The organism is Streptomyces sp. NPDC001880, assembly GCF_053594575.1.
Genome location: NZ_JBSFET010000010.1, coordinates 115,343 through 159,780 on the forward strand (window position 1 = coordinate 115,343; position 44,438 = coordinate 159,780).

Consider the following 44,438-nt stretch of genomic DNA (forward strand, 5'->3'; position numbering starts at 1 on the left):
ACCCTGCGCGACTCCCACCGCTTCGGCGACGGCAAGTACCACGACGAGCACCTGCACGCCCGCCTGGCCACCGACCCGGAACCGGCCCGGACCGAGGGGGAGTAGCCCGGGCGGCACCCCCGTACGCCGATTCGGTGACGACAACCGCCTTGCAGGACAACCGACGGGTGCGGTCGGTCCGGACGGGCCAACCGTACGACGGCATGAAGCGGATCTTCGGGTGTGCTTAAGAAAACCTCGATGGACCTGTGGCGCGGGGTGCGGCAGATTTCTCCGTGACGGCAGAGGATGGTGCGCGGCAGCCGGTCGACGCGCGCTGCCACTCGCCCCGTCCCTCTCGATCCTCCCCGGGCCGCAGGCTTTGCACAGGCATGCCCCCGGCCCGGGGTACTCAACGCCGCACCAGCGCAGGGAGCCGCAGCCGTGAAGGCACTCGTGAAGCAGAAGGCCGAGCCGGGACTCTGGCTGATGGACGTGCCGGAGCCGGAGATCGGCCCCACGGACGTACTGATCAAGGTCCTCCGTACCGGCATCTGCGGCACCGATCTGCACATCCGCAACTACGACGGCTGGGCGCAGCAGGCCGTGAGCACTCCGCTCGTCCTCGGGCACGAGTTCGTCGGTGAGGTCGCGGAGACCGGCGCCGATGTCGTCGACATCAACGTCGGCGACCTGGTCAGCGGCGAGGGCCACCTGGTGTGCGGCAAGTGCCGCAACTGCCTGGCCGGCCGCCGCCACCTGTGCCGCTCCACGCTCGGGCTCGGCGTCGGCCGGGACGGGGCCTTCGCCGAGTACGTCGCCCTTCCCGCGTCCAACGTCTGGGTGCACCGGGTCCCCGTCGACCTCGATGTCGCCGCGATCTTCGACCCGTTCGGCAACGCCGTGCACACCGCGCTGTCGTTCCCGCTGGTCGGCGAGGACGTACTGATCACCGGCGCCGGACCGATCGGCATCATGGCCGCAGCCGTCGCCAGGCACGCGGGCGCCCGCAACGTCGTCATCACCGACGTCAGCGAGGCCCGCCTCGAACTGGCCCGGAAGGTCGGCGTCAGCCTCGCCCTGAACGTCGGCGAGGAGACCATCACCGAGGGCCAGAAGCGCCTCGGACTGCGCGAGGGCTTCGACGTCGGCCTGGAGATGTCCGGCCGGCCCGAGGCGATGCGCGACATGATCGCGAACATGACGCACGGCGGCCGGATCGCCATGCTGGGACTGCCGTCCGAGGAGTTCGCCGTCGACTGGGCCCGCGTCGTCACCTCGATGATCACCGTCAAGGGCATCTACGGCCGCGAGATGTACGAGACCTGGTACGCCATGTCCGTACTGCTGGAGGGCGGCCTCGACCTCGCCCCCGTGATCACCGGCCGGTACGGCTACCGCGATTTCGAGGCGGCCTTCGACGACGCGGCGAGCGGCCGCGGCGGCAAGGTCATCCTCGACTGGACCTCCTGACCCGACGCCCTGACCCGACGCCTCCGTGGCCGACGCCACCGTAGACAGCTGGGAGACCCCCCTCATGTTCGAATCCGTACGCGACGACCTGCGCACCACCCTCGAAGAGATCGAGGCCGCCGGACTGCACAAGCCCGAACGCGTGATCGGCACCCCGCAGTCCGCGTCGGTCGCCGTCACCGCGGGCGGCCGCCCCGGTGAGGTGCTCAACTTCTGCGCCAACAACTACCTGGGCCTCGCCGACCACCCCGAGGTGATCGCCGCCGCCCACGAGGCGCTGGACCGCTGGGGCTACGGCATGGCCTCGGTCCGCTTCATCTGCGGTACCCAGGAGGTCCACAAGGAGCTGGAGCAGCGGCTCTCCACGTTCCTCGGACAGGAGGACACGATCCTCTACTCCTCCTGCTTCGACGCCAACGGCGGTGTCTTCGAGACCGTCCTCGGCCCGGAGGACGCGGTCATCTCCGACGCCCTCAACCACGCCTCCATCATCGACGGCATCCGCCTCTCCAAGGCCAAGCGGTTCCGCTATGCCAACCGCGACATGGACGACCTGGAGAAGCAGCTCAAGGAGGCCTCCGGCGCCCGGCGCAGGCTCGTCGTCACCGACGGCGTCTTCTCCATGGACGGGTACGTCGCGCCGCTGCGCGAGATCTGCGACCTGGCCGAGCGCTACGACGCCATGGTCATGGTCGACGACTCGCACGCCGTCGGCTTCGTCGGCCCCGGCGGCCGCGGCACGCCGGAGCTGCACGACGTGATGGACCGCGTCGACATCATCACCGGCACCCTCGGCAAGGCGCTCGGCGGCGCGTCCGGCGGCTATGTCGCGGCCCGCGCCGAGATCGTCGCGCTGCTGCGCCAGCGCTCCCGGCCGTACCTCTTCTCCAATTCCCTCGCCCCGGTCATCGCGGCCGCCTCGCTGAAGGTCCTCGACCTGCTGGAGGGCGCCGGGGACCTGCGTGAGCGGCTGAACGCCAACACCGAGCTGTTCCGCACCCGGATGACCGCGGAGGGCTTCGACATCCTGCCCGGCGACCACGCCATCGCCCCCGTCATGATCGGGGACGCGGCGAAGGCGGGCCGGATGGCGGAGCTCCTCCTGGAGCGCGGTGTGTACGTGATCGGCTTCTCCTACCCGGTCGTCCCGCAGGGCGCGGCCCGCATCCGCGTCCAGCTCTCCGCCGCCCACTCCACGGCGGACGTGAACCGGGCCGTGGACGCGTTCGTCGACGCGCGGGCCGCACTGGGGGAGTAGCGCCCGGCCGCCCCTGCCCGAAGGCTCACCGGAAAGCCCCGCCCGCGAGGCGGGGTTCCCTCCGTGACCTGGGACAATGGGGCGCATGATCGATTCACGGCGGCTGCGCATCCTCCGTGCGGTGGCCGACCACCGCACGGTGACCGCCGCAGCCGCCGCGCTGTATCTCACCCCCTCCGCGGTCTCCCAGCAGCTCGCCGCGCTGGAGCAGGAGACCGGGCACCGGCTCGTCGAACGGGGCGCGCGCGGCGCCCGGCTCACCCCCGCCGGGGAGATCCTGCTGACCCACACCAACGCGGTGCTGGCCCAGCTGGAACGTGCCGAGGCGGAACTCGCCGCGTACGGCTCGGGTGACGCCGGTACGGTCACCGTCGCCGCGTTCGCCACCGGCATCGGCCTGGTTCTCGCCCCCGCGATCGCCGAACTGACGCGGACCGCGCCCGGCATCCGGGTACGGGTCCAGGACGCCGAGGGCGACGCGAGCGTGCCGATGGTGCTCGACCGGCAGGTCGATGTGGCGGTCGCCGTCGAGTACCGGGGCGCCCCCGGCGAGGACGATCTGCGGCTGACCCGGGTGCCGCTGTACTCCGAGCCGTTCGACGCGGTGCTGCCCGTCGGGCACCGGCTGGCAGGCCGGGCGCAGGTGGCCATCGCCGACCTGGAGAAGGACGCGTGGATCGGCCCGTACCCCGGCAACCCCTGCCACGACGTGGTGGTCCTGTCCTGTGAGTTCGCCGGCTTCCAGCCGAGGCTGGAGCACTCCTCGGACGACTTCCGCGCGGTCGTCGCGCTGGCCGGGGCGGGCGCCGGGGTGGCGCTGGTGCCGCGGTCGGCGCTGCGGGGGATGGAGCTGGCGGGGGTGGTGGTGCGGCCGGTGGAGGGCAGCGCGCCGACCCGCCGGGTCTTCGCCGCGGTACGGCAGGGGGCGGAGGGGCATCCCCTGATCGCCCCGGTCCTCGACGCGCTGGCCGCGGCCGCGGGCCGGGAGGGCGCGCTGCCGCTGCCGATGTCCTCGTGACCCGGAAACGGCACGGGAGTGCCGCTGCCGATCGGGCCCCGGGGCCGGTGGCCGGGCCCGGGGCCCCAACCGTTCTTCGGCTCATCGGCGGCCGACCGGTCAGGTGAATGACTCCGAAGAGTGATCACTTCGGTCCGGGTGCGGGTACATCGACGCCTGTACCCGCAGCACTCGCTGCCGCACCCGCGGCACACGCTGCCCCACGCACGGGAGACCGGCCATGAAGAGGATTCTTGCCTGCGCAGCAACCGTGATCGGACTGGTCACGGGTCTGGGTGCCGTCACCGCGACCGCGGCGACGGCATCGGACGTCATCATCATCAAGGAGAGCGGTCCGGGCGATGCCGTGTTCAGCCAGGTGAAGGACTCCCACCACGTCGTGCAGAACACGAACGACAAGAGTGTCACTACCGGTGACATCAGCACCTGGGTGAAGGGGAAGTTCAAGGACAGCCCCTTCACCTTCGAAATCGAGGGGGCCGAGCAGGACCAGAGCGAGCAGAGCTGACCGGCCGGGCCCGTCGCCGGGGCGTGTTTCGAAAGTCCCGCCGGGTCGGGGGCGTCCGGCACTGCCCCGAGCTCTCGGCATCGCTCGAGCAGGGGAGACCCCATTGCTCGCCGCGTTGTCGGTCGTCGGCGCGGCCCGCTGCGCTCTCCTCCCTCCGTCTTGCGATCGCACGCACCGGACGCCCCCGGCCCCGCCCTCAGGGCGGACGACGCTACTTCCGGAACACGCCCTGGCCGTCCCAGGGCGGAACACGTGAGCGGTGGTGGCCCCGATGCCTTGGCCTGGCATCGGGGCCACCACCGCTCGGAGCGAGCTCTTCACGAGCGGCCGTGCCGTACACGCTCACCTCCGGCGGCGGAGGGCGGACCGGCCGCCGGCCGTGCCCGGCCATATCGTGCCCAGCCCCGCCTTCCCTTCCGACCTGGGTAAACGCTAGGAATCCGAGGCTGTCCGCACGAGGGTGCGCGGTCCCGGAACAGGGGTGCAGCCAGCTCCACCCCGCGCCGGGACAGGGCCCCACTCCGGCGGTGGGCGTACCCCCGTAACGTGATGCGTCATGAGCATCACACCCGCCCCGCTCGCGGCCGCCATCCGGCGTTCGTGGGACGCCTCGCGCTATCTGGCCGTCGGTATCGCGGTCGCGCTGCTCGCCTATGTGGGCGCGTTCCTCGTGGTGGCGGTGCTGCTGTTCGCCGCCGTGATCATCGGGCTGCCCGCGCTGCCGGAGGCCGCCAAGGTGCTGCGCCGGTGCGCGGAGTTCGAACGACGCAGGGCGGCGGCGCGGCTGGGCGTGCCGTTCACACCGACGCGGTATCCGTCGCTGGACAACGGAGAACTGTCCGAGCGGGTACGGCGGGTGCTCGCCGATCCCACGGTCTGGCGCGACGTGCTCTGGCTGCCCCTCCAGGCGCTCATGGGCAATGCCATCGGCTACCTCGCGATGGTGCTGTGGCCGGTCGGGCTCCTGGTGGACGGGGTCGCTCTGCCGGTCGTGCACCTGCTGGACCGGCGCGCCGCCGACGAGTACGGGACCCCGTTGCCCGAGCGGCAGGGGTGGGTGCTGCGCTGGCACGGGGTACTCGCGGACCTGTCGGCCGGCTGGACACGGTCGCTGCTCACCTCGTCGCCGTCGGCCGCGCTCGCCGAACGGATCGCCCAGCTGACCGAGAGCCGGGCCGGTGCGGTCGAGGCGCACGGCGCCGAACTGCGGCGCATCGAACGCGATCTGCACGACGGCGCCCAGGCCAGGATCGTCGCCCTGTCGTTGCGCATCGGCCTCGCCAGACAGCTCCTGGACAGCGACCCGGCCGCCGCGCGCATCCGCCTGGACGAGGCACAGGACGGCGCGGAGGCGGCCCTCGCGGAACTGCGGCACGTGGTGCGCGGCATCCATCCTCCGGTGCTGACGGACCGTGGACTGGCAGGCGCGGTAAGGGCGTTGGCTGCCGACGCGGGAGTGCCCGTCACCGCGGAACTGGACGGTGTCGAGGACGGCCGGCGGCTTCCGGCCGCGATAGAGGCCGCCGCCTACTACGTCATCGCCGAGGCACTCACCAACATCAGCAAGCACAGCGGTGCGACTGCCGCGACCGTGCGCATCGAACGCACCCCCGGCACCCTGCGGGTGACCATCAGCGACAATGGGCACGGCGGCGCGGGCGAACGGCACGGCACCTCGGAGAAGCCCTCCACCGGCGGCGATCGCCCGAGCCCCCGGCCCGCGCGGGCAACGGACCGGGGTGGGTCCGGCAGCGGGCTGGTCGGCATCGGACGGCGGATCGCCGCCCTGGACGGCACCACCCGCATCAGCAGCCCCATCGGGGGGCCGACGGACATCGAGGTGGAGCTGCCGTGCGGATCGTGATCGCCGAGGACAACGCGCTGTTGCGGGAGGGCCTGATCCTGCTGCTCACCAGCTCGGGCCACGAGGTGGTGGCCGACGCGGCGACCGGACCCGAGGTGCTGCCCGCCCTGCTGGAACACCGTCCGGACGCCGCGGTGCTCGACGTGCGGCTCCCGCCCAGCTTCCGCGACGAGGGGCTGCGTGCCGCACTCGCCGCCCGCGCGGAGCTGCCCGAGCTGCCGATCCTGGTGCTCTCGCAGTACGTGGAGGAGACGTACGCCGCCGAGCTGCTCGCCCAGGGCGCGCAGGGCATCGGCTATCTCCTGAAGGACCGGATCGGCCGGGTCGACCAGTTCCTCCAGGCGCTGGACCGGGTGGCGGCCGGCGGCACGGCGCTCGACCCCGAGGTCGTGACCCAGCTGCTGACCCGCAAGTCGTCGGCCGAGCCGCTGCGGAGCCTCACCCCGCGCGAGCGCGAAGTGCTGGAACTGATGGCCCAGGGCAAGGCGAACGGCACCATAGCCGCCGAACTCGTGGTGACCGAACGGGCGGTGAGCAAACACATCGGCTCCATCTTCGCCAAGCTCGGCCTGGAACCCGACGACGGCACGGTGCACCGACGGGTGCTGGCGGTGCTGGCGTATCTGGAGGGCAAGGGGACGCGCTGACCCGAGGCGTACGCGAACCCCGTGAACGTCGGCTCGGGTCGGCCTCGTCCGAGAGGTGGCGGAGCCCCGCTCGCGTCGACCGGCCCGGAGAGGCAGGATGCTGTGTGCCGTGTCGCGTCGCCAGGAGGTCCCGCATGCCCAGCCAGAGCCAGCCCGTACCGTTCACCGCCGACGACTACCGGGCCCGTATGACGCGCGCGGCCGAGACCGCTGCCGAGGCCGGGCTCGCGGGCGTCCTGGTCGCGCCCGGACCCGATCTCGTGTACCTCACCGGCTACCAGCCCGTGAACACCGAACGCCTCACCGTCCTCGTCCTCACGGCCGGTCAGGACCCGGTCCTCGTCGTCCCGACGCTGGAGGCCCCGGACGCGGAGAAGGCCGTCGGCGCCCGGGCCCTCACCCTGCGGGACTGGACCGACGGCACGGACCCCTACGCCGTCACCGCACCGCTGCTCGACGGCGCGGGCCGGTTCGGGATCAGCGACAACGCCTGGGCGATGCACCTGCTCGGGCTGCAGCGCACGCTGCCGGGCACCTCGTACGTCTCCCTCACCGAGGCGCTGCCGATGCTGCGCGCGGTGAAGGACGCCCATGAGCTGGAGCGGCTCGCGGCCGCCGGAACCGCCGCCGACGCCACGTACGAGGAGATCCTCAAGGTGCGCTTCTCCGGCCGCAAGGAGACCGACATCGCCGCAGAACTGGCAGATCTGCTGCGGAAGTTCGGGCACTCCCAGGTCGACTTCACAGTCGTCGGCTCCGGCCCCAACGGCGCCAATCCGCACCACGAGGCCGGTGACCGCACCATCGAGCGGGGCGACATGGTCGTACTCGACTTCGGCGGCCTCAAGCACGGCTACGGCTCGGACACCTCCCGTACGGTTCACGTCGGTGAACCCACCGCCGAGGAACAGCGGGTCCACGACATCGTGCGAGAGGCGCAGGAGGCCGGCTGCGACGCGGTCCGGCCGGGCGTCGCCTGCCAGGAGATCGACCGCGCGGCCCGCGCGGTGATCACCGAGTTCGGCTACGGCGAACGCTTCATCCACCGCACCGGCCACGGCATCGGCGTCACCACCCACGAACCGCCCTACATGATCGAGGGCGAGGAGCAGCCGCTGGTGCCCGGGATGTGCTTCTCCGTGGAGCCGGGCATCTATCTGCCGGGCCGGTTCGGTGTGCGGATCGAGGACATCGTGACCGTGACCGAGGACGGCGGCCGACGTCTCAACAGCACCGCGCGCGAGCTGGCGATCGTCGAGTAGCCGGACGCGGGGCGCGCCCCGTCGGCGCCGGGCCGTCAGTCGTCGGCCAGCACCACGCACGACTCCGGCGGCAGGTGCAGCAGCCCGTCGACGCCCGGGGCCTCCACCGGTTCCCACGCCGCCACCACCCGGTCCACGCCGCCCCGGCGCCGGCTGCCGCCCAGCGGGATCGTGGCCGGCTTCTCGCCGAGGTTGACCGCGATCCGCAGATCGCCCCTGCGGTAGGCCAGCCAGCGCGCCTGCTCGTCGTGGGCGGTGCGCACCGACGCCAGGTCCGGGTCGCGGAGGTCGGGCAGGGTGTGGCGCAGCGCGATCAGCTCGCGGTACCAGGCGTGCAGCCGGGCGTGCGGTTCCCGCGAGGGTTCGCTCCAGTCCAGACAGGACCGGCTGCGGGTGGCCGGGTCCTGTGGGTCGGGAATGGCGTCCGCCACCCAGCCGTGCGCCGCGAACTCCCGCCGCCGGCCGCTGCGTACCGCCTCGGCGAGCTCCGGATCGGTGTGGTCGGTGAAGAACTGCCAGGGGGTGCGCGCGCCCCACTCCTCGCCCATGAACAGCATCGGCGTGAAGGGCCCGGTCAGGACGAGGGCAGCGGCGCAGGCCAGCAGGCCGGGGGAGAGAGTGGCGGAGAGCCGGTCGCCCAGGGCCCGGTTGCCGATCTGGTCGTGGGTCTGGGCGTAGCCGACGAAGCGGTGGGCGGGCGTGCGGACGATGTCGACGGGGCGGCCGTGGGTGCGGCCCCGGAAGGTGGAGTACGTGCCGTTGTGGAAGAACACGCTCGTCACGGTCTTGGCGAGGGCGGCCAGCGGAGCCTTGGCGAAGTCCGCGTAGTAGCCCTGGGACTCCCCGGTGAGCGCGGTGTGCAGGGCGTGGTGGAAGTCGTCGTTCCACTGGGCGTGCAGACCGATGCCGCCCGATTCGCGGGGGGTCGTGGTCCGCGGGTCGCAGAGGTCGGACTCGGCGATCAGCGGGAGCGGACGGCCCAGCTCGGCCGCGAGCGCGTCGGCCGCCGTGGACAGCTCCTCCAGAAAGGTCAGCGCCCGCCCGTCGGCCAGCGCGTGGACCGCGTCGAGCCGCAGTCCGTCGAGCCGGTAGTCCCGCAGCCAGGCGAGCGCGCTGTCCAGCAGGAACGCCCGCACCTCGTCCGATCCCGGGGCGTCGAGATTGACCGCCGGGCCCCACGGCGTGTGATGGGTTCCGGTGAAGTACGGGCCGAAGGCCGGGAGATGATTGCCGGACGGGCCGAGGTGGTTGTGGACCACGTCCAGGAGGACCGCGAGCCCGAGACCGTGCGCGGTGTCGACGAAGCGCTTGAGCCCATCCGGCCCGCCGTACGGCTCGTGCACGGCCCAGAGCGACACCCCCTCGTACCCCCACCCGTGCGTGCCGGGGAACGGGCAGACCGGCATCAGCGACACATGGGTGACGCCGAGCTCGGCCAGGTGGCCCAGTCGCGCAGCCGCTGTGTCGAAGGTGCCCTCGTCGGTGTACGTACCGATGTGCAGCTCGTACAGGACGGCGCCCGGAAGCCCCCGGCCGGCCCAGTCGCTGCGCCATTCGAACAGCGAGTGGTCGACGACGGCGCTCTCGCCGTCCGGCCCGTCCGGCTGGCGGCGCGAACGCGGATCGGGAAGCACACGCGGGGCGGCACCGTCCCCGTCGCTGCCGCCCTCCTCGCGCTCGCCCCCGTCCAGGACGAAGCCGTAGCGGTCCCCGTCCGACGCCTCCGCCCGGGCCGTCCACCAGCCGTCCCGCCCGGGATCACGTCCCATAGCCCGCAGCTCGCCCGACAGCCACAGCCCGACCGAGCCCGCATCCGGTGCCCATACCTCGAACAGCATTGCAACGCTCCTCGTCTCCTCGCCCGTGCCCCGTCGTCGGCAGCAGCCGCGATCACCGGCCCACGACACTGGATCGAGCCCGTTACTGGCGATTAAGTCTGGTTCTGATCATTGCCCCGCCGGGTTCCGCTCAATACGCGCTCCCTCTTACGGCCGTGGAGGCCGAGATGACCGTGCCGTCCTTCCCGCCCGGCTTCCTCGAGGAAACCCGCCGCATCTCCTACCTCGAAGGGCACCTGCGGGCCCTTCGTGAGGCCATCGACGCGGGCGTCGACGTGCGCGGCGACTTCACCTGGTCGCTCACCGACAACGTCGAGTGGATCGAGGGCGCCGGCAAGCGCTTGGCCTGGTCCACATCGACTACGAGACACTGCGCCGGACGCCCAAGGACTCGTACGCCTGGTACCGCGAGCTGATCCGTACGCAGAAGGGGCAGTCGGGCACACCGGCCTGACGGACCGTCCGCGGTGTGATCCATACTTCGCGGCATGGTTGCTTCATGGTGGACCCGGGCCGGACTGGGGATCTTCGTGCACTGGACGCCCGCCTCGGTGCCGGGCTGGGCCCCGCGGTACGTCCCCGTGGACGAACTCCCCCTGGCCGGCCGCCGCTCGCCGCTCGGCTGGACGTGGTACGCCGAGTGGTACGAGAACGCGCTCCGGTTCCCCGACAGCCCCGTCTCCGCCCATCACCGCGCGACCTACGGATCCCGCCCGTACGCCGCCTTCGGGGGCGACTTCAACGAGGCCCTGGAGAGCTGGGACCCCACCGAGTGGGCCCGCGGCTTCCGCGCCGCGGGCGCCCGCTACGCCGTCCTGGTCACCAAGCACCACGACGGTTTCTGCCTCTGGCCCTCCGAGGCCGCCAACCCGCACCGCGCCCGCTGGCACACCACACGTGACGTCGTCGGTGAGTTCGCCGAAGCCGTACGGGCCGAGGGGCTGCGTTTCGGGGTCTACTACTCCGGCGGACTCGACTGGACCTTCGACGACCGCCCCATAGGGACCGGCGCGGACACCGTCTCGGCCGTACCGCGCGGCGGCTACCCTGCCTACGCGGGTGCCCAGATACGCGAACTGATCCGCCGTCACCGCCCCGACATCCTCTGGAACGACATCGCCTGGCCCGGCTCCCGCACCGATGTCCAGCGGCTCATCGAGTACTACCGCTTCGCCGTCCCGCACGGCGTCGTCAACGACCGGCTGTTCCCGTACGCGCCGATGTGGCGTGCGCTGAGGCTTCCCGGCGCCAAGGTCCTGTACAACAGCTGGGAACGACGCACCGTCGCCCGGGGCGAGGGTTTCGTCCCGCGCCGGCCCCCGTACTACGACTTCCGCACCCCGGAATTCGCCCGCTGCACCGGGCCCGACCCGTACGAGATCACCCGCGGCATCGACCACGGCTTCGGCTACAACCGCAACTCCCCGCCCGAGGCGTACCTCGGCCGCGAGGCACTGGAGTCGCTGGTACGCGAGACAGCGGCCGGGGGAGGCAGTCTGCTGCTCAACGTGGGGCCGCGCGGCGAGGACGCGACGATCCCCGCCGAGCAGCAGCTCCGCCTGGAATGGCTGGCGGAACTCACCCCCGCACTCGGATCGGATGGATGCGCTCCTGACTGATGCGATGACCGGCCCGCGCGAACGCGGCTGCCATCGGCGCGTTGCTCCGGTCGGTGGCGCCCGTGATGAACCCGGCGCCCTCGGCCGCGAGGAAGTGTGTGCACTCCACGAGCAGGTCGTACCCGTAGCCGTGGCTCCGCTGCTCGGGAACGACCCCGATGAAGCCGATGCACGGGCCGCCCGGGTCGTGGGCGGGCACCTGGATGCCGGCCAGTTCGCCGTCGGAGGCGTATGGCGAGCCGGCCGTCCGCCGATTCAGTCCCACACCATGTCGAAGGAGCGCTCGAAGTTCACGTACCCGAGGCGCTCGAAGGACTTGGCCATCGGTACGTTGCCGAGGTCGGTGGCGGCCCGGATCCGTGCCACGCCGTCCTGCGCGGCCAGCACCCTGGTGCCCTCGGCGAGGATGTCGTCGATGTAGCCGTGGCCGCGCCGGGCGGGCAGCACACCGATGTACGCGATGATCGGGTTGTAGTCGTTGCGTGCCGGGATCACGAACCCGACCGGTGCACCGTCCGGGAGCTCGGCGATCCGCCACCACTCGTGCGGGGTCCGGTACTTCGCCAGCTCCTCGTCGTAGTGCTTCTCGGCAGCCTCGCGGGCGCTGAGCCCGGACGCCAGATCGGCCTGCCCGTGGGCGTCGAGGGTGCCCTCCATCACCGGTGCCATCAGCGCGAGGAGATCCTCACGCCCGTCGACCGGGCGGAAGCGGAGCCGGCCGCTGTCGGCGGGGACCGGCGTGCCGGCGCGCCACTCCAGACGGAGCCGCTCGACCAGCATCCGCGCACCGGAACGTTCCATGACCCGGATCCGGGCCTCGACGACATCGCGGACGGCCAAGTCCTCGCGCCAGTCGGCCGGTACGAAGCGTCCGTACTCGGGCCGCGGGGCGCCGGCCGGCACGACCGCTGCCGTCGCCGTCTCCAGCAGCTCCAGCCCGATCTCGACGCGTTCGGGCTCGGGCAGTGTGTCGTCCAGGTCGAAGAAGTCGAGGAGCAGCGGCGCCTGACCGCTCAGGCTCCACCACGCGATGCGTGCCACCAGGTGATTGCCGCGCATCGCCACCCACATCCAATCGGGGCGGCGACGCCCGCTCTCCAGGTCGTCGGCGAGCTCGTGATCGAGGGTGTACGACAGCCGGCGGAAGAGCCCGAGCTCCTGCGGACCGGTGAGCGGACGGATGGTCAGTTCCTGTGGTGCAGGGGTCACACAAGCTCCTGTAAGCGCGCCGAAGTGCCTTCCGGCGGATGCCGGGCGGCCTGCGGCGGGAGACGGTAGCAACGTCTTCGCGGCCGTGCGCGGGGATATCCGGGGTCAGGGCGCTGCGCAGGGGCCGGGACGGGACACGGGCCCGTTCTGGACACTCCGGGGCGGTCGGACCGACAATTGGCCGTGTGACGTCCTCCTTCGAGTCCCACACGTATTCCGTGCGGCTGTCCGACGCCCAGCGCGACCGTGTGCTCGGCGTACTCAGAGACGGTGCGGCACAGGGAAAGCTGTCCCACGACACCTTCATGCGGCGCATGGAGCTGGCCCTCACCGCCCGGCGCTCCGAGGAGCTGGACGCACTCACCGCCGACCTGGGGGGCGAGGGCCGCTGGTCACGGCGGATACTCCGGGTCGTGGGCGGGGTCTCCGGATTCCCCGGCCGGGTGCGCCGGGTCTGGCAGACCGAACGGCTCCCCAAGCTCCTGCTCCCCACCCCCAGCCCGCACCCCCTGCTGATCGGCCGCGACCCCGGGAACGGTCTGCGGCTCAACCATGAGACCGTCTCCCGGATGCACGCGGAGCTCACCGTGCGGGGCGGCTGCTGGCTGCTGCGCGACCTCGGCTCGACCAACGGCACCTGCGTCAACGGCCAACGGGTCACCGGCACGGTCCCGGTCCGCGACGGGGACCAGGTGAGCTTCGGGCGGATGAGCTTCCGGCTCTCCGCGCCCGTCCCCGGGCCCCCGGGCTGAGAGCCCCCGCCCGGGAACCGGCCGCACGGCAGTCGGCGGTTCGGCAGCCGGCCCGCTCAGGACCGCTGGTGCAGCCCGCGGCTGCGCCGCACCGTCACCGAGGCCGCCAGCAGCGGCGGCACCCTGCCCGCCGGGGCGTACGTCGCCTGCCTGATCGGCTCGGCCGGCCGCGATCCGGAACGGTTCGCCGCCCCCGACCTCTTCGACCCCTTCCGCCGCGACCGGAGCCGGTCCCTCACCGGACCCGCGTCCTGTCCGGCCGTCCTGCTCGGCAGGCTGGAAGCCCGCCAGGGCCTGCGTGCGCTGCTCGACGCGATGCTCCGGCTCCGCTGGGCGGACGGGTTCCGCCCGGCCGGTACCGGGCTGCTCACCCGTGGTCTGCGGGCCCTCCTCGTCCGGCCCGGCTGAGCAGCGCCACCGGCCGCGCGGCGAAGAGCTCGGCGAGCGCGACCGGGCCCCCGGCGTACTCCCGACCGGGCGCCAGCAGATCGGTCCACGGCCCGTCGTCCGGCAGCGCCAGCTCCGTGTCGTGCCAGCCGCCCGACTCGGCCAGCCGCAACGACAGCCTGGTCACGGCGGTGACCACCTCGCCCGAGCGGCAGAACGCCAGACAGTGCGCGGCCGCCGGGCCACGGGCGCTCAGCGGGACGTACGTACCGGACTCGCCGAACACCACCGGCCGCTCGCGCCGCAGCCGCAGGGCGGCCGCCGTCAGCTCGCCCTTCTCGCCGAGGGCCCCGTCCAGGGACGGTTCGCAGAACGGCCGCCGGTTGTCCGGGTCGACCAGCGCCAGGTACTCCCGCTCCGTGCCCTGGTACAGATCCGGCACACCCGGCATCGTCAGATGCACCAGCGCCGCCCCGAGCACATTGGCCCGCACATATGGGTCGAGCATGTTCGCGAACCGCTCCAGGATCTCGCGCACCGGACCGGAACCGGCCGCCGGCCCGGCCGCGACGAAGTCCGTCACCGCCCGCTCGTATCCCGGTTCGGATTCGGTCCAGCTGGTGAAGAGCCCGGCCTCGCGGACCGCCTTCAGCAGCGCAGGCTCCAGCCGGCCCGCCATCTCGCCGCCCGGCAGCCTCGCGCAGCCCACGGCCGTCTGCCAGGCCTGCCAGGCGAGCTGGGCGTCGGGCGCGGTGGCCGGGGTGGCCCGCTCCAGCTCCGTCAGCAGCCCGGACCACGACTCCGGACACTCCGTCAGCACCGCGATCCGGGCCCGTACATCGGCGCTGCGCTTGGTGTCATGGGTGGTCAGCGCCGTGCCGGTGGCCGGCCAGTCACGGGCCAGCCGGGCACAGAACGCGTGGAACTGCTCCGGTGTCACCGCGGGCTGCCCGGGGTCGCCGCCCACCTCGTTGGCCGAGATCAACGGCACGTACCGGTAGAACGCCGTGTCCTCGACCGACTTGGCGCGCAACGCGGAAGCGGTCTGGGCGAACCGGGCACAGAACGCGCCCCGCTCGGGCCCCTCTCCCAGCCGCCCCAGCGCCAGCTCCCGGACCACGTCGACGGCCGAGCCCTCCTCCGCCACGGCGAACACCGCCTTCGCATCCCGTACGACCGCGTCCGACAGCGTCTGTTCGGCCGTCGCCGTGCAGGGCCCGCCGGCCGTCGCGTACGGGCGGTAGACCGGTACCCGCACGAGCAGTTCGCGCACGGCGGCGTGCAGCGTCCACGGGGCGTGATCGCGCAGCGCGGGGTCGTCCGCGCAGATCCGTACGGCGAGCCGGGTCAGCAGCTCCGTCTCGGCGGCCAGTTCATGCGTCACCACCCGGTACGCGGCGCGCCGCACGGTCGCCGTCCAGAAACCGCCGCGGTCGCCGGCGGGGCCCGCGTACTCCCGGTAGCGGCCGACCAGCTCCGCCGCGCCCATCGGGTCGACGAACAGGCCGTCGACGCGGTGCAGCACGTCGTACCCGGTCGTCCCCGCGACGGCCCAGTCCGCGGGCAGCGGCTCGCCGCCGGTGAGGATCTTCTCCACCACCGTCCACCGCCCGCCGGTGGCCGCCGAGAGCCGCTCCAGGTAGGCCGCGGGGTCGGCCAGCCCGTCGGGGTGGTCGATGCGCAGCCCGTCGACGACACCGTCCCCGACCAGTTCGAGGATCTTGCCGTGGGTGGCGGCGAAGACCTCGGGGTCCTCCACCCGCACCCCGATGAGTTCCGAGATGGTGAAGAACCGCCGGTAGTTCAGCTCGGTACGGGCCAGCCGCCACCAGCCGAGCCGGTAGTGCTGGGCGTCCAGCAGCTCCGGCAGCGGCAGACCGGCGGTGCCGGTCCGCAGCGGGAACTCCTGCTCGCCGTAGCGCAGCACGTCCCCGTCCGCCCGGAGCCTGCCGAGCTCGTCGCCGATCCGCCCGCCGAGCACCGGCAGCAGCACCTTGCCGCCGCCCGCCGCCCAGTCGATGTCGAACCAGCGGGCGTACGGGGACCCGGGGCCCTCGCGCAGCACCTCCCACAGCGCGTGGTTGTGGCGCGGGACGGCGGCCATGTGGTTCGGCACGATGTCCACGATCAGCCCGAGACCGTGGCCGCGTGCCGTGCGGGCCAGCTCCCGCAGCCCCTCCTCACCGCCGAGCTCGGCGCGGACCCGGCCGTGGTCGACGACGTCGTAACCGTGCCGGGAGCCGGGCACGGCCTCCAGGACCGGGGACAGATGCAGATGGGAGACGCCGAGCGAGGCGAGATACGGCACGGCGTCTCCGGCGGCCGAGAACGGGAAGTCGGGCTGGAGCTGGAGCCGGTAGGTGGCGGTGGGCGTCATGCGGACGTTCGTACCCAGCCTGGCGGCATCTGTGTCACGGAATGCCGCAAAGGGCACGACCGGCGGTGTGCCCCGGCTGCCGGACACGCCTCAGGCGGGCCGCTGGAGCACCGTCATGCTGCGTCCGACCAGCGTCACCCGATCGCCTGCCGCCACCTTCGGCCCTGAGCCGGGCATGACTCCGACCGGGCGGGCTGTGTCGACCACCACCATCCACTGTCGGCCGTGGTTCACCGGAACGGAGAACTCCAGCGTCTCGGCGCTCGCGTTGAACATCAGCAGGAACGAGTCGTCGGAGATCCGCTCGCCGCGCGGCCCCGGCTCCGAGATCGCGTGTCCGTTGAGGAAGACCGTCAGTGCCTTGGCGTGCGCGGCCTGCCAGTCCCGCTGCGTCATCTCGCGGCCCTGCGGAGTGAACCACGCGATGTCCGAGAGCTCGTCGTGGGTGCCCTCGACCGGACGGCCGTGGAAGAACCGGCGGCGCCGGAAGACCGGATGGTCGCGGCGGAGCCAGACCATCGCCCGGGTGAACTCCAGCAGACTGCTGCCGAGGTCGCTCGCCCCGTCCCGTCCGGCCTCGTCCTCGGCGGCTTTTGCCGGGTCCGGCCAGTGCACCCACGACAACTCGCTGTCCTGGCAGTACGCGTTGTTGTTGCCCCGCTGCGTACGCGCGAACTCGTCGCCGTGGCTCAGCATGGGCACACCCTGCGACAGCATCAGCGTGGCGACGAAGTTCCGCATCTGCCGCATCCGCAGATCGAGGACCTCCGGCTGGTCGGTGTCCCCCTCCGCGCCGCAGTTCCAGGACCGGTTGTGGCTCTCGCCGTCCCGGTTGCCCTCGCCGTTCGCCTCGTTGTGCTTGTCGTTGTACGAGACCAGGTCGTGCAGCGTGAATCCGTCGTGGCAGGTGGTGAAGTTGATCGAGGCGAGCGGCCGCCTGCCGTCGTCCTGGTACAGGTCCGACGAGCCGGTCAGCCTCCCCGCGAACTCGGCGAGGGTCCGGGGCTCGCCCCGCCACAGATCCCGCACGGTGTCCCGGTACTTGCCGTTCCACTCGGTCCACAGCGGCGGGAAGTTCCCCACCTGGTAGCCGCCCTCGCCCACGTCCCACGGCTCGGCGATCAGCTTCACCTGGCTGACCACCGGGTCCTGCTGCACCAGGTCGAAGAACGACGACAGCCGGTCCACCTCGTGGAACTGCCGGGCCAGGGTGGCCGCCAGATCGAAACGGAAGCCGTCCACATGCATCTCCGTGACCCAGTACCGCAGCGAGTCCATGATCAGCTGGAGCACGTGCGGCGACCGCATCAGCAGGGAGTTCCCGGTCCCCGTGGTGTCCATGTAGTACCGCTGGTCGTCCGCCAGCCGGTAGTACGAGGCGTTGTCCAGGCCCCGGAAGGAGAGCGTCGGACCCAGGTGGTTGCCTTCCGCGGTGTGGTTGTAGACCACGTCGAGGATCACCTCGATGCCGGCCTGGTGCAGCGCCCGCACGACCTGCTTGAACTCCAGCACCTGCTCGCCGCGGTCGCCCCAGGAGGCGTAGGCGTTGTGCGGGGCGAAGAAGCCGATGGTGTTGTAGCCCCAGTAATTGGCCAGCCCGGCGTCGGCCAGCCGGTGGTCCTGGACGAACTGGTGAATAGGCATCAGCTCGATCGCCGTGACGCCCAGTTCCGTCAGATGGGCGATCACCTCCGGATGGGCCAGGCCCGCGTAGGTGCCGCGCAGCTCCTTCGGCAGCCCCGGGTGGAGCATCGTCAGGCCCTTCACATGGGCCTCGTAGATCACCGTGCGGTGGTAGTCCGTACGGGGCCGCCGGTCGTCGCCCCAGTCGAAGTACGGGTTGACCACGACCGAGGTCATGGTGTGCGGCGCCGAGTCGAGGTCGTTGCGCGCGTCGGGCCGGCCGAACGGATAGCCGTACACCGCCTCGCCCCACCCGATCTGCCCGGCGACGGCGCGGGCGTACGGGTCGAGCAGCAGTTTGGCCGAATTGCAGCGGACGCCGCGCTCCGGTTCGTACGGCCCGTGGACCCTGAATCCGTACCGCTGACCGGGCATCACACCGGGCAGATAGGCATGGCGGACGAAGGCGTCGGTCTCCCTGAGCTCCACCGCCGTCTCGGAACCGTCGTCGTGCAGCAGGCACAACTCGATTCGTCTGGCGGCCTCCGAGAAGACCGCGAAGTTGGTCCCGGCGCCGTCGTACGTGGCACCGAGGGGATACGCCTGTCCGGGCCAGACCTGCATAGGTTCGACTCTTCCACTTCTGATCCGGGTGCCTGGAGCTTGCGGGCTGCCAGAACCCGTCCGACCCCTGATCCGCCGGACCGGCCCTGGAGCCTGTCGGGTGGCCTCCGGCCGGGCGGCCACGCCCTGGCACGCACGCTTCCCGGGTTGTCGTCGGTCGCCGACGCTCCGCGTCGACTCCCTCCTCCGCCTCGGAATCGCACGCACCGGACCGCGTCCGCTATCCGATCGGAGGCCACCCGACAGGCTCTGAGCCAGATCTTCCCCGAAACAGGTGCGGCTACCTAGGACCGACCGGCACGTCACGCGGTCCGGTCAACATCGGGCCTCTCCGTGTCGCCCGGAACCGGGACCCGGCCCCCCGGACCCGGCTCCCGCCCGGTACCGGGCGCCGGATGGGGCGCTCAATCACTATGAATCCCCTCACTACGGCAGATCTTGCCGCCGGGAACATCCACGCGTCATGGAGGAGTTGACGAATCAGCATGTGCATCCGGCTGCACCGGCTCCCGCTCCCGGAGTACCCTTCCTTGATCGTTGGTGGGGGAGTGGAAGGCGGTGCGCGGGTGAGCTCGGGAGGCTTCGAGCTGCCCCCAGGTGACCCAGGTCACGAGGGGGAATCCACCGATGTCCCACCAGGGGCGGTTTCACTTGCGCAGCCCATGGAGATCGGCGCGGAACTGGACTGGGGAGCGGACACCTGGAGCGAGGTGCGGACGCGCGCCCAGCGGGCCGGGCGGGCCTACATCTGGCTGAATCTCGTGGAGCAACGGCTGCGCGCCGTGGTCGCCGCGGTGCTCCGGCCGATCTACGAGCCGGTCCACGGCGAGGACTGGGTGGTGGCCGCCGCCGGGCCCGCCGGGCAGGAGTGGGTGCAGCGCGCCGTCGCCGTGCGCGAGGTCTCGCGCCGCAAGGGCTATCTGCTGGACCCCGCCGACGACAACGTCCTCAGCTTCCTCACGCTGCCTCAGCTGCGTGAGCTGATGGTCCAGCACTGGCCGTGCTTCGAGGCGTACTTCGACGACCGGCGCGAGGTGGAGCTGGCGCTCGACGAGCTGGAGGTCGCCCGCAATGTGGTCTCCCGCAACCGCGCCCTGAACGAGGCGGTCCTGGCCCAGGCCGAGCGCGCCTCCGCCCGGCTCCTGGAGATCCTGGGCAGCGGCGCCGCGGTCCCGTCGGCCGACCGGCTCCCGGTCGACGCCGTCGAGGAGCTGGTCGGCGACCGGTACGCGGACGTGGTCTCCGTCCACTCCGACCGGGTGCGCCTCCAGCGCCAGCTGCCGGCCGAGGATCTCTTCGGCGGTTCGCGCCGGCTCGACGCGATCGGCATAGGGCTCAATCTGCTGGTGCAGAATTTCTCCGGCCGCCGGCTCATCCGGCTCGCCGAGTCGGGCTGCAGGGTGCGGCTGCTCTTTATCAACCCGGCGAGCAGCGCGGTCAAGCGCCGGGAGCGGGAGCTGGGCCTGAAGAAGGGCGAGCTGAGCCGGTCGGTGGAGATGAACATCCTCCATATGCGCCGGGTCCGCTCCAAGCTCCGTGATCCGGGTGCCTTCGAGATCCATGTGTTCGACGAGACCCCGCGCTTCACGGCCTATCTGGTGGACGGCGACGGGACGGACGCGGTCGGGGTCGTCCAGACCTATCTGCGGCGCGCCCGCGGCATGGAGGCGCCCGTGCTGGTGCTGCGCGGTGGCGGGCGTGCCGTGGTCCGGGCGGGTCAGGACAACGAGCACGGGCTGTTCGAGACGTACCGCGAGGAATTCGAGTCCGTATGGGCGGACTCCCGGCCCGTCTCCTGAGGGGCCGCGACCGCGTTGTCAGTGGTGCATGCGAGGGTGGTCATCACCTGGGGGAGAGCACCACGAAGGAGGTACGGGATGAGCTGGCACCGGGAGGCGCTGGTCGGCTTCGACCTGGAAACGACCGGCACCGATCCGCTGGAGGCCCGGATCGTGACGGCCGCGGTCGTCGGCGTCGGCGGCAGGGACGGGGAGCCGGTGCGGCAGCGCACCTGGCTTGCGGATCCGGGCATCCGGATTCCCGAGCAGGCCTCGGCGATCCACGGCATCAGCAGCGAGCGGGCGGCGGCGGAGGGCCGGCCGGTGCGCGAGGTGGCCGACGAGATCGCCGCGACGCTCACGGAGTACTGGCGCCGGGGCGTGCCGGTCGTCGCGTACAACGCCGCCTTCGATCTGACGCTGCTCACGGCGGAGTTGCAGCGGCACGGGCTGCCGTCGCTGAGCGACCGGCTCGACGGGGCGGGGATCGGGCCGGTCGTCGACCCGTACACCATCGACCGGGCCGTCGACCGCTACCGCAAGGGCAAGCGCAACCTGGAGGCGGTCTGCGTCGAGTACGGCGTGGTGCACGGCGGAGCCCATGACGCGGGGGCGGACGCACTGGCCGCGGTCCGGGTGGCGTACGCCATAGCCGAGCGGCACGGTTCGGTCGCCGGGCTGACCGCCGCCGAGCTGCACGAGCGCCAAGTGGAGTGGTACGCGCAATGGGCGGCGGACTTCCAGCAGTTCCTGCGCCGCAAGGGAACCGCCGACGCGGTGGTCGACGGCCACTGGCCGCTGCGGGAGCCGGCCGGGGTCGCCGCCGGCTGACGGCCGGGTCCGCAGCCGGGTTCAGGGGGCGGAGCTCAGAACGGATACCACCGCACCGCCGTGTCGCCGTCACGCAGCGAGGCCACCCGGCGGCGGAATTCCACAAGGGCCTTCGGGTTGGCCGGCGCGTGCTGGGACACCCAGGCACAACTGGCCGTCTCCCGGGCCCCGCGAAGCACCGCGCAGCCCTCCCACTCGCGGACGTCCCAGCCGTACGTGGCGGTGAACGCGTCGTACGCCTCGGGCGCCAGGCCGTACCGGTCCCGGGACAGCGCGAGCACCACCAGGTCGTGCTCGCGCAGATCCGCGGAGAAGGTCTCCAGGTCGACCAGCACCGGCCCGTCCGGACCGACATGGACGTTGCGGGGCAGCGCGTCGCCGTGGATCGGCCCCGGCGGCAGATGCGGGACCAGTGCGGCGGCGGCAGCCGCGAAGCCGTCGCGGCGCTCGCGCAGATAGTCGGCGTCGGCCGGGTCGATCGCGTCGCCCGCGAGCCGCAGCCAGCGTTCGACGCCGCCCAGCAGTTCACGGCGCGGCAGACCGAGGCCGTCCGGGGCGGGCAGCGCGTGCACCAGGGTCAGCAGCTGCGCCAGGTCCCGCGGCTCGGCGGGGCGTACGGCGTCGGGCAGCCGGTGCCAGAGGGTCACGGGGTGGCCCTCGACCAGGCGCGCCGTGTCCTCGGCGGCCCGTACGGCGGGCACGCCCGAGTCGGCCAGCCATCGGGCGACGGCCACCTCGCGTTCGGCCCGGTCCCGTAGTTCCGGGTGCTGCACGGCGTCCCGGCCGACCTTGACCACCAGGTCGCCCACGGCGAACACCGCGTTCTCACCCAGCGCGAGCAGCTCCGCACCGCCGGACAGTCCGGCAGCGGTCAGCACCTCACGCGCACGCATCTCGTTCATGGCTCCGATTTTCGCATCGGTGCAGGCCTGCTTGACGAAGCTACGGCCCGTCAGCACGATGACGGAGGCCACCTGAGCGGCCAGAACGGTATGAAACCGATCGAAAGACGCAAAGGGGCGAATTCGTGGCATTAGCTAGTGCAACGGTACGATCGGAAAGACACGGCCCGCCCGGCGGCCCGCAGGACGAGCGGCCCCGGCCGGCCCGCCGGAGCGCCGGCGCCTGGTTCCTGGTGCTGCCCGCGCTGATCCCGATCCTGATCCTGAGCGTCGGCCCCCTGCTCTACGGCATCGCGCTGGCTTTCACCGACGCCCAGTCCGGCCGCACCCGCTCCACCCAGTGGGTGGGCGGGCTGAACTTCCAGGACCTGCTCCACGACACCCTCTTCTGGGACTCGTTCCGGATCGGCCTGGCGTGGGCGTTCGGCGTCACCGTCCCGCAGTTCGTGCTGGCCCTCGGCCTCGCCCTGCTGCTCAACCAGGATCTGCGGATGCGCTGGCTGGCGCGGGCGCTGGCGATCGTTCCATGGGCGATGCCCGAGGTGGTCGTGGGCCTCATGTGGCGGCTCGTCTACAACCCGGACGCGGGCATCCTCAACGAGACCATCCGCGATCTCGGCCTCGGCGACGGCCGGGACTGGCTTACCGGACTCGCCACCGCACTGCCCGCCGTGATCGTCGTGGGCGTCTGGGCGGGCATGCCCCAGACCACCGTCGCCCTGCTCGCCGGGCTGCAGAACACCCCGCAGGAGCTCCACGAGGCGGCCGCGCTGGACGGGGCCGGTGCCTGGCGCCGCTTTCGCACCGTCACCTGGCCCGTGCTCAGACCGGTCGCGCTCGCCATCACCGCGCTCAACTTCATCTGGAACTTCAACTCCTTCGCGCTGGTCTACGTACTGACCAACGGCGGGCCCGGCGGGCGCACCCGGCTTCCGATGCTCTTCGCGTACGAAGAGGCCTTCCACTACGGACAGTTCGGATATGCCGCGGCGATGGGCTGTGTGATGGTCGCGGTGATCTCCGTGATCCTCGCCGTGTATCTCGCCGGCCGGCTCGGGGGAGGTGAGGGCCGATGAGCATGCGCACCAGCGCAGGCGCACGCGCCGGACAGTACGCCGCGCTGCTCGGCTATCTCGTCTTCCTGGCGTTCCCGTTCCTCTGGCTGATCTCCACCGCATTCAAACCGGCGCGCGAACTCGGCTCCCTGCACCCCGCCTGGATCCCCGACCATCCGACGCTCGACAACTTCCGCACGGCATTCGACGAACAGCCGCTGCTCCAGGCCGCCGCCAATTCGCTGATCGCCGCGGTCTGCGCCGCCCTCATCGCGGTCGCCGTCGCCACACCCATGGCGTATGTGATGGCCCGCCACCGCTCCAGGCTCTCCACGGCGGCCACCGGATGGGTTGTGATCAGCCAGGCATTTCCGCTCGTCCTGCTGATCATCCCGCTCTTCCTGATCCTGAAGAACCTCCATCTGATCAACACCTTGTGGGGGCTGATCATGGTGTACGTCGTCTGGGCGCTGCCCTTCGCGCTCTGGATGCTGGTCGGATACGTACGGGCCGTGCCCGCCGAGCTGGAGGAGGCCGCCTCGGTCGACGGCGCGGGCCGACTGCGGACCCTCGTCTCGGTCACGGCCCCGCTGCTGGCCCCCGGCATCGTCGCCACCGCGCTCTTCGCCTTCATCACCGCGTGGAACGAGCTCTTCTTCGCGCTCGTCCTGCTCAAGACCCCACAGAAGCAGACTTTGCCGGTCGTACTGACCCACTTCATCGGTGCGGAGGGCGCGGCCGATCTCGGGCCGCTCGCCGCCGCCGCGTTCCTCGCCACCCTGCCCTCGCTGGTGATCTTCGCGATCATCCAGCGGCGCATCACGGGCGGCATGCCGGCCGGGGCGGTGAAGTGCTGATGCGGGCATCCCTGCGGACGACGGCCGCCGCCGCGGCCACTCTGGCCCTGCTGCTCACCGGCTGCGCCGGGACGGACGACGGCCGGGGCGACGAAGGCCGGATCGAGCTCAGCTTCCAGTCGCTGGCCTGGCAGAAGGAGTCCGTCGACGCCAACAAACAGCTGGTGAAGGAGTGGAACGAGGCCCATCCGGACATTCGTGTCAGCTATGTCCAGGGCAGCTGGGACACCGTTCACGACCAGCTCCTCACCTCCTTCGAGGGTGACGAGGCACCGGACATCATCCATGACGCCTCCGACGACCTGGCCGACTTCGCCTACGGCGGCTACCTCGCGGACCTGCGCGGACTGCTCCCCGGCCGGCTGACCGCAGACATCCCGCAGCAGAGCTGGTCCACCACCACCTTCGGCGACGGCGTCTACGGTGTGCCGTTCCTCCAGGAGCCCCGCGTCCTGATCGCCAACACCAGGATCCTCACCGGGTCCGGGGTCCGCGTCCCGACCCCCGACGAGCCGTGGAGCTGGGCCGAGTTCCGGCAGGTGACCAAGGAACTGACGGGCCAGGGACGGTACGGCGTCGCCTGGCCGCTCAAGGAGCCGGTCCCGGTCACCCTCAACCTCGGACTCTCCGGCGGCGGGCAGCTCTTCCACCGCGGCGCCGACGGCAAGGTGACCATCCGTGCGGGCGAGGGCGACCAGGTCGTCCCCGGCACCGTCCACGACCAGGTCAACACCGACCACAGCGCCTCGCGTACCGCACTCGGCATGGGCGGCTCCGACACCCTGCCCGGGTTCTTCGGCGGCAAGTACGCGATGGTGCCGCTGGGCTTCTCGTACCGCCAACAGGTCGTCGAGCAGGCACCCGAAGGCTTCGAGTGGACGGTCCTGCCGGCCCCCGCGGGCAGTGCGGGCCTCGCCCAGGGCGTGAGCCCGCAGACCCTGTCCGTCTCTCAGGCCAGCCCGCACAAGAAGGAGGCCGCGCAGTTCATCGACTTCATGCTCCGGCCGCCGAACATGGTGCGCCTGGCCAAGGGCGACTGGATGCTCCCGACCGGCACCGCGGCCCTCGCCGACCCGTCCCTGCACACCGCCGAGAACGGCTGGGCGACCGGCGTCGCCGTCGCGAAGGCGCTCCGGCCGGCGCCCGCCCAGTCGGTGCGCGGCTACCCGGAGTGGAAGGACAAGGTCGCCACGCCCGCCCTCCAGGAGTACTACAGCGGAGCCATCGGGGCGCAGGAGTTGAGGGAGCGTCTGGTCGACGACGGGAATCGAGTCCTGGCGCGCTATCAGCGCTGAGTCGTCGAGGCGCTCAGGGGTTGTCCCGTAATCCCCGGCCGGCGCGGCGGCGGACGGTTCTTCTGTGCCCGCGCCGTCATGTCGGCCGGGGCGGTTTCGTATGCCAATCAGTATTACCCGACCGACCCGGAATTACCGACCGGTGCGTTTCATTGCGCTCGCCACCGAATCGCCCATCCCTCGTCCGGGACGTTCGCGGGTGTCGGCGATTCAGGCATTCAGTGACGTGAATTCGGCTCTTCAGATCCTTGTGCCCATGCGCCTGTGCGGGTGTGGGCGCCGTGTCGCATCTGTTGCCCGGACGGGCTGTTCGGTGCTTCCGCACCGCCTGTACGCCGCCGAGAACTGGACGTGTGGCCTCTTTTGGGGGCCCGGACGGAGATCTGCCGGACTTGGTTCCACTCGTGCCCGATTCGCTGCGGTTCGGGCACGGTGAAAAAAACAGGTCATTGGCAACGCCTTTCGCGCTGGGCTTCACTCCTTTCGGCGGTGAGCGACGCAGAATTCCCGGTTCAAGGGGGGACTGGCGTCGTGGACGGTCAGAGTCATGTCCACTTGAATGCAAATTCAGAGTAAAAGATGGAGGTGCTGTTGTGAAGTTCCTTTTCTTGCTCAAGGACAAGATGACGCCGGAGAAGAGCCTGAAGGCGTACGCCTGGTACCACTGGTACTGAGCCGACAGAACGGTCCGTCGCTTCGAGGGACACGGTCAGTCGATTCGGGCCCGTGTCCGGCCAGGCCTCATCGGCCCGCCGGGCGCGGGCCCTTCCCGCTTCTTGGAGACCAGATGCACATGTCCGGTACCGGCAGCCGCGCCCGGGACGTCGAGGGAGCTACAGCGACCGGCGCTACGCGATGGGCCTCTACCGGCGGGCGGCGGCACCGGTCTGCTTCACCGTCTCGACGCTCGTCGCCAACGCGCTCTGGCTCGGAGTGCCCTTCGGCGACGACACCTCGAACCGGAACATCCTGCACGAGGCCATGCGGCTGCTGCCGCCCTCCTGGAACGTCCTGCGCAAGGCATCGCCGGAATACCCCGTGCTCGACTCCCGGATCGGCCCGGCCGACGACGTGCTGATCCTGCCGCTGGTGAGCCACCGCGACCCCGCGCTCTGGGACGACCCCGACGAGTTCCGCCCCGAACGCCGGGGCAGCCTCGACCCGGACGACAAGCCCGGCTACCTCCCCTTCGGGCATGCCTCGGAACGCTGTTGGGGCCGGCACATGGTGATGCCACTGGCCGAGGTGCTGCTCGACATCGTGCGCGGCGACGGCCTGACGGTGAGTCCGGACCAGACCGCCGCGCAGGTGCCGCTCGCCGGGCTGACGGGGGTCTCCGAGGTCCGCGTCGTGCGGAGCTGACCTCAACGTGATCACCTCGTGAGAGCTCTGTGAACACGGGGGTGGAATCAAGCCGCCGCCCTGCCCGTCCGCACGGTCGGGCGGGGCGCGTCTTCCCGCGTGCGAAGTGTGCCGGTCGTGCCCCAAGCCCGTTGCGCGCGACGGCTGTTGCGGCGGCCGTGCCCGACTTGGGCACGGCTGGCCGGTTTCTTATTACGAAACTTTGTTGAGTAAGTCACAGCCGCATGAAGGTCTTGATCTGGGCGCGTCAATCGGCGAGGGTTTCGAGCCAGCCCCCGGAGATCTTCCGGCCGGGGGTCAATCCCCCCACAAAGAATGACGAGGAGACCCCTCTTCATGGCAATTCACAAGCGCGCACGCCGGACCAGGCTGACCGCGGCGATAACCGCCGTGGCCGCGGCCGCCGGAGTCACCCTGCTCAACAGCTCCCTCGCCGGCGCGGCCCCCGCCCCCGCGATGGGCGTCGTCCACGGCGCGGACGCGGCGAACGCCGTCTCCGGCAGCTTCATCGTGATGCTGGACCAGAAGGCCGACAAGGCGAAGCTCGCCAAGGAGTACGGCGGCAAGCTGCAGCGCAACTACAGCTCCGCCATCAACGGCTTCTCCGCCAGCGGCCTTTCACTCACCGAGGCCAAGCGCCTGGCGGCCGACCCGGCCGTCTCCAAGGTCGTCCAGAACAAGAAGTTCCACATCGACGAGACCCAGGACAACCCGCCGTCCTGGGGGCTGGACCGGATCGACCAGACCGAGACGGCCGGCGACAACGCGTACACCTACCCGGACAGCGCGGGCGAGGGCGTCACCGCGTACGTCATCGACACCGGTGTCCGTACCACGCACGACGAGTTCGAGGGCCGGGCCAGCTCGGGCTACGACGCCGTGGACAACGACGACAGCGCCGACGACGGCAACGGCCACGGCACCCACGTGGCGGGAACCATCGCCGGTGCGACCTACGGGGTCGCCAAGAAGGCCAAGATCGTCGCCGTCCGGGTGCTCGACGACTCCGGCTCGGGCACCACCGAGCAGGTCGTCGCCGGCATCGACTGGGTCACCGAGAACCACGAGGGCCCCTCCGTCGCCAACATGAGCCTCGGCGGCGGCGCGGACGAGGCGCTCGACGCCGCGGTCCAGAAGGCCATTGCCTCCGGGGTCACCTTCGCGGTGGCCGCCGGCAACGAATCCTCCGACGCGAGCGAGAGCTCCCCCGCCCGCGTCCCCGAGGCCATCACGGTCGCCTCGTCCACGGTGGACGACGAGCAGTCGTCGTTCTCCAACTACGGCTCGATCGTGGACATCTACGCCCCGGGCTCGGACATCACCTCGTCCTGGAACGACAGCGACGACGGCTCCAACACCATCTCCGGCACCTCCATGGCGACCCCCCACGTCGTCGGTGCCGCCGCCGTCTACCTCGCCGGTCACCCGGACGCCACCCCCGACGAGGTCGCCACGGCGCTGACCGACGGTGCCACACCCGACGCGATCTCCAACGCGACCGAGGGCACACCGAACAAGTTGCTGAAGGTCGTCGAGTAACCGACCCGCAGCCATGACAGGCCGCCGCGCCCTCCCCCACGGGGCGCGGCGGCCGCATCGCGCGAAGAGATCGTCCTATGGTGTGCCCATGACGATGTACGCGGCGCTGTTGCGCGGGATCAATGTGAGCGGCCACAAGAAGGTCCCGATGGCCGAACTCCGTACACTGCTCAACGAACTGGGACACGGAGACATCCGCACCCACCTGCAGAGCGGCAACGCCGTCTTCAGCAGCCCGTCGGACGACGAGAACACACTCGCCGCCGAACTGGAGCAGGCCATCGAGAAGCGCTTCGGCTTCATTGTCCCCTGCCTGGTCCGGGACGGAGCCTACCTGGCGGCAGTTGCGGCGGCCTGCCCGTTCCCGGCCGCCGAACTCGAAGGAAAACAGCTCCACATCACCTACTACGACCAGCCGGTCGACGCCGACCGCTTCGCCCGGATCGACCCGGCGGCCTTCCTCCCCGAGGCGTTCGGACTCGGCGACCGCGCCCTCTACCTCTACGCCCCCGACGGACTGGGCCGCTCGAAGCTGGCCGAGGCGCTGTCCCGCTCCTCCGTCACCAAGGGCCTCGTCGCCACCTCGCGCAACTGGAACACCGTGGTCAAGCTGGTGGAGATGACGGCACCCCCGGGGACCACGGCGCCCCCGGCCTCCGCGCACGACGGAGCCCGCACATGACCGAACCGTCCCCCGGCGTGGCCGCCGCGGTCGAGGGCGAGCTGCGCCTTCTCGACCCGGCCGTGCGCGCCTCCGCCGAACTCCTCTCCCAGCTGCTGCACCCCGACTACCGCGAGATCGACTACACCGGCCGGGTCTGGGACCGCGACACCATGATCGCCTCGCTCACCGCGGAGGACGCCCCGCGCCCCGGCCCGCTCACTGCGTCCCGGATGAGCGGGGTCCAGCTCGCCGACGACCTCGTCCACCTCACCTACGACACCGAGACGAAGGGACGCCTCGCCCACCGCAGTTCGGTGTGGCGGCTGACCGGCACGGGCTGGGTGCTCTATTTCAACCAGGCCACACCGTTCGGCGCCGCCGCTGCCGACACCGACGGCTGAGCAACCGTCAGCGACGGGCCACGCGCTGCGCCCGAGCCGCCCACCGGCCGTCCGTACGGGTGATCCGCACCGGATGCCCGAAGCAGTCGCTGACCCGGTCCGTGGTCAGTACCTCGTCCGCCGGGCCCGAGGCCACGCACCGGCCGCCCCGCAGCAGCAGCGCGTGCGTGGTGGAGGCGGGCAGCTCCTCCAGGTGATGGGTGACCAGGACCGCGGCCGGCTCCAGGTGTTCCTCCCGCAGCACGTCCGGACTGTCGAGCAGCTGCTCACGCGCGGCGAGGTCGAGACCGGTGGCCGGCTCGTCGAGCAGCAGCCGCGGTCGCGGCATCAGGGCGCGGGCGATGAGCGTACGGCCGCGCTCGCCCTGCGACAGCGCCGGCCGGCGAGAGCCCGACTTGCCGCCCATGCCGAGCATCTTCAGCAGCCGCTCCGCCCGCTCCCGCTGCTCCTCGCTCACCGACCGGCGCGGCACCGGCTCGACCGAGTTGGTCAGACCGGTCAGCACCACCTCGCGCACCGACAGCGGGGAACGCAGTGGATGACACGGATTGACATGCCCGAACAGCGACCGCAGCTCCCGAAGATCTACCCGGCCGAGCGTGCGTCCCAGCACCTCCACCGAACCCCGGGTGGGGTGGTTGACCGCGCCGAGCAGCCCCAGCAGCGTGCTCCTGCCGGCGCCGTTGGCACCGAGCAGCGCCCAGTGCTCACCGCTGCGAACGGTCAGCGAGACCGTGTCGAGCAGCACATTGCCGTCCCGTACGAGCGAGACGGCATCGGCCCGGATCACCGGGGCGGCGGCACCCGGTTCGGGAGCGGTGGCCGCGGCGGGGACGGCGGGGCCGGTACGGGGGTGGTCACGGGCGAGTGCTCCTTCACGCACATGCCCGCAGTTCACTGGTTGCGGAGCGGGGAGCCGCACCAGGGCTGGTTGGTTGGTCAGAGGCAATGGACTGTTGGAAGAGGTAGGGCTGCTGTCGCATTTCTTCAATAGCCGTGCGAGGTGGCACTCGTAGGCTTCCGGTATGAAGAACGAGCACGCGCACATGACCGAAGTCGCCGCCGAGTCGGCCCGTATCGCCCGCTCCATCCGCGCCGAGCAGTTCGACGCACCGAACACGCCCTGCAGTGACTGGGACGTGCGCGGGCTCGTCAACCACTGGGTGCTGTACACCTCCCACGGCCTGGAGCACCGCGCCCTGCGCAAGGACCTCCCGGAGCAGCTCAACACCCGCGACTTCACCGCCGACGCCGACTGGGCGCAGCAGTACGCCGCGCAGTTGGACCGCGCGGTCGCCGCCTGGTCGGACCCGGCGGTCTGGGAGGGCGAGGTCGACCTCGGGGGTTCGGCCACCCCGGCCGCCGACATCGCCGCGATGCTCATCGCGGAGACTGCCCTGCACGGCTGGGACGTGGCCCGTGCCGTCGGCGAGGAGTACCGGCTCTCCGACGGGGCGGCGGCCTACGTACTCGGCGTCGTCGACAGCATGGCCGCGCTCTACCGGCAGTACGACGGCTTCGCCGACGAGGTGACGGTGCCCGCATCGGCGTCGGTCTTCGAGCAGGCACTGGCCCGCAGCGGACGCGACCCGCAGTGGACCGGAGCCTGAGCCGGACGGGAGGCCCTGGGCTGTCCGGCGGATCGGGGTCGGACAGACCCTAGGGCCGCGGCACTAGTCCTGCCAGTAGAAGAGCAGGGTGGCGATGTCCAGGGGCTTGCGGCTGCCGAAGTGGTAGACACACAGGCCGGTGACCCGGATCGCGCCGGTCGCCTGGTCGATCCAGCGGAAGCCGGCCGATTCCAGGGCCGCGCGGGCGGCCGGTTCGGGTTCGTAGGAGCTGGCGAACCGGCCGAGGAAGCTGACGGATATCTCGCTCCCGTTCTCACCGAACCGGATGACGTGATAAGTGCCGCTGCCCTGCCGGTGGTACTCGCTGCAGAACACCGGGGGCTGCGGCGCCAGGCCTGCCGCGGTCAGCGAGGCCATGGCGCGGCGGAGCTGCTCGTCCTCGTCCGGCTCGACGGGCGGCTCGGCGCAGATGGCCTCGACCCGCCATCGCGGGTCGCTCTGCTTCTCGCAGTCGTGACCGTACTCCCGGAGGATCACCCCGCGCAGTTCGTCGTCCAGACCGTCGACCTCGACCCTGGGGTGGCCCAGCGAGCCGTGGATCGCCCGGGTCTCGGCGGCGTCGCCGGTGAGACGGTGCAGTGCGTACGCGGCCCACAGCTTCGCCTCGGTGGTCGGCGCCTCGTCGAGGTAGCGGCGGAGCCGGTCAGGGTCGGTCAGCAGCGACTGGGCGAGGTACGCGACGGCCCGGTCGGGGTCCGCGAGCGCCTCGGTGACGTCCTGTCCGGCGCGGTGCCGCATCCGTATGTGGAAGGCGCGCCCCTCGGGGCGCGCCTCACCGACATCGGCCAGGACCGCCTCCGCCCCGTACCGGGCGATCAGCACGTCCAGCCCGGCCTCGCCGACCGCCCGGAGGTGCCGCCACGGATCGGCCGCGAGCGCCGCCAGCTCGCCGGCCGCCGAACGGTCGCCGAGCAGCCCACGCGTCCTGAGGATCGCCGTGGGCATTCCGTACGAACTCTCCTGCCGCCGGTCCTCGTGCCTGAGCCAGGGCAGGAGTTCCGCCCGGTCCGAGAGAAGGTCCAGCAGCGCGATCCGGACCTCGTTGTCGTCCTGGGGGTCCTGGATGCGTGCGATCAGTCCGGCGACGTGGTGCTCCGGCATCCGCCCGGCCAGCGCGACCACACAGGCCTTGCGGCGCCACCACGGATGCGCCGGATCGGCGACGTGCCCCGCCAGTTCGTCCGCGTCGAACGCGCGCAGGCCCTCGGCGTCGATCTGCCCGGCCTGTGGGACCAGTGTCTCGATGGTTCGCATCCGGGGATGCTAGCGCCCGCCCTGCCCTGGCCGGAGCGGCTGGTTCGAGTCGATGGACAAGGGCCCGGGACCACGTGCCGATTCTTGTCCGGGCTCGGCCCGTTCCCTCCGGCATCCAGCGGGAGGTGAACCGGGCGAACGGGGTGGGGTGATGGGGCGCCGCCTCAGGCGGTGAGCGCCGCGGTCCGGGCCGCCGGCACCGGGGCCCGGTCGTACCGGGTCAGCAGCAGCCGCGCCAACTCCGGTGCGGCGCCGAGCACATCGGCCAGTACGTCCGCGCCGGCCGCCCCTTCGGCGATCCGGTCCGGGAGCCGGCCGGGAGCGATGACGTACGGCGCCACCGCCACCCGGCGCACCCCCTCGTCCCGCAGGGCCCGTACCGCGTCCTCGGTACGGGGGAACCCCGTGGGAGATGCGGCGGAGGCGAACGCAGGCCGCACGGAACACCAACCGGTGTGCCGCAGCTCCCGCGCGATTTCAGCGATCACTGCGATCGCCTCCGGGTCTGTGGAGCCCGCCGAGGCCAGGACGAGCCCGGTCGAACTCCGGTCGCCGGAACGGATCCCGGCTTCGTGCAGCCGTCGTTCCAGTGCCGAGTTGAGCAGCGGTGACGGGCCGAGCACCTCGGCCTGCCGGACCCGCAGCCGGGGCAGTCTGCTGCGGGCCTCCCGCAGCACCGCGGGGATGTCGGACTTGGCGTGGAAGGCCCGGGTGAGCAGCAGGGGGAGCGCGACGACGTCCTGCGCCCCCTGTGCGGCCAGCCGCTCCAGGACCTTCGGCACCGACGGCGCGTTGAAGTCCAGGAAGCCCGTCTCCACACGCAGCCCCGGCCGCAGCGACCGCACCCGCGCGGTGAGCGCGTGCACGGTCGCCGCGTGCCGCGGGTCGCGGCTGCCGTGGGCGATGACAAGAAGTACTGGAGCGGTCATGGTCCTGGGGCCTGTTCTGAGTTGTCCCGTGGGGGAAGGAGCGGCGTTCGGTGCGTGCGATCGGCGTGCTGGACGAATGCCCTGGTAGCGGAGCTACTCGGGCGTTTGGCCGGTGCGGCGAGGTGCCGTGGCTGTCGTCGCGCGCCCGCCGGGGATTGCGGGACAGCCCTTAGCTCTTGACGAGGAGGCCGCGGCCGCGCAGCACCCACCGCTCCAGCGGACTGAAGATCAGCAGGTCGATCGCGATGCCGACGGTGAGGATCAGGACGATGGCGAGGAACACCATCGACATGCTGCTGGTCTCCCGACCCTGCTCCAGCAACTGCCCCAGACCCACCCCCAGATCGGGCGAGGAGGCGATGATCTCGGCGGCCATCAGCGAACGCCAGGAGAACGCCCAGCCCTGCTTCAGACCCGCCAGATAGCCCGGCAGCGCGGCCGGCAGCACGATGTGCCAGGTGCCGCGCAGCCCGGTGGCGCCCAGCGTCTTCCCGGCCCGCAGATACAGCGGTGGGATCTGGTCGACACCCGCGACCAGGCCGTTGGCGATCGACGGGACCGCGCCCAGCAGGATCACCGCGTACATCATCCTGTCGTCGAGCCCCAGCCAGATCACCGCGGGGGGCACCCAGGCGACCGACGGCAGAGACTGGAGCCCGGAGAGCACCGGCCCGATCGCCGCGCGGACCGGTTTGACGCGCGACACCAGCAGCCCGAGCGGGGTACCGATGGCCAGCGCCAGCAGGAAGCCGAGCAGACCGCGCGAGACGCTGGTCCAGATGTAGCCGAGCAGCGTGCCCTGCAGCCAGGCGTTGGTCACCTCGTCCCATACCTGGGAGGGTGACGGCAGCTTGTAGTCGTCGGTGACCTGCGCCCAGATGAGGATTTGCCAGACGGCGAGCACCAGGACCACCGCCACGACGGGCGGCAGCACCTTGCGCACCAGCACCTCGCGGACCGGGGTCCGGCTCACCCGTACGGCGTCGAGGGCGTCGAGTCCCGCCTCCAGGCCCGCCAGGTCCTGGGCGGTGTCCTTGGCGGCGGTCTCAGTGCTGGCCATGTCGGCGGATCTCCCCACGCAGTTGTTCGGTTATCTCCACGGACAGCTCGGCCACCGCGGCGTCCTCGATGCGGCGCGGCTGATCGATGTCGACTTTCCACTCCCGGGCGATCCGGCCCGGCCGCGACGACAGCAGGACGACCCGCTCGGCGAGCCGGACCGCCTCGCGTACGTTGTGCGTGACGAAGAGGACCGAGACGTCCGTCTCGTGCCAGATCCGGGTCAGCTCGTCGTGCAGCACGTCCCGGGTGATGGCGTCGAGCGCGGCGAACGGCTCGTCCATCAGCAGCAGTTGACTGTCCTGGGCGAGCGCGCGGGCCATCGCCACCCGCTGCCGCATACCACCCGAGAGCTCGTGCACCCGCTTCTCGTACGCCCCGCCGAGCCGTACGAGTTCGAGCAGCCGCTCCGCCTCGGCGCGGCGGCCGGACCGGGGTACGCCGCGCAGCCGCAGCGCGAGTTCGACGTTCTTGCCCGCGGTCAGCCACGGGAAGAGGGCGTGCTCCTGGAACATCAGGGCCGGCCGCCCGCCGGGGGTCTCGATGGACCCCGCGGTCGGGCGGTCGAGTCCGGCCACCAGGTTGAGCAGGGTCGACTTGCCGCACCCGGAGGCGCCGAGGAGGGTGACGAACTCGCCGGGAGCGACATCGAGTGTGATGTCGTCCAGGACGAGCTGCTGCCCCTCCGGTCCGTCGAAGGACTTCGAGACGTGGTCGATGCGGGCGGCGTGCCCGACTGCCGTACGGTCCTCGGCCTTGGTGAGCGTGGTGGTCGCCATGGTCGTCACCTCCTGGGAATCCTGTTCGGGTGCCGGACGTTCCTACTCGACACCGAGACCGGCGTCGGCGACCTCGGGCTTGCCCGCGGCCTTGAGGATCTTGTTCAGCGGCTTCAGGTCGTAGATGCCGGTCAGGTCCGTCTGCTCCAGCAGGCCTGCCTTCACCGCGTGCTCGGCCTCGGTGCCGAGCGTGGCGGCCAGTGGGTCGTCGGTGAACTGGATCGACTTCCACGCCGGGTCGAGGACCTCTGCCGGAAGTTCCTTGCCGGACAGCGTCCTGAGCGCGGCGTTGGCGGAGGCCTTCGCCTTGTCCGGGTTGGCGTCGATCCACGCGTTGGTGTCGACCGTGCCGCGCAGCACCGCCTCGACGACGTCCGGGTGCTCGGTCAGGAACTTCTGCGACACGATGATGTTCGTGATCACGAACTTGTTGTCCGGCCACAGCGTCGACTCGTCGAGGAGCACCTTCGCGCCCTGCGCGACCAGCTTGGAGGCGGTCGGCTCGGGGGCCCACGCGCCGTCGACGGAACCGGACTTGTAGGCGTCCGGCATCACCTTGTTGTCCGTACGGACCACGGAGACATCGCCCCCGCCGCTGTTGGCGTCGACCTTCCAGCCTTTCTCGGAAATCCAGTTGAGGAAGGCCACGTCCTGGGTGTTGCCGAGCTGCGGGGTGGCGATCTTCTTGCCCTTGAGGTCGTCCAGGGTCTTGATCTTCTTCGGGTCGACGACCAGCTTCACGCCGCCGGACGCCGAACCGCCGATGATCCGAAGGCTTTTGCCCTTGGACTTGGTGAAGCCGTTGATGGCGGGCGAAGGGCCGATGAAACCGATGTCGATCGAGCCCGCGTTGAGCGCCTCGATCTCGGACGGACCGGCGTTGAACGTCGACGGTTCGACCGTCGTGGAGCCGAGCTCCTTGGCGATGAGGCCTTCCTGGATGCCGACCAGGGCGGTCGCGTGGGTGAGGTTCGGGAAGTAGCCGATCTTCACGGTGTCCGTGGAGAACTTCTTGCCGCCGGTGGCAAGGCCCGCCTTCTCGGCGCCGTCCTGCTTCGCCTCGGAGCCGTAGCCGCAGGCGGTCAGCGCGAGGGCGAGCAGCGGCAGGGCGGCGACGGCGGTCAGGGTGCGGCGCGGCGTGGTACGGGGGGCAGACACGGGAGGATTTCCTCTCGTCGGCCCGGTGCACGCGTCCCGGTCGATTACGGGGACGCGGCCGGGAAGTCGGCAGGTCTTCGTCTGAACTGGCTGTGCGAGTAGTGCAGTTGGCACGATCGGGTGCGCCATCGGTCACTGTGCGTCATCGCACACATCGCGCCACCCCGCCCTGCCCGCTGCCAAGGGCACCGCTGCCGATGCGGCCGCCCTCCTTCGCGAACGTGGAGTAGACATCCGTGGTCATCAGAAATTCCATTCGGCGTCGTCCGCGGCGGCCTCGGGTTCGGCCGCCGCGGCCAACGAGGCGCCCGCCATCCCGGCCGTCAGCGTGGTGCCGTCCGCGGGGTCGATGAGCAGGAACGATCCGGTGCGCCGGGAGTCCGCGTACGCGTCGAGTGCGAGCGGCTCCGCGGTGCGGACGACGACCCGGCCGATGTCATTGGCGACGAGCCGGCCGGGCGCCGGGTGCTGGGAGAGGTCGTCCAGCGTGAGACGCGAGGGGATGTCCTTGACGATCGCCTTGACCGTGCGGGTGGTGTGCTTGAGCAGCACCCGCTGGCCGACGGCGAGCGGCTGGTCGGCGACGTGGCAGACGGTCGCCTCGACGTCCTGGGTGACGGCTGGGGCGTCGTCGGCCGGTGCGATCAGGTCACCGCGCGAGATGTCGATGTCGTCGGCCAGCCGGAGGGTCACCGACTGGGGCGCCCGGGCGATGTCCACGCTCTCGCCGAGCGCGTCGATCGCGGCGACCGTCGATGTGCGGCCGGACGGGAGGACGGTGACGGCCTCGCCCACCCGGAACGCGCCGACGGCTATCTGACCGGCGTAGCCCCGGTAGTCGGGGTGCTCGGCGGTCTGCGGCCGGATGACGTACTGGACCGGGAAGCGGGCGTGGCAGGCTGTGAGGTCATGGCTGACCGGAACCGTCTCCAGGTGTTCCAGGACCGTCGGGCCGCCGTACCAGTCCATCTGCGCGGACGGCTCCACGACGTTGTCACCGGCCAGCGCGGAGATCGGGATCGCGGTGATCTCGGGGACGCCGAGCGTGGCGGCGTAGGTGGTGAACTCCTCGGCGATGGCGGCGAACACCGGCTCCGCGTAGTCGACCAGGTCCATCTTGTTGACGGCCAGGACCACGTGCGGCACCCGCAGCAGCGCGGCCACGGCGGCGTGCCGTCGGGTCTGCTCGACGACGCCGTTGCGGGCGTCGACCAGCACGACGGCCAGTTCGGCCGTCGAGGCACCGGTCACCATGTTCCGGGTGTACTGCACGTGCCCCGGGGTGTCGGCCAGGATGAACCGGCGGCGCGGCGTCGCGAAGTAGCGGTAGGCGACGTCGATGGTGATGCCCTGCTCACGCTCGGCCCGCAGGCCGTCGGTCAGCAGCGCCAGGTCGGGCGCCTCCTGGCCCCGGTTGCGCGAGGCGTGCTCGACGGCCTCCAACTGATCGGTGAGGACCGACTTGGAGTCGTGCAGAAGGCGGCCCACAAGGGTGGACTTGCCGTCGTCGACGGACCCCGCGGTGGCGAACCGCAGCAGGGTGGTGGCCGACAACTGCTCGCTGACGGTGGTCATTTAGAAGTATCCCTCGCGCTTGCGGTCTTCCATCGCGGCCTCGGACAGCTTGTCGTCGGCACGCGTCGCGCCCCGCTCGGTGAGCCGGGAGGCGGCGATCTCGTTGATCACGTCGACCAGCGTCGTCGCGTCCGAATCGACGGCACCGGTGCACGACATGTCGCCGACCGTGCGGTAACGCACCTGCCTGGTCTCCACCCGCTCACCTTCCTTGGGCCCGCCCCAGTCACCGGCGGTCAGCCACATGCCGGAGCGGCTGAAGACCTCGCGCTCGTGGGCGAAGTAGATCTCCGGGAGCTCGATGCCCTCGCGCGCGATGTACTGCCAGACGTCCAGCTCGGTCCAGTTGGAGATCGGGAAGACCCGGACGTGCTCGCCGGGGGCGTGCCGGCCGTTGTAGAGCTGCCACAGCTCGGGGCGCTGGCGGCGCGGGTCCCACTGGGAGAACTCGTCGCGCAGCGAGAAGACCCGCTCCTTGGCGCGGGCCTTCTCCTCGTCCCGGCGCCCGCCGCCGAACACGGCGTCGAACCGGTACTGCTGGATCGCCTCGGTCAGCGGCACGGTCTGCAGCGGGTTGCGGGTGCCGTCCGGGCGCTCGCGGAGCTTCCCGGCGTCGATGTACTCCTGTACGGAGGCGACATGGAGCCGCAGTCCGTGCCGGGCCACCGTGCGGTCGCGGTACTCCAGCACCTCGGGGAAGTTGTGCCCGGTGTCCACGTGCAGCAGCGTGAACGGCACCGGCGCGGGCGTGAACGCCTTGAGTGCCAGGTGCAGCATCACGATGGAGTCCTTGCCGCCGGAGAAAAGGATCACCGGCCGCTCGAACTCGCCCGCCACCTCGCGGAAGATGTGCACGGCCTCGGACTCCAGGGAGTCCAGGTGGCTGAGTGCGTACGGATGACCGGTGCCTTCCTGCACGGTTGCGACAGTCGTCATGCCGCCCCCCTCTCGCTCAGCAGCGCGTAGAGCTCCGCCGCGGACTCCTGCACGGTCTGCCGGTGCGACTCGATCCGCAGGTCGGGCGCCTCGGGCGCCTCGTACGGGTCGTCGACCCCGGTGAGCCCGCTGATCTCGCCCGCCGCCTGCTTGGCGTAGAGCCCTTTCACATCGCGTTCGGAGCACACCTCGACCGGAGTCGCGACATGCACCTCCAGATAGGCGGTGCCCTCGGCCTGATGCCGCTTGCGCACCGCGTCCCGGCTGTCCGCGTACGGGGCGATGACCGGGACCAGCACCTTCACGCCGTTGGCCGCCAGCAGCTCGGCGACGAAGCCGATCCGCTGGACGTTGGTGTGGCGGTCCTCGCGGGAGAAGCCGAGACCCGCGGAGAGGAACTCCCGGATCTCGTCGCCGTCGAGCACCTCCACGCGATGGCCCTCCCCGCGCAGCCGCCCGGCGAGTTCGTACGCGATGGTGGTCTTGCCCGCGCTCGGCAGACCGGTCAGCCAGATGGTGGCTCCCGTCTCCGTCACGCTCATCGAAGTCTCCTGATCAGTCGTCATCAGTCGTGCAGCCCGCACTCGGTCTTGCCCCGGCCGGCCCAGCGTCCGGCGCGGACGTCCTCGCCCTCCAGCACCCGGCGGGTGCAGGGCGCGCAGCCCACGGAGGCGTAGCCGTCCATCAGCAACGGGTTGGTGAGTACGCCGTGCTCCGCGACGTACGCGTCGACGTCGTCCTGCGTCCAGCGTACGATCGGCGAGATCTTCACCTTCTGCCGCTTGGCGTCCCAGCCGACGACCGGGGTGTTCGCCCGGGTGGGGGACTCGTCGCGGCGCAGCCCGGTCGCCCAGGCGGTGTACCCGGTCAGGCCCTCTTCGAGGGGCTTGACCTTGCGCAGCCCGCAGCACAGGTCGGGGTCGCGGTCGTGCAGCTTCGGCCCGTACTCGGTGTCCTGCTCGGCCACCGTCTGCCGGGGCGTCAGCGTGATGACATTGACGTCCATCACGGCCTCGACCGCGTCACGGGTGCCGATCGTCTCCGGGAAGTGGTAGCCGGTGTCGAGGAAGACCACGTCGACGCCGGGGAAGACGCGCGAGGCCAGGTGTGCGACGACAGCGTCCTCCATGGAGGACGTGACGCAGAACTTCCTGCCGAAGGTGTCGGCGGCCCACTTCAGGATCTCCGGCGCGGAGGCGTCCTCCAGCTCGCGGCCGGCCCGCCCGGCCAGGGTTTCGAGGTCTTCGGTCCGCCGAGTCCGATTCATGTCCCGTCCCCTTCGACGTCATTGCGCTTCAGTCCCCGGGTCAGCAGACCCAGGAACTTGAGCCGGAACGCGCGGTTGCAGGAAGCGCATTCCCAGGCGCCGTGGCCGCTCTCGTGCGGACGCAGGTCCTCGTCCCCGCAGTACGGGCAGTGGAACGGCGCGGCGCGTTCGCTCATGACAGCGACTCCGCACTCGCCCGCGCCGCCCAGGCCGCGAACCGCTCGCCGTCCTCGCGCTCCTCCTGGAAGCGGCCCAGAACCCGCTCGACGTAGTCGGGCAGCTCGGCCGAAGTGACCTTCAGGCCGCGGACCTTGCGGCCGAACCCGGCCTCCAGACCCAGAGCGCCGCCCAGGTGCACCTGATAGCCCTCGACCTGGTTGCCGTCGTCGTCCAGCACGAGCTGGCCCTTGAGGCCGATGTCGGCGGTCTGGATGCGGGCGCACGCGTTGGGGCAGCCGTTGAGGTTGATGGTGAGTGGCTCGTCGAAGTCCGGCAGGCGGCGCTCCAGCTCGTCGATGAGCGCCGCGCCGCGTGCCTTCGTCTCGACGATCGCCAGCTTGCAGAACTCGATGCCGGTGCAGGCCATCGTGGAGCGCCGGAACGGCGAGGGCCGCACCTGGAGGTCGAGCGCCTCCAGCCCGGCGACCAGGGAGTCCACCTGGTCCTGCGCCACATCGAGGATGATCATTTTCTGCTCGACGGTGGTGCGCAGCCGGTCCGAGCCGTGTGCGGCGGCCAGGTTGGCGATCTTGGCGAGCGTGGAGCCCTCCACCCTGCCGACCCGGGGGGCGAACCCGACGTAGAAACGGCCGTCCTGCTGCTGGTGCACACCCACGTGGTCGCGCCAGCGGCTGCTGGGCTGCTCGGGCGCGGGGCCGTCGGTCAGCGGACGCTTCAGGTACTCGTCCTCCAGCACCTGGCGGAACTTCGCCGGGCCCCAGTCGGCCATCAGGTACTTCAGCCGGGCGCGGTTGCGCAGCCGCCGGTATCCGTAGTCGCGGAAGATGCCGACGACTCCGGCCCAGACGTCCGGGACCTCGCCGAGCGGCACCCACGCGCCCAGCCGCTCGGCGAGCCGCGGGCTGGTGGAGAGTCCGCCACCGACCCAGACGTCGAAGCCCGGACCGTGCTCGGGGTGGACCACGCCGACGAACGCGATGTCGTTGATCTCGTGGACCACGTCCTGCACCGGCGAGCCGGAGATCGCGGTCTTGAACTTGCGCGGCAGGTTGGAGAATTCTTTGTTTCCGATGTACCGGTCGTGGATCTCGTCGACGGCGGGCGTGCCGTCGACGATCTCGTCGGCGGCGATGCCGGCCACGGGGGAGCCGATGATCACGCGGGGGCAGTCGCCGCACGCCTCGGTGGTGGAGAGCCCCACGGCCTCCAGCTTCTCCCAGATCGCCGGGACGTCCTCGATGCGGATCCAGTGCAGCTGGATGTTCTGCCGGTCGGTGATGTCCGCGGTGCCGCGCGCGTACTCCTGCGAGATCTCGCCGATCACCCGCAGCTGTGCGGTGGTCAGCCGGCCGCCGTCGATCCGGACCCGCAGCATGAAGTACTTGTCGTCCAGCTCCTCCGGCTCCAGAACCGCGGTCTTGCCGCCGTCGATCCCGGGCTTGCGCTGGGTGTAGAGACCCCACCAGCGCATCCGGCCACGGAGATCGTTGGGGTCGATGGAGTCGAAGCCGCGCTTGGAGTAGATCGTCTCAATGCGTGTCCGCACATTGAGACCGTCGTCGTCCTTCTTGAACTGCTCATTCCCGTTGAGCGGAGTGTGGTGCCCCACGGCCCACTGCCCTTCGCCACGGTGGCGTCCGGCCTTGCGGCGAGGTGCGGTGGTCGCAGACTGTTCCGGGGTAGCGGCCATGACAGTACGTCCTTCGGGACTGCAGGAGGGCGGCTCTGAACTGCACACTCGCGTCAAGGCGCGGCGGTGCGCAGGAAGTGCAGAGAAAAAGGGGAACGCGGCGGTGCTGGGACTCTCAGCTCGCCGGACAGATGGCGCTGGACACGCGGCCGAGGTCGACGTGGCGTCGACTCACCAAGGCGATTCCGGTTCCAGGCATGATGGAAGCGTGGCACGCGCATCTCGGGCCAGTCCACCACCTTCCAGGATGTGGACGAAAGTGTCCGCATTTCGAGATGGTGTGATGCTCGTCACGCAGGACCCCGGGTCGGCGCGCCCGTATGCGCCGCCATCCCCCACCTGCCGCCGGTGGTGTCACCTGAGGTGGGGGATGGCGCCGTCCCGCTACCGCTCGGCCCCCGGCCACGGACCCGGCGTCGCCACCTCCGGCTCCAGCTCCACCTTCGTGTCGAAGAGCCGGAAGCCGCGCCGCAGATAGTTGTCCATGGCGTGCGGGCCGTCCTTGGAGCAGGTGTGCAGCCACACCCGCTTCGTCGGTGTCCGCTCCGGCCAGCGCTCCGCCAGGTCCCAGGCGCGGGCGACCCCGTACGAGAGCAGATGGCCGCCCATCCGACGCCCCCGGAAGGCCGGAATCAGCCCGAAGTACATGATCTCGACCGAGCCCTCGTCCTGTGGGTCCAGCTCGATGTAGCCCGCCGGGGTGCCGTTCTCGTACGCCACCCAGGTCTCGGCGCCCGGCCGGTCCAGGGCCTCCTGCCACTGCGCGTACGTCATGCCGAGCCGGTCCGTCCACCGGATGTCGCCGCCGACCGCCGTGTAGAGGAACCGGCTGAACTCGGGAAGCGGAATCTGTGACCGCATGATCCGCACATCGCCTTCCGGGACCGCGGCGGGCCGCAGGTCGTCGGGAGAGGTCTGTTCCAGGGACCAGATGGTCACCTCGGTGGTGGCGGGCGCGGTGGTGGGTGCGGAGTTGCTCATGAGTGCCAGGGAACCACGCCCCGCCGCCCGTGCCAAAGCCGGTCCCCAGACGCGGACGGCGGACCGGAACCGGAACCGGCTACGAGGGGCCCTGACAGTCTGTGCGCGCCCTGACCACCACCGGAGCCGTCGAGTGCGGCAGCAGCTCGGCCGGGTCGTCCGGGTGGATCACCTCCACCTCGATGTCCTCGCCGAAGCGGTACGGGCGATGCGCGAGAACCTGGGCGAGGTGGCGGCGCATCCGGGAGATCTCCGCCCGCACCGTCACCGTCCGGGTCGCGTCGCCGAATATGTCCTGGGCGAGCTCGGACGCCGTACGCCCCTCGCGGTGCAGCGCCAGGGTGTACAGCAGCTCCGCGTGGCGCGGCGAGACCCGCTGCGTCCAGGTGCCCACCGCGCCCACCACATTGACCGTGAGACTGCGGGGCCGGCTCAGATCCAGCACCACCCGTTGCGGCGCCCCGTCCGAGGGCCCGTCCGCGACCTGCAGCAGCCAGCCGCCGGGCAGCGGTTCGACCCGGCACATGCCGAGCGACGGCAGCCACACCCGGCCCGGCCGCAACGACTTGGGCAGCGGCAGCCGGTCGACCGGCGGCATCCCGGTCACCGCGGCGAGCCAGCCGTGGGAATCCACCGCCAGGGCCCGGCCGCCCAGCCGGCACACCAGCGGTGCCGCCACCGAACGCAGCCGGTCGATCGCCTGCAGATGCCGGTTCCTGATCTCGCTCTCCGCGAGCCTGGCGACCGAACTGACCAGGGCGAGCGTCGTCGGATGGAAGGTCGACGCAGGACCGCTCATGTCGACGATCCCTATCATCTTGCCGTCCCGCGGGTCACGGACCGGCGCCGCCGCACACGTCCAGTCGTGCAGGGTGCGGACGAAATGTTCCGCGGAATGGACCTGCACCGGGACGCGGGAGACCAGCGCCGTACCGATCGCGTTCGTCCCCGTGCTCTCCTCCGCCCAGGCCGCGCCCTCCGCCAGACAGACGGCGTCCGCCCGGCGCAGCACCGCCGCGTTGCCCCGGCGCCAGAGCACCCGGCACTCCACATCGGTGACCACCACGATCTGCTGGGCGGCGTCCGCCAGGGCGACCAGACCGTCGTTCAGCAGCGGCATCACCTCGCCCAGCGTCGAGCTCCGGCGCCGGTGCTCGATCTCGTCCACATCAAGCAACTCGCTCTGGGTGGACTGGTCGGGATCCAAGCCGCTGCGCAGCACCCGGTCCCACGAGGCACCGATCTCCGCCCGCGGGGACACCGGCGGGCGTTTGCCGGTGAGCCTGGCCTCCCTGACCCGGTGGGTCAGGTGGGTGGCCCGGGCGGGCTGCCGGGCATCCGGCCGTGTCACCCCAAAGGCGCTTGTCTCCACTCTCGCTTCCCCCCACATGCCAGGCCGGCTCGACGATCCACGGGCCCATCCTGCCGCCGCGAGGAGACCGGCACCGCACACTCCGCACAATGGGTTGCAACCCTTTGCAACTCTGGCGAGGGGGTGAGGGTCCGTACGAGAGTGATGGAACACCGTGCGGCGGAGCGAGAGCCCCCACTGTGCGGTGTGCACAGCATGGAGGGTGGTGCCGTGTCGGCGCAGCACCACCCTCCGTTGCTGTGTGCCCGGGACGGGCCCCGCCGACCCGGCCTGATCCGGACGAAAGACCCTGCCGCGGCACTAAGGGCTGTCCCGTAATCCCCGGCGGGCGCGCGACGACAGCTACTTCCCCAAGCTCTCGGCTGCGCTCGAGCAGGGGAGACCCCACTCCTCGCCGCGTTGTCGGAACGTCCGCATACATCCAGTATGCGGACGCCCCTCCGCCTTGCGATGCACCGCATCTGACGCCGCGCGCTGATCCACCGGGGATTACGGGACAGCCCTT

40 protein-coding genes and 4 pseudogenes (1 of these 44 cut by a window edge) are annotated in these 44,438 nt (G+C 71.1%); 23 read left to right on the forward strand and 21 right to left on the reverse strand.

Features of this window, described 5'->3' with window-relative positions; translation table 11 throughout:
* The 8 genes from ACWCQ6_RS09040 to ACWCQ6_RS09075 all read left to right on the forward strand — a co-directional run.
* Positions 1-105: the 3' end of a GNAT family N-acetyltransferase gene (locus tag ACWCQ6_RS09040; RefSeq protein ID WP_451086986.1), read on the forward strand. It extends 534 nt beyond the left edge of the window; 105 of the gene's 639 nt are visible here — the last part of the coding sequence; its start codon lies beyond the left edge, outside the window; it ends in the stop codon at positions 103-105.
* 318 nt (positions 106-423) lie between these two features.
* Positions 424-1,452 carry an L-threonine 3-dehydrogenase gene (gene tdh, locus ACWCQ6_RS09045; RefSeq protein ID WP_451086988.1) on the forward strand — a complete coding sequence of 343 codons (1,029 nt, stop codon included), beginning with the start codon at positions 424-426 and terminating at the stop codon, positions 1,450-1,452.
* A 64-nt stretch (positions 1,453-1,516) separates the two neighbouring features.
* The gene (locus ACWCQ6_RS09050) at positions 1,517-2,710 is read left to right on the forward strand and encodes a glycine C-acetyltransferase (RefSeq protein ID WP_451086990.1); all 1,194 of its coding nucleotides are present in this window, start codon (positions 1,517-1,519) and stop codon (positions 2,708-2,710) included.
* An 85-nt stretch (positions 2,711-2,795) separates the two neighbouring features.
* Complete coding sequence (locus ACWCQ6_RS09055; RefSeq protein WP_451086992.1) at positions 2,796-3,728, forward strand: LysR family transcriptional regulator; 933 nt, start codon at positions 2,796-2,798, stop codon at positions 3,726-3,728.
* Between the two features lie 220 nt (positions 3,729-3,948).
* On the forward strand, positions 3,949-4,236 hold the full coding sequence (locus tag ACWCQ6_RS09060) for a hypothetical protein (protein ID WP_451086994.1): 288 nt from the start codon (positions 3,949-3,951) through the stop codon (positions 4,234-4,236).
* A 556-nt stretch (positions 4,237-4,792) separates the two neighbouring features.
* On the forward strand, positions 4,793-6,100 hold the full coding sequence (locus tag ACWCQ6_RS09065) for a sensor histidine kinase (protein WP_451086996.1): 1,308 nt from the start codon (positions 4,793-4,795) through the stop codon (positions 6,098-6,100).
* Entirely contained in the window at positions 6,088-6,747 is a 660-nt protein-coding gene (locus ACWCQ6_RS09070; RefSeq protein ID WP_451086998.1) for a LuxR C-terminal-related transcriptional regulator, read from the forward strand. The genes ACWCQ6_RS09065 and ACWCQ6_RS09070 overlap by 13 nt, the downstream gene beginning before the upstream one ends.
* Positions 6,748-6,881: 134 nt before the next feature.
* Positions 6,882-8,009 (forward strand): aminopeptidase P family protein, encoded by a 1,128-nt coding sequence (locus tag ACWCQ6_RS09075; protein ID WP_451087000.1) that lies wholly within the window; start codon positions 6,882-6,884, stop codon positions 8,007-8,009.
* Between the two features lie 35 nt (positions 8,010-8,044).
* Here ACWCQ6_RS09075 and treZ read toward each other — a convergent pair whose 3' ends face one another.
* The gene (treZ, locus tag ACWCQ6_RS09080; RefSeq protein ID WP_451087002.1) at positions 8,045-9,847 is read right to left on the reverse strand and encodes a malto-oligosyltrehalose trehalohydrolase; all 1,803 of its coding nucleotides are present in this window, start codon (positions 9,845-9,847) and stop codon (positions 8,045-8,047) included.
* 167 nt (positions 9,848-10,014) lie between these two features.
* Between treZ and ACWCQ6_RS09085 the strand changes: the two are divergent.
* Together ACWCQ6_RS09085 and ACWCQ6_RS09090 are read left to right on the forward strand one after the other, a co-directional pair.
* Positions 10,015-10,301: pseudogene (locus tag ACWCQ6_RS09085) on the forward strand (family 1 glycosylhydrolase).
* A 34-nt stretch (positions 10,302-10,335) separates the two neighbouring features.
* Positions 10,336-11,466 (forward strand): alpha-L-fucosidase, encoded by a 1,131-nt coding sequence (locus ACWCQ6_RS09090; protein ID WP_451087004.1) that lies wholly within the window; start codon positions 10,336-10,338, stop codon positions 11,464-11,466.
* Here ACWCQ6_RS09090 and ACWCQ6_RS09095 read toward each other — a convergent pair.
* Positions 11,426-11,698 (reverse strand): annotated as a pseudogene (locus ACWCQ6_RS09095) (GNAT family N-acetyltransferase); the annotation flags it as partial. The gene ACWCQ6_RS09090 and the pseudogene ACWCQ6_RS09095 sit on opposite strands and share 41 nt — an antisense overlap.
* A gap of 23 nt (positions 11,699-11,721) precedes the next feature.
* A complete protein-coding gene (locus tag ACWCQ6_RS09100) occupies positions 11,722-12,675 on the reverse strand; it encodes a GNAT family N-acetyltransferase (RefSeq protein WP_451087006.1) in 954 nt (317 codons plus the stop codon).
* Between the two features lie 185 nt (positions 12,676-12,860).
* On the opposite strand from ACWCQ6_RS09100, the gene ACWCQ6_RS09105 reads away from it, so the two are divergent.
* Together ACWCQ6_RS09105 and ACWCQ6_RS09110 are read left to right on the forward strand one after the other, a co-directional pair.
* Positions 12,861-13,427, forward strand: coding sequence for a DUF1707 and FHA domain-containing protein (locus ACWCQ6_RS09105; RefSeq protein WP_451087008.1), 567 nt, complete (start codon positions 12,861-12,863; stop codon positions 13,425-13,427).
* Positions 13,428-13,508: 81 nt separating this feature from the next.
* Positions 13,509-13,835, forward strand: a pseudogene (locus ACWCQ6_RS09110) (cytochrome P450); the annotation flags it as partial.
* On the opposite strand, the gene treY reads toward ACWCQ6_RS09110, so the two are convergent.
* Both treY and glgX read right to left on the reverse strand, forming a co-directional pair.
* Positions 13,795-16,191 (reverse strand): malto-oligosyltrehalose synthase, encoded by a 2,397-nt coding sequence (treY, locus tag ACWCQ6_RS09115; RefSeq protein WP_451087010.1) that lies wholly within the window; start codon positions 16,189-16,191, stop codon positions 13,795-13,797. The pseudogene ACWCQ6_RS09110 and the gene treY sit on opposite strands and share 41 nt — an antisense overlap.
* Positions 16,192-16,281: 90 nt before the next feature.
* Complete coding sequence (glgX, locus tag ACWCQ6_RS09120) at positions 16,282-18,438, reverse strand: glycogen debranching protein GlgX (RefSeq protein WP_451087012.1); 2,157 nt, start codon at positions 18,436-18,438, stop codon at positions 16,282-16,284.
* A 566-nt stretch (positions 18,439-19,004) separates the two neighbouring features.
* On the opposite strand from glgX, the gene ACWCQ6_RS09125 reads away from it, so the two are divergent.
* Both ACWCQ6_RS09125 and ACWCQ6_RS09130 read left to right on the forward strand, forming a co-directional pair.
* Complete coding sequence (locus tag ACWCQ6_RS09125; protein ID WP_451087014.1) at positions 19,005-20,237, forward strand: SAV2148 family HEPN domain-containing protein; 1,233 nt, start codon at positions 19,005-19,007, stop codon at positions 20,235-20,237.
* 78 nt (positions 20,238-20,315) lie between these two features.
* Positions 20,316-21,047: an exonuclease domain-containing protein gene (locus ACWCQ6_RS09130; protein ID WP_451087016.1), complete on the forward strand. Its 732-nt coding sequence runs from the start codon at positions 20,316-20,318 to the stop codon at positions 21,045-21,047.
* A gap of 35 nt (positions 21,048-21,082) precedes the next feature.
* Here the strand turns inward: ACWCQ6_RS09130 and ACWCQ6_RS09135 are convergent, their stop codons facing one another.
* Entirely contained in the window at positions 21,083-21,949 is an 867-nt protein-coding gene (locus tag ACWCQ6_RS09135) for a phosphotransferase enzyme family protein (protein ID WP_451087018.1), read from the reverse strand.
* Positions 21,950-22,074: 125 nt separating this feature from the next.
* Between ACWCQ6_RS09135 and ACWCQ6_RS09140 the strand changes: the two genes are divergently transcribed.
* The 8 genes and pseudogenes from ACWCQ6_RS09140 to ACWCQ6_RS09175 all read left to right on the forward strand — a co-directional run bounded on the left by ACWCQ6_RS09140 (position 22,075) and on the right by ACWCQ6_RS09175 (position 29,122).
* On the forward strand, positions 22,075-23,025 hold the full coding sequence (locus tag ACWCQ6_RS09140) for a carbohydrate ABC transporter permease (RefSeq protein WP_451087020.1): 951 nt from the start codon (positions 22,075-22,077) through the stop codon (positions 23,023-23,025).
* The gene (locus tag ACWCQ6_RS09145; protein ID WP_451087022.1) at positions 23,022-23,861 is read left to right on the forward strand and encodes a carbohydrate ABC transporter permease; all 840 of its coding nucleotides are present in this window, start codon (positions 23,022-23,024) and stop codon (positions 23,859-23,861) included. The genes ACWCQ6_RS09140 and ACWCQ6_RS09145 overlap by 4 nt, the downstream gene beginning before the upstream one ends.
* On the forward strand, positions 23,861-25,156 hold the full coding sequence (locus ACWCQ6_RS09150) for an ABC transporter substrate-binding protein (protein ID WP_451087024.1): 1,296 nt from the start codon (positions 23,861-23,863) through the stop codon (positions 25,154-25,156). Before ACWCQ6_RS09145 ends, ACWCQ6_RS09150 begins: the two co-directional genes overlap by 1 nt.
* A 593-nt stretch (positions 25,157-25,749) precedes the next feature.
* On the forward strand, positions 25,750-25,830 hold the full coding sequence (locus ACWCQ6_RS09155) for a tryptorubin family RiPP precursor (RefSeq protein ID WP_350985409.1): 81 nt from the start codon (positions 25,750-25,752) through the stop codon (positions 25,828-25,830).
* A gap of 160 nt (positions 25,831-25,990) precedes the next feature.
* Positions 25,991-26,518, forward strand: a pseudogene (locus tag ACWCQ6_RS09160) (cytochrome P450); the annotation flags it as partial.
* A gap of 336 nt (positions 26,519-26,854) precedes the next feature.
* On the forward strand, positions 26,855-28,057 hold the full coding sequence (locus tag ACWCQ6_RS09165) for a S8 family serine peptidase (RefSeq protein WP_451087026.1): 1,203 nt from the start codon (positions 26,855-26,857) through the stop codon (positions 28,055-28,057).
* Between the two features lie 88 nt (positions 28,058-28,145).
* The gene (locus ACWCQ6_RS09170; RefSeq protein WP_451087028.1) at positions 28,146-28,739 is read left to right on the forward strand and encodes a DUF1697 domain-containing protein; all 594 of its coding nucleotides are present in this window, start codon (positions 28,146-28,148) and stop codon (positions 28,737-28,739) included.
* Entirely contained in the window at positions 28,736-29,122 is a 387-nt protein-coding gene (locus tag ACWCQ6_RS09175) for a nuclear transport factor 2 family protein (protein ID WP_451087030.1), read from the forward strand. The genes ACWCQ6_RS09170 and ACWCQ6_RS09175 overlap by 4 nt, the downstream gene beginning before the upstream one ends.
* A 7-nt stretch (positions 29,123-29,129) precedes the next feature.
* Here the strand turns inward: ACWCQ6_RS09175 and ACWCQ6_RS09180 are convergent, their stop codons facing one another.
* Positions 29,130-29,912, reverse strand: a complete 783-nt coding sequence (locus tag ACWCQ6_RS09180) for an ABC transporter ATP-binding protein (protein WP_451087072.1) — start codon at positions 29,910-29,912, stop codon at positions 29,130-29,132.
* Between the two features lie 235 nt (positions 29,913-30,147).
* Here ACWCQ6_RS09180 and ACWCQ6_RS09185 point away from each other — a divergent pair, with 235 nt between their 5' ends.
* Positions 30,148-30,732 carry a TIGR03086 family metal-binding protein gene (locus tag ACWCQ6_RS09185; RefSeq protein WP_451087032.1) on the forward strand — a complete coding sequence of 195 codons (585 nt, stop codon included), beginning with the start codon at positions 30,148-30,150 and terminating at the stop codon, positions 30,730-30,732.
* Between the two features lie 63 nt (positions 30,733-30,795).
* Here the strand turns inward: ACWCQ6_RS09185 and ACWCQ6_RS09190 are convergent, their stop codons facing one another.
* From ACWCQ6_RS09190 to ACWCQ6_RS09255, 14 genes are all read right to left on the reverse strand, one after another.
* Positions 30,796-32,007 carry a hypothetical protein gene (locus ACWCQ6_RS09190; RefSeq protein WP_451087034.1) on the reverse strand — a complete coding sequence of 404 codons (1,212 nt, stop codon included), beginning with the start codon at positions 32,005-32,007 and terminating at the stop codon, positions 30,796-30,798.
* A 164-nt stretch (positions 32,008-32,171) separates the two neighbouring features.
* Positions 32,172-32,936 carry a sirohydrochlorin chelatase gene (locus ACWCQ6_RS09195; protein WP_451087036.1) on the reverse strand — a complete coding sequence of 255 codons (765 nt, stop codon included), beginning with the start codon at positions 32,934-32,936 and terminating at the stop codon, positions 32,172-32,174.
* A gap of 169 nt (positions 32,937-33,105) precedes the next feature.
* Positions 33,106-33,996 (reverse strand): ABC transporter permease, encoded by an 891-nt coding sequence (locus ACWCQ6_RS09200; RefSeq protein ID WP_451087038.1) that lies wholly within the window; start codon positions 33,994-33,996, stop codon positions 33,106-33,108.
* The gene (locus ACWCQ6_RS09205; protein ID WP_451087040.1) at positions 33,983-34,774 is read right to left on the reverse strand and encodes an ABC transporter ATP-binding protein; all 792 of its coding nucleotides are present in this window, start codon (positions 34,772-34,774) and stop codon (positions 33,983-33,985) included. The genes ACWCQ6_RS09200 and ACWCQ6_RS09205 overlap by 14 nt, the downstream gene beginning before the upstream one ends.
* 42 nt (positions 34,775-34,816) lie before the next feature.
* Positions 34,817-35,932 (reverse strand): aliphatic sulfonate ABC transporter substrate-binding protein, encoded by a 1,116-nt coding sequence (locus ACWCQ6_RS09210; RefSeq protein WP_451087042.1) that lies wholly within the window; start codon positions 35,930-35,932, stop codon positions 34,817-34,819.
* A gap of 243 nt (positions 35,933-36,175) precedes the next feature.
* The gene (locus tag ACWCQ6_RS09215) at positions 36,176-37,507 is read right to left on the reverse strand and encodes a sulfate adenylyltransferase subunit 1 (RefSeq protein ID WP_451087044.1); all 1,332 of its coding nucleotides are present in this window, start codon (positions 37,505-37,507) and stop codon (positions 36,176-36,178) included.
* Positions 37,508-38,443 carry a sulfate adenylyltransferase subunit CysD gene (cysD, locus tag ACWCQ6_RS09220; RefSeq protein WP_451087046.1) on the reverse strand — a complete coding sequence of 312 codons (936 nt, stop codon included), beginning with the start codon at positions 38,441-38,443 and terminating at the stop codon, positions 37,508-37,510.
* Positions 38,440-38,985 (reverse strand): adenylyl-sulfate kinase, encoded by a 546-nt coding sequence (gene cysC / locus ACWCQ6_RS09225; RefSeq protein ID WP_451087048.1) that lies wholly within the window; start codon positions 38,983-38,985, stop codon positions 38,440-38,442. The genes cysD and cysC overlap by 4 nt, the downstream gene beginning before the upstream one ends.
* A gap of 23 nt (positions 38,986-39,008) precedes the next feature.
* Positions 39,009-39,710: a phosphoadenylyl-sulfate reductase gene (locus ACWCQ6_RS09230; RefSeq protein WP_451087050.1), complete on the reverse strand. Its 702-nt coding sequence runs from the start codon at positions 39,708-39,710 to the stop codon at positions 39,009-39,011.
* On the reverse strand, positions 39,707-39,886 hold the full coding sequence (locus tag ACWCQ6_RS09235; RefSeq protein ID WP_451087052.1) for a hypothetical protein: 180 nt from the start codon (positions 39,884-39,886) through the stop codon (positions 39,707-39,709). Before ACWCQ6_RS09235 ends, ACWCQ6_RS09230 begins: the two co-directional genes overlap by 4 nt.
* Complete coding sequence (locus ACWCQ6_RS09240; protein WP_451087054.1) at positions 39,883-41,580, reverse strand: nitrite/sulfite reductase; 1,698 nt, start codon at positions 41,578-41,580, stop codon at positions 39,883-39,885. Before ACWCQ6_RS09240 ends, ACWCQ6_RS09235 begins: the two co-directional genes overlap by 4 nt.
* 115 nt (positions 41,581-41,695) lie before the next feature.
* Entirely contained in the window at positions 41,696-41,779 is an 84-nt protein-coding gene (locus ACWCQ6_RS09245) for a putative leader peptide (protein WP_317864749.1), read from the reverse strand.
* A gap of 185 nt (positions 41,780-41,964) precedes the next feature.
* Positions 41,965-42,561: a GNAT family N-acetyltransferase gene (locus tag ACWCQ6_RS09250; RefSeq protein ID WP_451087056.1), complete on the reverse strand. Its 597-nt coding sequence runs from the start codon at positions 42,559-42,561 to the stop codon at positions 41,965-41,967.
* A gap of 79 nt (positions 42,562-42,640) precedes the next feature.
* Complete coding sequence (locus ACWCQ6_RS09255; RefSeq protein WP_451087058.1) at positions 42,641-43,951, reverse strand: GAF domain-containing protein; 1,311 nt, start codon at positions 43,949-43,951, stop codon at positions 42,641-42,643.
* Positions 43,952-44,438: the final 487 nt, after the last annotated feature.

Bases quoted from the DNA above. Each gene is read 5' to 3' on its own strand.
- ACWCQ6_RS09205 (WP_451087040.1), bottom strand. From the start codon at position 34,774: ATGGCGACCACCACGCTCACCAAGGCCGAGGACCGTACGGCAGTCGGG.
- ACWCQ6_RS09135 (WP_451087018.1), bottom strand. From the start codon at position 21,949: ATGAACGAGATGCGTGCGCGTGAGGTGCTGACCGCTGCCGGACTGTCC.
- treY (WP_451087010.1), bottom strand. From the start codon at position 16,191: ATGACGCCCACCGCCACCTACCGGCTCCAGCTCCAGCCCGACTTCCCG.
- ACWCQ6_RS09200 (WP_451087038.1), bottom strand. From the start codon at position 33,996: ATGGCCAGCACTGAGACCGCCGCCAAGGACACCGCCCAGGACCTGGCG.
- ACWCQ6_RS09170 (WP_451087028.1), top strand. From the start codon at position 28,146: ATGACGATGTACGCGGCGCTGTTGCGCGGGATCAATGTGAGCGGCCAC.
- ACWCQ6_RS09060 (WP_451086994.1), top strand. From the start codon at position 3,949: ATGAAGAGGATTCTTGCCTGCGCAGCAACCGTGATCGGACTGGTCACG.
- ACWCQ6_RS09240 (WP_451087054.1), bottom strand. From the start codon at position 41,580: ATGGCCGCTACCCCGGAACAGTCTGCGACCACCGCACCTCGCCGCAAG.
- ACWCQ6_RS09130 (WP_451087016.1), top strand. From the start codon at position 20,316: ATGAGCTGGCACCGGGAGGCGCTGGTCGGCTTCGACCTGGAAACGACC.
- ACWCQ6_RS09175 (WP_451087030.1), top strand. From the start codon at position 28,736: ATGACCGAACCGTCCCCCGGCGTGGCCGCCGCGGTCGAGGGCGAGCTG.
- ACWCQ6_RS09050 (WP_451086990.1), top strand. From the start codon at position 1,517: ATGTTCGAATCCGTACGCGACGACCTGCGCACCACCCTCGAAGAGATC.
- glgX (WP_451087012.1), bottom strand. From the start codon at position 18,438: ATGCAGGTCTGGCCCGGACAGGCGTATCCCCTCGGTGCCACGTACGAC.
- ACWCQ6_RS09065 (WP_451086996.1), top strand. From the start codon at position 4,793: ATGAGCATCACACCCGCCCCGCTCGCGGCCGCCATCCGGCGTTCGTGG.
- ACWCQ6_RS09165 (WP_451087026.1), top strand. From the start codon at position 26,855: ATGGCAATTCACAAGCGCGCACGCCGGACCAGGCTGACCGCGGCGATA.
- ACWCQ6_RS09090 (WP_451087004.1), top strand. From the start codon at position 10,336: ATGGTTGCTTCATGGTGGACCCGGGCCGGACTGGGGATCTTCGTGCAC.
- ACWCQ6_RS09190 (WP_451087034.1), bottom strand. From the start codon at position 32,007: ATGCGAACCATCGAGACACTGGTCCCACAGGCCGGGCAGATCGACGCC.
- cysD (WP_451087046.1), bottom strand. From the start codon at position 38,443: ATGACGACTGTCGCAACCGTGCAGGAAGGCACCGGTCATCCGTACGCA.
- cysC (WP_451087048.1), bottom strand. From the start codon at position 38,985: ATGAGCGTGACGGAGACGGGAGCCACCATCTGGCTGACCGGTCTGCCG.
- treZ (WP_451087002.1), bottom strand. From the start codon at position 9,847: ATGCTGTTCGAGGTATGGGCACCGGATGCGGGCTCGGTCGGGCTGTGG.
- ACWCQ6_RS09255 (WP_451087058.1), bottom strand. From the start codon at position 43,951: ATGTGGGGGGAAGCGAGAGTGGAGACAAGCGCCTTTGGGGTGACACGG.
- ACWCQ6_RS09150 (WP_451087024.1), top strand. From the start codon at position 23,861: ATGCGGGCATCCCTGCGGACGACGGCCGCCGCCGCGGCCACTCTGGCC.
- ACWCQ6_RS09195 (WP_451087036.1), bottom strand. From the start codon at position 32,936: ATGACCGCTCCAGTACTTCTTGTCATCGCCCACGGCAGCCGCGACCCG.
- ACWCQ6_RS09185 (WP_451087032.1), top strand. From the start codon at position 30,148: ATGAAGAACGAGCACGCGCACATGACCGAAGTCGCCGCCGAGTCGGCC.
- ACWCQ6_RS09145 (WP_451087022.1), top strand. From the start codon at position 23,022: ATGAGCATGCGCACCAGCGCAGGCGCACGCGCCGGACAGTACGCCGCG.
- ACWCQ6_RS09230 (WP_451087050.1), bottom strand. From the start codon at position 39,710: ATGAATCGGACTCGGCGGACCGAAGACCTCGAAACCCTGGCCGGGCGG.
- ACWCQ6_RS09055 (WP_451086992.1), top strand. From the start codon at position 2,796: ATGATCGATTCACGGCGGCTGCGCATCCTCCGTGCGGTGGCCGACCAC.
- ACWCQ6_RS09215 (WP_451087044.1), bottom strand. From the start codon at position 37,507: ATGACCACCGTCAGCGAGCAGTTGTCGGCCACCACCCTGCTGCGGTTC.
- ACWCQ6_RS09235 (WP_451087052.1), bottom strand. From the start codon at position 39,886: ATGAGCGAACGCGCCGCGCCGTTCCACTGCCCGTACTGCGGGGACGAG.
- ACWCQ6_RS09075 (WP_451087000.1), top strand. From the start codon at position 6,882: ATGCCCAGCCAGAGCCAGCCCGTACCGTTCACCGCCGACGACTACCGG.
- ACWCQ6_RS09245 (WP_317864749.1), bottom strand. From the start codon at position 41,779: ATGCCTGGAACCGGAATCGCCTTGGTGAGTCGACGCCACGTCGACCTC.
- ACWCQ6_RS09250 (WP_451087056.1), bottom strand. From the start codon at position 42,561: ATGAGCAACTCCGCACCCACCACCGCGCCCGCCACCACCGAGGTGACC.